A 57,671-nucleotide genomic window follows, 5' to 3' on the forward strand; every position below is an offset into this window, starting at 1 on the left:
ACACCCTGGATAAATGCTTGAGGCAATAGGCGATAGTCGTTGGCGACCTGACACAAGCGTTGTAGCACCGTCTGGGTGGGTGCCGTGTCACCGGTTGACCGTTTGTGTTGAGTACTACTCGAATGTTGGTTGTCGCGATGTTGAGCACGCAATTGCAAATTGAATTGATACAATTGCGTTGGATGATTGCGGTCGAAACTCAATCGCGGATTCGGCGTAGGTAGATACCGAAAGCCATAAGCGGCCCAGATGCACAGCCAGCTCACCGTGCCAGCCAATAGTACGATGGTCGATAAAGCCGCCAATCGGTGCGAGAGGCTGGTCACGTTGCCGAAGAGTACAACTTGCCATGCGCGGCGATCTGTTAGTCGCAGCAACAGCCATGGCGCTAAGAACGCCGGCAGCGCGAGCGCCGTAAATTTGATTACGGCAGCTAGACCGCAAGCCAGCGAAAACCCAAGAACATTTCCGAGGCTCGCATGCCGGGCGACTCGCCAACCACAAAAAAAACAGGTCGCTAAGGCGGCTGTGCAGGCCACATCGTTGGTTACCAGCCCGCTGTGCGCGAGCAATGTTGGATCGATGGCAGCTGCGCACGCAGCAATTGTACCAGCCATGTTTCCAGCCAATTGCCGCGCCCAAAGTCCGACAATCAGCACGACCCACGCACCTGTTACCAACATGCCCAGCCGAGTGCGATCGACGAGTTGTACCCCGTCGTGATTGGGCGAGCGAAACAGCGCGCCCACAGCCCAGCGTTCCTGTTTGTTCAAGTCTGAGAACATGACTTGAGAATCGGCACTCGCCAGGTCAACCTGCAACGGCAGGCCACTGGAAAACAGAGCTGCCCAATGTTTCCAAAGCGGTGGATGTTCTGGATTCAGTCGATAATCACTGTGCCGCCACTGCAGCAGTCCACCCAGCACATGCAAGGGCTCATCGAATGTGGCGCTTTTTGTCGAAGCCGCGTGGCCAGCAATCGCAACATGTAACAGCATTGCCAGCAGAATCCACCATCCCCCCCTGCCCTGCCCGCTCACAGAATCGACAGGCTTATCAGGCGGAGCATCAGACCGATTCGAAACCTGTCCGGTGCGGCCAGAATCCAGCAATCGCGGTTTGGTATGAATCGCAGTGGATTGGCGATTGCGGTGGAGTTTCTTAGCCATGTTACATCTTCGCTAATAGTACTTCGCAACCTTACGGCGAGCGACGGATACGTAGATGCGTGCGCCACAGCCTGGACGACTTACCGGCGAGCTGGCGCTGCCCCAGCGGGCGACGGGAGCTACTTGTAGATCCATTTTCACTACTCGCTTATGGCAAAATAAACGCCATATTGCCGTGGATGATCAGCGTGGCCAGTAGCACACCACCCATGGCAACCACTTGGCGGTCGCGCGGCCAACTGTTTACTTCGGCAGCCACGATGACCAGCGGAGCTACGGCCAGGAACAGCCAACACCGCGCGGTCTCGGCTGGGATCAGAGCTAGCACGGCAATGACCGCCAGGAGCGCACCAGCCGCCCAGCCGAACTGGCGCACTCGCCGCTCAAGTTGCGAGTTTACCAGCCCCATCACAAATACGATCGCCAAGATCCAGCCACTACCCAAAGCGAAATCATAAACATCCCAGCCCGCAGTCCATGGTGCGCGACGCGCGGCAAGCATCGGCTGCTCCATGAGTTTGCTCTGAGCAAACAGATTGGCTTGAAAAACCCGCCACGAGCTGTAACCCAAAAACGTATTGACGATCCAATCGACCACAATAATCACGATGATGGGGGGAGCGCCCAGTCTTACAGCCGAGACATATCTATCCATCCATGGTCGATCACTCAGCACGATCGCCGGCAACAACGCCATGAACAAACCCAACGTCAGTTGTTGGAATCCGACGAACAGTATCAGCCCTAAGGGAATGGCCAGTAGAAGACTGTAGAAATGGCTGTTCCTGACAAGGGCTTGATGCCATATGCCGACCGTGATTGCTCCAAGTCCCACCCACAGCGGGTCAAACTTCGTGGGAAACAGCAGGTATCCCGGAGTCAGTGCCAACAGGCTAGCAGCCATCAGCCCACATTCGGGGCGTTCTGTCATGCGCTCAATACACCAATACACGGCAGGAATGCTCAACAGTGACAAGCCGATTAGCGTTAACGAGCAGATTAGCATTGACGTGGGGCCAAATCCCAACAACAACACCAAGGCAACGTAGAAGCCGAGCGGGCCCGCCGGCTTGGTCATTGTATGCAAGTGAAATCCGTGAGGCGGTGGAGTACGCACCAGTTCATCGTAATGCTGAAGCCACAGCAGTCGCGGAGCATCGTCGGTTCTGATCGTGTGTACTATCCGAGCTGCGTCATAGTAATAGCTGGTTGCATCTGGGGAGAGCGTGACATCGCGCAGATAGCTCCATCCAATTGGAGTTGCCTGTGACCAAACGCAGCCCAACTTGAGCGACAGCGCAGCCAGCATCCATCCCAATAACATCGCTGTGTTGCTGAGCCGTGAATTGCGAAACAGCCAGATCATGGCGACTGCCGGCAGCGCACAGAGCAACATGACTAACCATTGAGATGTGGACAGCTCGCGCCACGGCCATGTCCAGTAATAAGGTCCATTCACGCCTGGGGTGTGCCGGATGGTCAGTGAGAACATCAGCGCAGCTATTGCCAACAGCAACCAGCCCTTGATCCCCAGCACGGCCGTGAACCATTCAAGCAATTGCTGCCGGTCGCCGTTGGATCGACTGACGCTGGGCTTCTTCGGTCGAGTCGAATTATTGGCTTGCTTGCGCCGAGCCATTTACTGCCCATCCTGCCACGACAGCGGCAATCGATATAAATAGATAGTGCCCCCTAAGACCTCCGTTGGTTTAGCTTGGCGACGCAGCATATCCATCTCGCGTTGTAGCGGACTAGCAGGCACATAGGCGGCCTGCAACCAAGTTGCGCTGTAAGCTAGTACACCGCTGCCGGAATAATCGGGTTGCGTAGTGGGTGATCCGTATAAATAGCCCGGAGCCGTGTTGATATAACGGATGCCATAGGCCGCAGGATCGGCAGAACCGAAATAGGACAAATACAGTGGGACATCGGGATGTGCCCGCTGCCACTCCGCCAATAGCTTCAAGTCCTGCCCCCAGTCTAGATTCGAATCGCTGAGTCGTTCCAGTCCTTGATTTTTTCCGCGAGCCACCCAATTAAAAAAAGCAATGTAATGCGGATGGTAGGCCAGTGTCTCTATAGCCGCTAGGCCAACCAGGAACCACACCCCGTGCCGCCAGCGTGATTTTGAATTGATTGCTGCCGCACCTGCGAGCCCTAATCCGATCCACATCAACGGCAGTGCGGGCAACAAGTGTCTAAGTCCAATGTTCAGGTCATAGCTAACAGCTAACAAAATCACAACGCAGTATGGCAGACACAGCATGCTCAACCAACTAGCGCTTCGCCAACGCCTCAGCAGCGACCATAAGCCCCAGCCACATGTCAACAGCACAGCTACGATCACGGCCAGCGGAGTCTTGTACGACCAAGCCCGTGGAAAGAAGCTCCATGATCCACCCATGACGCGCTGGCCATCGACAAACGATTGACTGGCGGTGCTCATTGCTTGAGCGTAGGCGATCCCGTGAATAAATGGCTGCGGCAGAATTCGATATTCATGTGCCCACAGACACAAATCTTGTATCGCATTTAATTCGACAGTGTACGACTCGGGCTTGGCTGCTTCAGGATTTGTGCTGCGTTGATGCTCGCGTAGCATCACATTATGTGCATATAATCGGCCAGGAAACGAAGTGTCGAAAGTGAGTTGTGAATCGGGTGTAGGCCGGTAACGAAAACCGTAGGCTGCCCAAATAAGTGCCCAGGCTGTTAGGGCAGTCAACAATACAATTGCCGACACGGCCACCAAGCGACTGCGCAGGCCAGTCAAGTCTCCAAATGCAGATTGCCAGACGGTACTGTCCAGGCAACGCATGGCGACTACCGGAGCCAACATCAGCGGCAAGGCTAATGCGGTAAACTTGGTCACGGCTGCCAAGCCGCACGACACCGCAAAACCGAAGACGTTTGCCAGAGTCGCCCGTTGGGTAACGCGCCAAGCGAAATAAAAACAGGCGAGCAGTGCCGCTGTGCAGGCCACGTCATTGGTAACCAATCCGCTGTGTCCGATTAGGTTTGGGTCAAGGGCAGCCATCGTGGCCGCTAGTCCTCCGGCCAATCCACCAGCCAACTGTCGCGCCCACAGTCCGACCAAGCAAACGACCACGCCACCAAACAGCAACATGCCCAACCTGGCGCGATCCACGAGCTGCGTGCCGTCGTGTTGGGGATCGCGAAACAGAGATTCGATCACCCATCTCTCTTGTTGGTTTAAATTTGCCAACATGGCCTGTGAGGCGGTTGATTGCAGGTCTGGACTGCAAGCTAGTCCAGTCGTCGCCATTCCCGCTACCAACTTCCACAGTGGCGGATGCTCGGGATTCAGTCGATAGTCGTCGAAGCGCCACTGCAAGATACCGGCCAAAGTGTGGACAGGTTCGTCAAAGGTGGCACTCTTGGTACTTGCCGCATGGCCCGATACCAGCATGTGCAGGAGCGCTACAGCGACGATCCACACGCCAGTTCCAACCAACTTCCCGCGCGATTCGGCAGGTCGCGAAGGAGTTTCTCGATAGCGCGCCGCCTCGGATTGCGGGTTGTTGCGAGTCTGCGCAGCCGACGAACTGGAGTTGTGCGAACCGTGTGGCTGCTTGCTCTTCTTGGGCGACTTGGGTGGCATGAATCCGTGCTAGCAATGTATCTCGACTGGGATCACTGTCCGGTCCCCGCGTCACGTACTTGTGCGTCACGAACATATATGGGGTTCGTCAGAATCCACGGCTTCAGTTCCCCAGCGACCTGCAGCCAAGCTTCCAAACGATACACGCCAGAACTCTGCGCAACGAATTCAAATTCACGGCCGCGATGTTCGTGAACTACTTGACCATGCCGCAGCAGCTTGAACAAGACCGGCAGCGGGGCGGCTGCAGCCAACTGAAGTTGGGCGCCCTCCCCTGCAACCAATGTCGTTTCTCCGCCGACATCAATGCGCTGATCACCGCACTGAGCCGCGAACCAAAAGCCGGTCGGATTGGCCAACCATTCGAAGCTGACGTAGGCTCGGCTAGACTTTAGCGCATCCCATACCTCTTCGCGCGTCAGGTCACGCATCAGCAAATGTGTACTGACATGCTGGAAGCTGCGCGGGTAGGGATCTAAATCCAATTCCAGTATGACATCGCCGGGTTTGCGGCCCGCAACTAGCGGTTTCACGAGCGCAACTTTCTCGGGGTCCAGCGTAGCCACTCGTTTGCCCAACGCGTCTTCAATGGCCACTTGCTGGTCCTCGGTCACATACGCGCGGATGACTTGGTTGTGGTGAGCGTCATTGGCGGCCACACCGGTGTGACGAGCGGTCTGACACAGTTCATCCCATCGCCGCAGGTAATCCGCAGGGTAATCAAGGATGGCGCCAAACATCTCTTGCGGATAGTCGCGGATGGCTGGCATCAGCCCCATTAACATCAGCGGATTCTTCAGGGCGCTCAAGAATCGCTTTTCCTCCATGACGTCGGCGTGCGTGTTGTAAATTTCATTGCCGGTGATCCCGCTGATGGCCCAATCCATCCGTTCTTCCAAGTGCGACAAGAAGATCAGCCCGTCATCGCTACGAACCAAGTTGGCCAGCCCTTGCGGTCCTTCGTAAGTATTGGCTTGGATGCTTCGATTGGGATACACAAGAAAGCCTCCCTTTTCGGCTCCAGCCACCATCAACACGCCATCGCGCAGGCCCTGGTATCCATCTTTGAAGAAATCATACTCGTCGGAGGGATGGTCGTTGAACATCAACACCTGAGTGTTGCATTCTTGAGCCGCTTGCAGAATCTCCTCAATAGGCGAGCGGCTGTCGTGCGAAAAATGGGTGTGTACGTGAAGCTGCGCCCGATAGTCGCGAAACTCGCCGGGCGGCGCAGACACTGCTTGCCATTCGTCGCGCAGGGCCTCCAGTGCAGCTCGCGTGGCTTTCAACTGACCGATCTGCATTCGGCTGGTGGCATCTCCCAAAGCTGGCGATGTAAATACGAACACCGCAACCATCATCATAAGCCATTGACGTTCAGTCATTATTGCTCCAAATGTCAAGATACCCGTTGACGCAGTTTGCAATTAATGTATTCGGTCGGCCGCTACGGGGCCAAGCCTTTTGTACTCAAGCGATCGTGGACACAGTTCCCTTGGGTCATGTGTTGTCCAATAGGGTGCATTAGCCCCGCATGTCCCACTCAACAAGTCGCATCAACGGTTATCATCGTTCATGTGCATTATGTTTCGCCCTGTGCAGGTCCATCACCTGAGGTCCTGGATGATTGTAATCAATGTTGTGATACAATGTTGGAACTATAGGCCCAAGCGCGCGTTGCCAGCCCGAGTACCTGGCCTTGAGAACGATGAGCCGCCAAAAACAGCCTGTTCAAGAAAGCTGCACTGATGTTGAATTTTCGTTGGACTTTGGGATTAGGAATTGGACTTAGCGGACTGCTGTGGAATGCAGTCTGCAATCGGACGTTTGCTCAGTCTGTGCAAAATGCTGCGACGGAACAAGGCAGGTTGGTTGCAACCGAGGCTGCTGACGATACCTGGCTGAAGCATCTGACCTTCTGCGCTTCCTTTGATCATGGGATTGACGCAGATTACTCGCTGGGCGATAAGCGCATTCATACCGCTGAAGATTTGAATCGCAAGCGATCAACCCCGGGGAACTTGATCGCTGAAGTGAACGTAATCCCCAATTCGGGCCGGCATGGCGGTGCGCTCAGCTTCACCAAGAAGACTCGACAATCTTTGTTCTACTGGGCGACCGCCATCGGCTATCGATCTCAGGACTGGTCGGGCAGCCTGTCGGTGTGGATGAAGTTGGACCCAAACAAAGACTTACGACCGGGCTACTGTGATCCTGTATTGCTGACGGACAAACAATGGGATCAGTCGGCATTGTTTGTGGATTTTGACAAAGACTTGCCACGTGACTTTCGATTGGGCGTATTTCCCGACTATCAGGTTTGGAATCCGTCAGCCATGCCGTGGGAGAAAATTCCCGTGGCTGAGCGCCCGATGGTAGTCGTCAAACAACCTCCATTCTCGGCGGAACAGTGGACGCATGTATGCTTTACCTGGCAAAATGCAAATTTGGCAGATGATGGTCCGGGAGTCGCCAAACTCTATCTTAATGGTCAGTTGCATGGCTCACACCAGCGAGTGTTGCGTTACACATGGCAGCCAGATCAGGCCGCAATTATGTTAGGTATCCATTACATCGGTTTGATGGACGAGTTGGCAACGTTTGATCAGGCCCTGACAGACGGACAAGTCGCGGCACTTTACAACTTGCCAAGCGGCTTGACTGCTCATTTGCCAACGGGGCAGACACAGTAAACGGGTTTTGGTAATGCCCGCGCCTTCCCTCCACGATCCACCGTCTGGCGACGGTAGCTACGACAATCGGAAACTACGCACGATCAGTCGCTGTGAAAAATCGATAGTCACGCTCGCCAGAACATGGTCGCTCTTGCCAGCGTATCGGACCATTCGCGAATCGGACACTCAACTTATGAAGCCATTATTCACCCCGCTCTGGATGCTCCTGCTCGTCATGCAATTAGCGCTAGAGTTGCGGGCCGACGATGCTGCAAATGGTACCTGGCGAGTCGGGTTGGCCAAAGTCGACATTACGCCAACTGAGCCGGTGCGTTTGAGCGGTTATTCGGGGCGTGTGGAATCGCATACGGCAGTGGCTGATCCGCTGCACGTGCGCGCTATCTGCCTGACGCCACAGCCGGTAGATTCAGCTGCGGCCACACCGCCAACGCTGGTGCTGGTATCGGTAGACAGTATCGCTTTGCCAGCACAGATAACCGACGAGATCGCTGGTTGGTTGCAAGAAAAACATTCGATTGGCCGCGCTCAGTTGGTGTTGTGTAGTACGCATTCGCATACCGCGCCACATTTGCCTGGCAATCTCCAGAATCTATTTCAAGTCAGTTCTACTGAACAGCAGATTCAGGCTGCAGAGCGTTACGCTGTCGTGCTGAAGCAGGCACTTCGCCGGGCCATTGAGCACGCGCTTGGCCACGCGGTAGCCGGTGCCCAGGTTGAGATTGGGCAATCCACAGTCGATTTTGCTGTTCATCGGCGCGTGATTCGCGATGGCCGCTGGACTGGATTCGGTATCCAAGAGGGTGGTCCAGTCGATCATCGTGTACACATCCTGCGCGTCACTGGCCACGATGGTGCATTGCTGGGAGCCGTCTATCAATATGCGTGTCACTGTACTACGCTAGGTCAGGATTTCAATCAAATTAGTGGTGATTGGGCAGGCTTGTCTGCCAGTCGTTTGGAAGACCTTAACCCGGGTGCGGTCTTTTTGCCGATTATCGGCTGTGGTGGAGATGCCAATCCCAATCCCCGCGGCAGCTACGAAGGCGCCATGCAAAACGGACTGCAGATGGTGGATGCTGTCCGTCGGGGTTTGCGAGAACAAAATTGGTCCGCACTTCAGCCGCCCACACAGATTCAGTACGGATTAGTAGGGCTCGAGCCAGAGCAGCCGACGGCTCAAGCAATTCAGCACGCGGCCGACAGCGACGATCCCAATCAGCGGCGTTGGGCCATTCACATGCAAGCCACACGACTGAAGATGGGACGCTTGCCAGAGTCCTGCCCCATGCCAGTTCATGCATGGATATTCGGTGAGCAGTTGAGCTGGATTTTCCTTGGTGGCGAAGTGGTCGTGGAATATCAGTTTGCGCTCGAAAAAGAGTTTTCAACCGAGCATACATGGGTGGCGGCCTATACCGACGAAGTCGTGGGCTACGTTGCCAGCGAAAGCCAACGATCCGAAGGTGGCTATGAAGTCGATTATTCGATGATCTTCTATCTGCAGCCCGGCCGCTGGCAGTCTGGCACCCAGTCTGACCTGGTGAGCCGAGTACGTCAGATTAGCCAACAACAACGCGGGCAGGACCAACCGCTGGATCCTCAAACGGCACTACAGTCGATACATGTACCTGACGACTATCGCGTTGAACTTGTTGCCGCCGAGCCGCTCGTGCAAGATCCCGTCAATATCGCGTTCGGTTGGGATGGTCGCGTGTGGGTGGCGCAGATGAGTGACTATCCGTTAGGTATTGAAGCCGGCGGAAGCATTCGCATTCTAGAAGATTCCGATGATGATGGACAACTTGATCGATCTACGCCGTTCTTGCAGGGCTTAAGCTATCCAACCAGCGTCCAGCCGTGGCGCGGCGGCGCGATTGTGATCGCTGCACCGGACATCTTTTTTGCTGAGGACACCGATGGCGATGGTGTGGCGGATGTGCGCCGGACGTTACTGAGCGGTGTGGCAGAGGTCAATCCGCAACATCGAGCCAGCGGCTTTGAAATTGGCCTGGATGGCCGACTGCATTTTGCCGTGGGCGAAGGGACACGCAAGTTGTATAGCCATCTCAATGACAAGACATATGATGTTCGCGGCCATGATGTCGTGTGGAATCCAGACACCGGCGAAGTTGAAGTCTTCGTGCCAGGTAACACGCAGTTTGTGCCAGCTCGCGATGCCTTTGGCGATTGGTTTGGCAATCATAACGCGGAACCCATGTATCAGTTCGTCTTTCAGTCGGCCGATTTGGGAGGGCGCTTGGTTGAATCGGGCAGCGTGCAACACCTGCTGGAACCGGCAGTCGCGCCGCCGGTCTATCCTCGAAGTCGTACTACCGATCGGTTCAACGACCTGTTCACGCGCGATCGTTATACCAGTGCTTGCAGTTCGATCATCGTGCGCGTTCCCGGATTGTCGTCCAGTGCAGTCACCGCCCATAGCTCGCAGCCGGTGGCGTTGGTGTGTGAGCCGGTACACAATCTGGTGGCCAGGTTGGCGCTGCAATGTCAGGGCAGCGCATTTACTGCAACGCGACATCCAGAGGATGCTGCGTTCGATTTTTTTGCTTCCAGCGATCCTTGGTCACGACCGGTGCGCGTTGTCAACGCGCCTGACGACAGTCTGTGGATTGTCGACATGTATCGGCAGGTGATTGAACATCCGCAATGGATTCCGACAGCATGGCAGGCGCGTCTCAACGTGCGTGGCGGCGATTCCATGGGACGCATCTATCGAGTCTATCATCGCGACCACAAACCAAAATTGCCCGGCAACTTGGCCAGAGCCCGCGTGCTGGACTTACTGCAAAGTCCAAATGGTGCCATACGCGATCTTGCCATGCAAGCAGTGGTGACCGACCAGATTCCGCAGTCAGAGTTGACGAACCTGCCCGGTGAGATTCGGCAACTGTTCAATCGGCCACCAGCCGCAGCGATCTACGCCAGTCTATTAGGCGTGATGTCTGCCAAAGGCTGGTTGATGCAAGCAGATTTGGCGTCGGCATTAGCATCAGCCAATGATCCGCAACTGGTACGGCTGATTCTAAAATTGGCTGGCCAGTGGGATGTGTTGGAGGATCAGCTGCAAGCTGAACTTCAATCGGTGGTGGGAGGGAATTGGGGATCTGCTGTGGACCTGCAGTGGGTGTTATCCAGTCAGAAGTGGACAGGTTTTCCGACACAAGCTGGTTTGAGTCAAATTCTAGGTCGTGGGCAACCCGACCGCTGGTTGAACGCTGCCCTATCGTTTACGAGCGCTCCGCAGTCGGCCGAGCCGGTGTTGAGAATGTCATTAGCAACGGCTGATAAGGACTCATCGGATACTGGTGATTTACAACAGCCATTGGCGACCATTCGCCGCTTGGTCGGACTACTTACGCAAGATCAGCGACAGAGCTTGGTCGACGAGTACTTTCTCGCGGATCGAGACGTCTCTTGGTTGGCAAGTCGTGTGCTATTGCTGGTATCCCTGTATCCACAGCCAAGTGATGCTAAGATTCAGCGACTTGAGGAATTGTCGCAACAAGCCATTGGTGCTTTGAGCGAAGGTGGTCGTGATATTGCAGAACGTCAGCGGTTGGGACTGCTCCTGGGCAATGAAGTGTTGGCCGCCACCGACGAGTTGGCGATTGCTCGACAATTACTAAACGAAGGCCCAGCAGCGACCGACATCATCGTGCGACGTGCTCGTTATCTGCGATCCGATGAACTTGCCGAGTTGTTGCTGGAACTTTGGAGCCAATTGGGTCACAACAATCAGTCCTCAGTCGCCAGCGCACTGCTGCTTCGCCCAGCCTGGCGAGAGGCACTGGTTACTGCTTTGGAATCAGGTAATGTTCAGCGCAATCAGCTGCCGCCGGCTGCAGTGCAGGCGCTGGTTAGCCACTACGATCGCAATTTGCGCTCGCGAGCAGCTGCGGTTTTTGGTCGCCCCTCACCTAGGCAGAGTATTGTCAACGACTATCTCAATCGAATGCCCAATCCATCCATCGCCGGCCAAGTTGACCTTGGCCAGCAGTTGTACCGCGAACATTGTGGTGTGTGCCACAGTGTCCAGGAAGGTAGGCCGCCAGTTGGGCCAGCTATTGACAATTTGTCGCACTGGAACAATGAGCAATGGCTGACAGCCATACTCGATCCCAGCTTGGCCGTTGAAGAAAAGTACAAGCAGACGTTGATTTTGACCGAGGATCAAGAAGCCATTAGTGGTATTGTAGTTGATGAAACCGATACGCAGTTACGTATCTTGACCAGCGACGGCCTCTCGCGAACGATATTAGTTGAAGATGTTCAGCAGCGGCAGCAGTCCAACGTGTCCTTGATGCCCGAGGGGTTCGAAGCTCGGCTAACGCCTGATCAACTGGCCCACATTGTTCAGTACCTGCGCGCAAACTAGATGAGCCGCTGAAGTATGAGCGTCCATAGTCGCAATCGCGACAAACCATCCGTCTTACCGACGTACCACTGGGGAGTCCAATAATGTCTGAACACGAACCGCCACCTGAAGTCAGCCAGTTTATGCATCGCCAGGTCAAGAGCGTCACTCCCGACATGCAGTTGGATGAGGTTGTGCAGTTCTTGCTGTCTAATCAATTGTCCAACGCTCCAGTCGTTCAGGCTGGTGATGGGGGCAACTATCTGATCGGATTTGTGTCCGAACGTGATTGTTTGGCCGCCTTGACTCAGGAAGAATTCTATGGCAGTCCGGCTCCTACGCAGACAGTGCGTACGATCATGCGCTCGTCGCCTGTTAGCGTACCGCCAGATACCGACCTATTCGCTGTGGCATCGTTGTTGATACATCATGGCTATCGGCATGTTCCGGTAACAGATGAAGGAAAACTGCTAGGCATGGTCAGCCGCCGCGATGTCCTGCATGCTGTTGCAGATTATGGCAAGCGCTACGGCCAGGCACTGCTTCGTGAACGATTTCGCCCCGATCCCCGGCAGATCATCAACCTGCGATTCTTAGTGAAAGGCAAGTAATCATGACGAACCAAATAAGGAATTCGGTCGACAAGCTGATTCAGGAGTTGACTCGACAGAGAGATGAACTTCAGCTGCAATTGCATTTGGGCAGTAAGGAGGCTAAAGAGCAATGGGAGAAGCTTCAGGATAAATTGCAGCAGCTCAAGCAGGATTACGAACCACTGCGCGACGCCGCCGAAGAGTCGGCCGAGCACGTTTGGGAGGCCATCAAATTGTTGGCCGGCGAGGTCAAGGAAGGTTTTGATCGCATGCGCCAGGCGCTTTAGTTTCAGAACGCTAGTTACGTGAGAACACGAGGAGTAAAAAGACTATGCAGGCTCGCAAGAAGTTAGTGTGGACGGGATTCTTGAGCTTGGCGGCGCTGACGATCGTGGTTGTGCCGCTGGTCAATATCGTGTTTGGCCAGGAACCGGGTTCGGGGGACAAACAGAGCTTCATGCGGTTGAAGCTTGAACCAACCAAGAAGATCATTGAGGGGATTGCTCTAGGTGATTTCCCGATGATACGATCCAATACAGAACAGCTGCGCAAGCTAGCCTTAGACCAGGGTTGGCTGGTGCTGCAAACCGAGACCTACGCCAAGCACAGTCGCGATTTTCAAAGTTCGCTAAACCTGATGCGACTGATGTGCGACCAGCAGGACTTGGATGGCGTAACGCTGGCCTACATGCAGATGACCATGCGCTGCGTCCAGTGTCACAAAATGCTGCGCGATCAAGTCCGCTAGGCGGATGGGCAGCAGTAAGGCGGCGAGTTAACGAAGCTTTGGTATTACAACAAACCTCGGCTTAATCCCCAATAAAGGTTGCAATTTAAGGGACTTCAAAAAATTCAGATAATTTTGTTGACAGCGCCAGATTTGTCGCATAGAACTCGAATTACTTCAAAGGGCTGTCCTAATGCTAGTCGTGCCCAGTCGAGTTGCCGGTGCAGCGTGGCCTGCGATCCCGACCAGTCGGGCGTCGCAGTTGCTGGCAGTCCAGTTCCAACTGGACCAGTCCCAATGGCTCTCGGCTGACGAGCTGCACGCACATCAGTGGCAGCAGCTCCAGCGAGTGTTGTATCACGCTTGTCAGCACGTGCCCTACTATCGTGCCCGGTTGGCCGAAATTGCTACCCCCATTCAATGCGGTACGGTTGACCAGTCGGATTGGCTGTCGGTACCACTGCTAACGCGCGATGATCTTCAAGCGGCCGGCTCGCAGTTGCACTGCACACCGATGCTGACCAATCATGGATTGATCTCGCAGTCCTCTACTTCAGGCTCAACGGGGTCGCCAGTGGCCACCCTGGGCACCACCGTCACGCGGATGTTGTGGAGCGCCATGTCGTTGCGGCAACACTTGTGGGCAGGGCGCGACTTCACTCGCAAGCTAGCCTCGATCCGCGCCTTCGATCAAGCAGAAAAAGTGGACACGGAAGACTGGGGGTTAGGAACGCTGGATATCGTCCGCACCGGACCAGCAACTACGCTGAGCATCTTTACGAGTGTCCAGGAGCAAGCCGAGTGGCTCGTCCGCGAACAGCCAGACTATTTGTTGACCTACCCTTCGGTGGCCAGTGCGCTGATCCAGCATTTTCAGCGAACTGGCCAACGCTTGAACAACTTACGCGAGCTGAGAACCTTCGGCGAAGTGGTTGAGCCTCAACTGCGTTGGTTGTGCCACCAGAGTTGGGGTGTTCCGCTGACTGACGTTTACAGTACGCAGGAGCTGGGCTACGTAGCCATCCAGTGCCCGGAGGTCGAGCAGCATTATCACATACAGAGCGAGAATGTGCTGTTGGAAGTCTTGGACGATGACGGACGACAGTGTCTGCCAGGAGAAGTCGGTCGCGTAGTGATTACCACGCTACAAAACTTTGCCATGCACTGATTCGTTATGAAATTGGCGACTACGCCGAAGTCGGTCCATCATGCAGTTGCGGTCGTGGATTACCTGTACTGCGACGAATCCTAGGGCGCAAGCGGAACATGTTCATCTTGCCCACCGGCCAGCGGCGCTGGCCCTGCATGGACACATCGGTCGCAGGACTGAAAGAGCTGACCTGCGTACGACAATTTCAAGTCCTCCAGCGGTCGCTGACCGAGCTGGACGTGCGACTGCGCGTGGTGCGACCGTTGACAGACGACGAGCAGTCCATTGTGCATCGCACGCTGGTATCGGGTTTAGGCTATCCGTTCCAGATACAGATACATTACGTCGACTCGATTGGGCGCAGCCCCAGCGGCAAGTTCGAGGATTATCGCTGCGACATCGTCGCGGATCGCTCCGTCGATCCCCCCGAAGGCGTCGACGAGCATACGCCTCGCTACGTGAGCGAGGGACCGTCCCTCACAAACGTATCGGGTTGAGTAGACCGTCCCTCACTAACGCGTTTTGTAGTTGCGCACTTCATGTTTAATGGTCCGGAAACACCCTATGAGCTGGTTGTTCGTACTCGTCCTCAGCCCTTGGCGGTACTCGTACTCCTACTCGAACAGTGCGTTTCGATTACGAGCAGGAGTACCATTTCATTGAGTACGAGTACGACTCCAGACCCAAAAGCGGAACTTCAAGACTAACGCGTCGGGTTGAGATCAGGAAAGTCCTAACAATTTCAAGATTCCAGTCCAAGGTCAGGTTTGATCAGGTCGTAAAGCATCCACTACGGCATCGCACTGAAAGGGGAAGCAGCATGCGCCACCAGAAGAATCACAACTTGTTGGCTGAACACGGATCTCGCAAGTCACGCTTCGAGATGCTGGAAAGTCGGCGTTTGCTGGCAGCGGCCATCGGAGAGCAATCGGTGTCGCTGAGCACGATCAACACTTACGGCATGGCACTGTTTGGCAGCGATTGGCAGTCGGATGTGGGCCTGCAAGACACTCAGGTACAGCAACACATTTCCAACGACTCGTGGCGGTCGATGCTCAACGAAAGCCAAGCGGCGACCATCCAGCAAATTCGCAATAACGCTCCATATCTTGGTGCGGAAACGCTACAGGCTCAGGTCGATCAGGCGCTGGCTAGCGCCAACTTGAGCAGCATTGATGTGCGCGAGCTGGATTGGCTGCAGGAGAGGTTACCCGGTCCGGCTGCCTGGGCCGATTACTTTGCCGACGGAGAGGTTGCCGAGTCATTGGGTGCCGAAGGCGAGACCCAGCCCGATGAGCGTCCGTTTGCATACATCAAATACTCTGAGAACGACGCCGAGCACACGGCCTTCGAGGGCATGCTCACCTCGTACGAGGCGGCCCAAACTCAGAATGGCCAATATCACCTGATTATTGGAATTGGCGAAGTACCCGAAGGGAGCATAACCGTTCAGTGGCAAGCCACCAGCGGTACAGCGACCGCTGATGTCGATTTTACCCCGACCTCGGGCAGCGTGACATTTACCGAAACCTCGGAAGGTGAAAAGACCAGCATCATCCAAATCATCAATGAAACGCAGGATGAACTCGACGAACGATTTACTATTGCGTTAACGTCGTCGGCGTCGAGCAACTACCGAATCGATCCAGAGCGCAACGATGTCCGAGTGAAAATACCGGCAAACGACCTGCATGTTTCGATTTTTGATGCCCCACCAGTAACTGAAGGTGATGTCAGTTTTGTTGTGCCGCCTGCATGGCTGCCTATGGCGCGATTTAGGATGACTATTTCCAGCCCGCGCCCCGAGCCGGTTTCGATTCCGTGGCGCTACGCTCCCGCCATCCCCTTTTCGTCAGACCATATCGCACAACGGTATAGCGACATCTATGTCGGAGAAGGCATTGCTGGAGTCGACGGCTACATCGTTTTCAATCCCGGCGAAACCGAGAAATTTCTCGATATCCCCATCGTTGGCGACGAGCTGTACGAGCTGACCGAGTATTTTTACATCGACATTGCTGGAGAACAGCTCAATCCTCTGGAATTCATCGTCGACAGACAGCGTGCTCTAGGCACAATACTCGACAACGATCCCTATCCGGAGCTATCCATCGACGATGTTGAGGTAGAAGAAGATGCGGGAACAGCGACATTGACCGTCACCATGACGGGCCGCAGCAGCTTTCCAGTGACGTTTGACTGGACGGTCGAAGATGTGGAGGCAATCCATCCCAACGACTTCAACCGCTCTGAGCTTTCCGGCACAGTTACCATCCCAGCCGGCGGCGGCCCCGGACCGCACTTGGAATCCTTCTCTTTTGAGATCATCAACGATTTCATTACCGAGCCTGAAGAGGCCTTCCGCCTCACGCTAAGCAACGCGACCCGAGCGTCGATCACCGATGGCACGGGCATCGTCAAAATACTGGCTAACGATCCCAAGGTTGATATCCGTGTCGACTCTAACAACGACGGTTCAATCACGGAAGCCGACGATCCAATTGAGGAAAATGCACCAGGCAAGGTTGTATTGATTAACGGCGATGACGACAACGGAAATGGCGTGCTTGATTATCTGGAAATCGGGCCACTGTCCAGCCCAGATGATGATCTAGTGCCTGTCAATCTTGCCTTTATACAAGCTGGCATGCCTCAGGATGAACTAGCGCGCCTAAGAGTGGTTTTGACTTTTTCAGGGGTCAGGGTTTGGGATACTTCGACCAAAAAACAACAGATTCCTTCGGAGCGAGTGTGGGCAGCAAATCAAGTGCCGCCCACTCTGTTTATCGAGGGAGTAGGTGGAGGCGCTGCGACGCTAGCCCTGAAGCTCCATCGACTTGAAGGCGATTTGGCGACAATAATAGTCCCATCTTTTGATTTGACCAATTTAGTCCATTTCGATTCCGTTGTGGTAACGGTTAGTGGGGTCGGCCTAACAGGCCATACCCCGTATACCGAACCATTCCGGCTGCGTCCGATTGCCGAAGCCAACGAGGAGAATCCGGGAGTCCATATACGACGCAACGGTGATGATGATAACGGCAATGGTGTCCCAGATCGCAATGACACGAATGTCGAAAATGAAAACGATCTAATTCTTGTTGCGATTGATAATGGAATTGGTGCAACCGAAGGAATTCGCTTTGAACTTGAACGAGGTTCTAATGATATTCGCGTCTGGACGACGCCCAATAAGGGTACTCGGTTTTTCGCCGCGAATAACCTAGGCCCAATAGCATTAAACTCGATTCTAAGTTGCGTCTGGGTCGAATGGGTAACGCCTGGTACTGGCGAGGCAACCTCCAGTCTGGAACTCCGATTGATCGACACTACTAACAACATTGTAATTGGAACGGACACGCTGGTGTTTCATCCGTTTACGGCGGTAGTGATAGTACTGGGAGGTGAAGACCAAGAGCCTGCTGATCCTGCTGATCCCGCTACCCAATTGGGAAATCTCGGAACATTCAGGTCAGCAATTGATCTATACATAGAGAATTACGACGTCCACATGTATAACGAGGACCTAGTTGGTTGGGAGGTGCCTACCATGGAATCTATACCATACCGAGAAGTAGTCAACGCTGTTCAAAGTCGTGGCGTGACGAACGTGGCTCTCTACGGCTATAGTCACGGTGTTGGCTCGACTCTCTGGCTTGCCGGGACGTTAAATCTCAATGTGCTTGGCACCCTCACCGACATCACGCAGCCTTTTACCGTGCCCTTTACCGCGTACATTGACGCCATTACGGAGGATAGGTTCGGAGCAGAGAACCGACGCCCCCCTCTAAGCCAATTTCATGTCAATCAATATCAGCGAAACTTTTTTGGCTCCAACGGAATAATTGGCGGCCCATCAGATGGAGACGACGACCTTAACCGCACCAACCTTAATGTTGATCACTACACGATAGATGATCATAACTCTGTATTAGACTTTCTTAAAATGCGATTTAGGCAGCGGGTGTCTAGATGACAAACCAGGAAAGGCGAATGCGAATTCATAGATGGTGCCTGATTGTTCTTTCTCTGATCGGAGTGTGCATTGCAACATTCCTATCGTTGTTTCGGGTAACGTTCTATGTTTTGTGGGGTTGCGTATTCGGCGATAATGCAGACCCCGGCAAATATGCACTCGCACTTGCCGTTCCGGCGTCCCTTGTAGTCTCCGCTATATTCTTGGCTCATGCAGTCGCTCATGAGGTTAGAAATAGTGTGTTGCTTCTGGTCTCAGTTGGAACATTTGCAATAATTACAATGTTAGTTTGGCCATGGCTGAGCGACTTTCTTGATGATTGGAGCGCGGTGCTGTTGCGATTAATAGCGCTAACTTTCATTCAACAATGAACAACGCATACAATGAGTATCTGTGCGATGAGTAAAATAACAGACTCTCGCGTTGCAAAAGTACTTTGCACTTTGCTTGTAGCCACGGGTGTGCTAATCCACCCCTTTCAAGCTGTCATTAGCGAGAACTGGGGTTGGAGAGATTGCCGCAGCGCTGCCAAAATGCCCAGAGTGTTGCAGGTAGGGATGAATGCTTGGTGATTTAGATTTAGAAGAACAGAATCCAGCGGCAGCGTGTCGAGTGACTGCGGAAGTACTGCGTACCAAGGAGGAACTAGCCATGTCGTTCGATAGCGTGTTGTCACGGTTTGCAGACCAAAGCGGCATAATACAGTGGTCGAATTGCAATGGCCAACATATTATCGCCACGGGAACTGGATAAGATTTATTTTTGAAGAGGCCCGGCAGCGGCAATAAGAAGACAGGCTGCTATTTTCAGTGTGGTTTGGCCTGCTGACACTGGCGGTAGCTAAAACGCAGCCATCACTGCATGCAGCATATCAATCACAGCGAGAAGAGCTGGGGGTATCGGTAGCCGCGTTGTATGACAAGCTGTCGGGAGTGGAGCTTACAGTAACACGTGAATTGGTAAGGCACTTTGGCCCAGCGGATGTCAGCGGTCATCGACGCGTTGGGCGAGACCAGAAGACCAAAATTACTCCAGGGGTATAGCACATTGTATCTGGATGGCAGCCATCCCCAGGGGCTACCGAGCACCGAAGAAGCAAACGAAACGCGGGGCGTGCGTGGCGGACCGCTGCCGGGTTAGGCTTAGTCGTACTGGATGGAGACCGAAGGATCATCAGCGATTTCTTGCCATGCGTCGACGGACAGCCACAAACCGCCCTGATGTTGGACTGGATCGACCTGCTGGCGAAGACCAGTTGTGGATAGCCGACCGTAATTTCTGTGCCAAGCAGATGATCTTCGGTACCCACGACAAGCCAGTTTTGTTGCGGCATCACGGAGGATTAGCCTGCCGAGCTGAAGGGCCAGGGTGCGAGACCAGATGCGCTTGGCACGATACAGGAGCAAACGGTCAGCGTGGAGAGGAGACACGCTAGGTGCGGTCACGCTACGGCGGATTACGATCAGCTAGACAAGCCGACAACCGATGGCGCGGGAAATTTGTCTGCTGACGAATCTGCCTACGGAGGTTTCAGCGTCAAGTGCGCGGAGCCTGTATCATACCGGTGGGACATCGAAGCGGCCTTCGGAGAGATTGCTTCATCGCTACGCGGGGAGATCGGCACGCTGTGCTATCCATGACCGCGTTGTTGGGTTACGCGCCGGATGACTAACACATACAACTTTGGCCGTGGCCCAAGCAGCCATGAGTGTGGTGCATGGTCGCCAGATGGTTGAGAGAATGTATCGGTATGGCCAGCGAAATGACACGACCTGGACGGGATTGAGATAGCGATACCAGACAGCCAATGGCAAGCTCGCTTTGCGAAACTTGATGCAGCTCAGTTGGCGCACAAGCTACTTGCACTTGCGCACAAGACACAGCTGCGTCGGTATCAGAAGCATCGACGGGGACCAAAGAAACCTACCCCCAAACGCCAAGGCACTCAGCCCCATGTCAGTACCGCTCGACTGCTTGCTCAACAGAACTAACACCTTGAAAGGGGTGCACACTGGGCTACATAGAATGAGTGTCATAAACATGTCAAGTTGTTCTTCATGCAGTTTACTGATTCTAATTGTGTTCACTACTATGGGGTGCCGCCCCACGATATTCCGCTCATCTTGGCATGAGAAGGTCGGCTGGAAGGCTGAGGATTTTTTCGACGATCCGCTGGTTATCCAATTGTGTCAGGCTATCGAATCTAACGATGTCGCAGAGATCGATCGGCTAGTAGCTGCAGGTGCCGATGTCAATGCGCTGGGCAAAGACAATATGACACCGTTGATGTGGGCCTACCCTGAAAACAAGATTGATCGCTTTAAGCGATTGCTCGAACACGGGGCGGATCCTAACGTCTATTTCGAAAGTGATCTTAGTTCTCGTGGAGCTTTCCTGAAGGGAGAGACCGTAACTCATCTAGCTGCGGGTACCAGATTCGAGGGTTACTTTGACGCTGTATTTGACCACAAAGGAGACCCGAACTTACGGGATCAATCCGCGCTGGGGCAAGGCGATACTCCCATATTCACTGCGATTCAATCCTCACCAATCGATTTAATTGATCGAATTCGAAAGCTGATCGAACGTGGGGCTGATATCAATTGTAAGAGCAACGGTTCAACTCCAGTTATGGAGGCAGTTTCGTGGGGACAGTTCGTCGTAGCCTTAGAGTTGCTGAAGATGGGTGCGGATCCAACGATCTATCCGAGTGATACCAGCAATAAGCGGTTAGTGCATTCGGTCGTCATGAAGCGCAATGGGTTGAAAACATATTGGCCTGATTTCCTTGAAGCACAGTATAACGAATTGGTCCAATGGCTGGAGGAGCATGGTGAATCGATAGCTGAAGCGGAGCAGGATATAGAGCGGTGGAAGTCGTGGCAAAAGGAGCTAGTGACTATAGAGCAATTTAAACGAAAGATGGAGGATGAAATTGCTGCACGCAAATCCTCCGCTCCAGAAAATAAGCCATAAGGCTCATGTTTAATACACATTATCGAACAGCATTCGATTTAGTAATCGTCAAGCTGCTCCAAGTTGCTCGTGATCGATGCGTGAGCCCCAAGCATGGTGATTGTAGAGAGAAGATAAGCATGAAACTGTCTGGTCGCTTAACGTCAGTGTGCGAGCTATCCTCGACGGATCGGCGGCAGATGCTGGCGCTGATGGATCTGCATTATGATGGCGTTTGCCCGCGGGTGTTTGAGGAGGATTTGGCGGACAAGCGGTGGGTGATCCAGTTGTTCGACCCGAACACCGGCGAACTGTGTGGGTTTTCTACACAGACGATTATTGATGTAGAGGTCCAGGGCCAGCCGGTGCGAGCGCTGTTTTCGGGCGATACGATTTCGCAGCCGCTGGGGTGATCAGGCGCTGGCTTATGCGTGGGGCGAGCTGGCGCTGCGGCTGGTCGACGGAGATCACCCGACCGGGGCTGTGGTGGTTTCGTCGCGTCGGGCTTCTAAGGTCCTATCGCTTCCTGCCGGTGTTCTTCCGCAATTCTACCCGCACTACCATCGCCCCTACACCGAGCGCGAAACAGGCAATCATCGGCGCCTGGCTGAAGCATAAATATGCCCGGCAGCTACGATACGGCTCGCGGCGATCATTCGCGCTCAACCACATCACTATCGCCTGCGCTTGCGACGCAGCCGACATGACCCCCGAACGCGTCCGCGACAGGCACATCGAATTCTTTGCGCGCCGCAATCCAGGCCACACATCCGGCGACGAACTCTGCTGTCTGGCTCGACTGGCCCGCGACAACTTTACGCGCGCCGCTCATCACGTATATCCGATCAACGGCCCCGCTGAACCAAGCGAACTGGCCGCTTCGTCGGTTGCAGCAAGCCGGTCGAGACAAAACGCCGCGAGCAAGTGAACTTCGACATTACGAAATTCCCAACAATCAGTCGGCTTTCCCACCGATTCAGACAGGCCCTCAGATAGTGCAGATCAAGGCATAAAATGCAGCTCAATCTGTTGGTATCCGTGAATCTGTGGGAGAGTTGATTGCGGAATTACAGCACGACCATATGGGGTAGCAGCATTTCAGCGATTTGAAGTTAGGCGTGCAGAACCGGCAAATATCAATGACGTAATTCGCAAGTCAATTCTGTGGCGGTTCAAACTTTTACTGACGCACTGAGTGTTTTACCGAATTGTACGTCCGGTTTGTTGCTGACTGGCTTTACCCGCCGTTCGTCTTCCTCGCTGATTCGCGAACGCTCACGTTTCATCAGCCGTCTTGGCCATGTCACGCAACTTATACTTTTGAATCTTGCCTGTCGAGGTTTTCGGGATTTCGGCGAACACAACCTGTTTGGGACATTTGAATCGCGCTAACAGCGATCTACAGTGGTCGATAATCTCCTGAGGGCTGGCCGTGCGACCGGGCTTGAGTTCTACGTAGGCCAGTGGAACCTCGCCCCATTTTTCATCGTCTTTGGCGACCACGCCGCAGGCCGCGACGGCGGGATGCTTGTAGAGTGCGTCCTCGACTTCGATTGACGAAATATTTTCGCCTCCGGAAATAATGATGTCCTTGGAGCGATCCTTCAGTTGAATGTAACCGTCTGGGTGCATGACTCCCAAGTCGCCCGAGTGAAACCATCCACCTTCGAACGCTTCGTCGGTGGCCGCTTTATTCTTGAGGTAGCCTTTCATTACGATGTTGCCTCGAAACATGACTTCCCCCATAGTTTGGCCGTCGTGTGGTACTTCGTTCATCGTTTGTGGGTCACGGACGGACAGGCCTTCCAAACCCGAATAGCGCACTCCTTGCCGAGCCATTTTTGTGGCACGTTCACCTCGCTCCAATGCGTCCCACTCGGCTTGCCACTGATTGACGACAGATGGACCGTATGTCTCCGTCAAGCCATATAAATGGATGACTCGAAAGCCGGCGTCGGCTAGTCCAGCCAGCACCGCCTCGGGAGGCGGTGCGGCGGCGGTGTTGCAGGTTACTTGCTGCGGGAACGAACGTTTGTCCTCCTCGGCTGCTCCCAGCAGAGTCGACATTACAATGGGCGCTCCGCAGATAACAGTCACTCGATGATCGGCGATGGCATCGTAGACCGCTTTGGCGCGGACCCATCGCAGGCAAACATGTGTCGATGCGGTCACGGCCAGAGTCCATGCGAAACACCAACCATTGCAATGAAACATGGGCAACGTCCACAAATAAACGCCGTGCTGGCTCAGCCCCGCATGAATCGTGTTGGTATAGGCCATCAGTGCCGCGCCCCGATGATGAAACACCACGCCTTTGGGATTGCCTGTCGTCCCCGATGTGTAGTTGAGCGCGATGGAATCCCACTCGTCGGCAGGCACCAGCCACTGAAATTCCTGGCTGCCCTCGGCCAAGAGTGCTTCATATTCCAAGCTGCCCAACCAATCGCCTTTGGGATAAGGCGCATCGGCGGGATACTGTGTATCGTCGAAGTCGATGACCAACGGCTTGACTTTGCATAGCCGCAAAGCTTCAGAGATCACCGCCGAAAACTCGCGATCCACGATCAGCACTTTTGATTCTGCATGATCCAGTTGAAAGGCGATGATGGCCGCGTCCAATCGAGTATTAATGCAATGCAGCACCGCTCCAACCATTGGCACACCAAAATGCGCCTCCAGCATGGGCGGCGTATTGGACAGCATGACCGACACCGTATCCCCCTTGCCAATGTTGCGGCCAGCCAACGCGGACGCCAATCGCAATGATCGCTGCCAAAACTGTCGGTAGCTGTACCGTAGTTGGCCATGAATGATAGCCGTGTGATTTGGGAAGATATCCGCAGCTCGCTCCAAAAAACAGATTGGCGTTAACGCTTGATAGTTGGCTGGGTTCTTGCCTAAATCTCGATCGTACATGTGCGTCATCGGATCGCCTCTCCAGGTTGCGGCGCTGGGTATCTACACTATGGGATAGGTCCATCCGGTTGTTTACTGACAGGTTTCCCGGTGGCATACATCCCGGCCATTGTAGCATTCGCGGACACCCTAGATTCGTGGTTTTATGTGTTTGCACCTGTAAACTGTAATGCTAGAAAGATTTGCGCCACTTGCCTATTTGCGGGCAGAGCGTCCAGCGTTGGACATCAGACACCATCGGTTAGCTATGTGTCGCCAAGCGGTGAAATTAAGCGGACAGTGGCTGTCGTCAGAGGCTGGATATTTGAGTCTACCGACATTGATCTTCACGAACTGTCACTACGGCGCGGACATCGATCGAACCATCATGGCACTGAACTACAGGCTTGGGGAGGTCATAAAAAAACAGGCGAATTTGCTGCGCCTAGCAGAATCCGTCTACCAAAACAGTTACCATGAAAGATATGTCTGCCGACGACGGCGTTGTTTGTGTTCTCTAACGCAGAAGGGTACGTCATGTCCAGTCACGTTCAGATCTCCAATCGTCGAAACATTGCTTTGTGCGGCCACGGATCGATCGGCAAGACCAGTTTGATTGATGCGTTGCTGCTACATACGGGAGCGATTGCCGGCCATCACAGCGTCGATGACGGCACGAGTGTTTGCGATTTCGATCCTGAAGAAAAACTACACAAGCACACGATCGAAGCCAAGGTCGTGCATCTGCAGTCTGATTCAGTGTACTTTACCTTTCTGGACACGCCCGGCTACACAGATTGCATCGGCCAAACGATTGGCGCGCTGGTCGCAGCCGACGGAGCTGTTATCGGCATCAATGCTCACAAAGGGATTGAAGTCAATACGCGGCGCGTATTCAAAGAAGTCTTGGACTTGGGCATGCCGGTTAGTTTAGTCATCACCCGGGTGGATGGCGAAGCCGTAGACTTTGGTCCATTGATGCAGCAGATTCGCGACACATTTGGTCCCAGCTGTGTGTTGATGAACTTGCCAAAACGCGATGGCGAACTGGTGACTGGCATAGTCGATCTCTTAGAGCCCGGCGATGACTTGGGGGCAGTGATGGAAGTAGGTCCACTACATGATCAGCTCGTCGAGGCCCTGGTCGAAGGCAGCGATGTGCTGATGGAACGCTATCTGGACGGCGATATTCCGTCGATTCAAGAGCTATTACCACTGTTGCCGGATGCCGTGTTATCGCGCGAGTTGATTCCTGTATTTTGTGTCGACGCGCGCGACAATATCGGGTTGAGCGAGTTCTTACGCGGTTTGGCTCAGACCATGCCCTCCCCCGATCGTATCGAGCGCCACGGCAGCTCTACCGAAGGTCAGGATGTGGTACTGCATGCCGATGCTTCTGGGCCTCTGGTAGCCCAAGTCTTCAAGACTCGCGTTGATCCCTACCTACAAAAGCTCAGTTATATCCGGGTCTTCAATGGCACGCTGAAAAAAGATCAGTTGATTCATGTCGACGGCGATTCACAAACCATCAAGATACCGACTCTGCTTGAAGTGCAAGCCGGGCAGACGCAGCCCTTGGACTACGCCGAGGCCGGGCAGATTGTGGCCGTGGCAAAAGTGGACGCCTTGCACACCGGGTCAGTACTGGGGGATGTGCGTATGCCGGAAATTCACTTTCCACAGCCCATGGTCGGACTGGCCATCCGTCCCAAGACGCAAGCCGACGAGAAGCGGTTGTCGGTTGCATTGCACAAGCTGGTCGAAGAAGATCCCACCATTCGCTTGGATCGAGACAGCTTGACCAGCGAAGTCGTGCTGACTGGAATGAGTGAGCTGCATTTGAAATTGTTGCTGGAGCGAATGCAGCATCGTGACAAGGTTGATTTGGAGACTCACGATCCGCGTATACCGCTGCGCGAGACGATACAAATACAAGCCGAGGGCTCTTATCGCCACAAGAAACAGAGCGGTGGTCGTGGCCAGTTTGGCGAGGTGCACATTCGCATGTATCCTTTTCCACGCGGGACGGCCGTTGAGGATTTTGCTACCAAATCGCGTTTCCCAAGTCTCAAGGCGGTGCATCATGACGCCGTCAACAACTTCTTGTGGATCGACTCGGTTGTTGGCGGCTCGATTCCAGGCAACTTTTTGCCGGCAATTGAAAAGGGGTTTAAGGAACGTATCGTTCGCGGTGTGATCGCCGGCTATCCAATTCAAGATGTGGCCGTGGAGGTTCACTATGGTAAGCATCATCCGGTCGATAGCAGCGAAGCTGCCTTCAAGATCGCCGGTGCCATGGCCTTCAAGCAAGTGTTCCTGGAATCGCAGCCCTGCTTGCTTGAGCCGCTGGTAAAGCTAGACGTTAGCGTACCTGAGTCGCATGTCGGCGATGTGTATGGCGACATGAGTTCCCGCGGTGGCCGAGTGTTGGGTACCGACTCCGGTGGCGGTGACATTCAAGTCGTGCACTGCATCGTGCCGTTGCGCGAAGTCATGCATTATGGACGTACGCTCAGCAGCATGACCGGCGGCCAGGGCAGCTACTCCATCGAATTCTCCAGTTACGAAGTCATGCCCCCCAACGCCCAGCAACAGTACCTACAAACAGTCAAAGCCGAAGACGAAGTCGAATCGCTGCTCAGTTCGTAGCTCCAAAATTGTTGTTAGACTGGTGTCGGATATTACCGTATTGGCCGGTATGGCAGTGGTGGGTACGCCGCATGTGAATCGGTTGCGATTCAGCGACCGAACCTGGATTTCGTGAATCGCCGCGCTCGTTGTAAGATGTGTGCGACGAAAAGAGGGTGCCATACATCCATGCTGAGAATCAGCTCCGTCCATCGTTTGAACATCACGCAAGCGACCAGTTGACATACTCTGTCACACAGCCATTGAAGCTATCATGCAACGTTTCGCTAGTCTGGCTTTTGTATGCATTGCAAGTACTTGGGCGCAGGCAGATTTTCCGCAGTTTGAAATGCAGGAGATCGACCGTACGCTCAAAATTGGATATGCGGTAATCGCTGAGGATCTAGACGGCGATCGACAGCCCGATATCGTCGTGGTGGATCAACACCAAATCGTTTGGTACCGCAATCCAGGTGACGCGACAGCGCCTTGGACAAAGCACATCATCCTGGACGGCCAGACGCGGCCTGACAATGTTAGTATTGCGGCATTGAATATCGTCGGTGATGAATTGCCTGAGTTGGTAGTCGGTGCGGGCTGGAAGCCTTTTGATACGCTGCAGCCAGGGCAATTGGTCTGGCTCGAGCGTCCGCAGGATATCACCCAGCAGTGGATGATGCATGCTCTGCCGTGCGACGAACCGACCGTGCATCGAGTGCGCGCGCTAGATATCGACGACGATGGAACCATGGAGATCGTCCATGTGCCGCTCATGGGCCGAAATGCAACTCGCCAAGCCAACTGGCTGGACGGCCGCCCCCTGGCCATCGTCGCGCTCAAAATTCCTGCCAACGACCCGCGCATCCCAGAGAACTGGAAACCTCACGTACTGTCTCAGCAGCTGCATGTGGCACACAACTTTGTGGATGGCGGCGCGGGTGGGTACGCCCGGCGTGGTCGCGGGATACTGGTAGCCAGTTACGAGGGCCTAAGTCTGCTGTATCCCGAAGGCACAGGCGATCTTTGGACAACGCGATTGATGCATGCCGCCAACCAAGACAACCCTGCGGCCAGTCGCGGGGCCAGCGAAGTCAAACGCTCCGGTGATGGGCGCGGAATCATCGCAACGATCGAACCGTGGCACGGCAACCAAGTCGTCATTTATGCTGCGGGCAAGCCCGATCCGAGCCAAGCGTTTTCGTTAGTGCGCTATGTACTGGACGATCGTCTGCGCTGGGGACATGCCGTGTGCTTTGCCGACTTGGATGGCGACTCGGTGGATGAGCTTATTATCGGTGTACGCGATGATCCCAAGCCCGAGCAAGGTGACACATTTACTGACCGACGCGGAGTGCGACTCTATCGTAGCCTGGATCAGCAGGGCTCCAGTTGGCAGCGGCACATACTGGAGGAAGGCGGTGTAGCCGTCGAAGACCTGACCGCAGCAGATCTCAACGGCGACGGGCGCATCGACCTCATCGCCGTCGGCCGCCAGACCGGCAACGCCAGAATCTACTGGAATCGCGGACAATAGGCGAACAACATGAGCGATTCGGTATTGGACGCGGTTAGTACGGGTGGTTAACCTGAGTCACGCGTGGAGCAGTTCTCGCAAGGACTAAACAACGGGTGATTTGTGCGTCCCCGCGCTGCAGCACATTTGCCGGTGATTCAATTTCCAACGTAATCGTCAGCAACCACTCCAGCACGCGGAGATTGACGATACAGCCCGCCACAGGTTAGCTGGCAATACGTTAACTGCCAACGGTACTCGGCAATGACCGGAAGCTTGCAGTCACGTTTCCGCACAGCTATACTTAACAGCCGTGGTGACTCAATTTGGTAGATAACAAGGAAATTATCATGAATCCAGATTCATCGGCAGTTCGCCAAAGTTTCAGTGCAAAGTTCCTCGCGGTGTTTAGCCTTGCGACATTCTGGGCGATCCCATTTGCTCCGCTCGTAATAATCGCTGCGCTCAGCAAATCGAAAAATTCGACTGGTTGGGTACGTCGGCTTTCGGTCTCAGCTGCCATTGTGTGTTCCGTCTATACCATCGCGATTGCGGCTTGGGTGCTTTGCCTCGCCATATACGTACTTACTGGTGGGCAACTTGCGTAGGTTACCACTGGTTGAACGTTGCACATGGGAGCACTCAGCTTGCTAGACGTTAGGCACTTCAAGGAGCGCCAACATCGCAACCATTTTATTAATTGCCCTATCTCTATTCTTGCTGTATGCAGGAGCTGAAGGCCTCGTTCGAGGTAGTTCGCCAATTGCACGTCGGTCGGGACTCAGCCAATTGACCGTCGGCCTGACCATTGTTGCCTTCGGGACGAGTTCTCCTGAGTTGGTCGTAAGCGCAAAAAGCAGCGCTGGCCCAGCAGGGCGATATCTCAGTTGCCAACGTTGTTGGTTCAAACTCTCTTAATATCGGGATTATTTTGGGCCTGACCGCTCTTGTTTGTCCAATTCCCGTTCACCTTAAAATTATCAGAGTTGACGCCCCGATTTGTCTCGCGGTTGCGATACTTCTGCCATGGATGCTGTCTGACAATACCGTCTTCCGCCCGGAAGGCTTAATGCTGTTGGTCGGTCTCGTGGCTTATACAGGGTACTGCGTATTACCAAGCCGCACTGCACTCACACTCGATTCTGTAGAGTTGGCTCATCCGTCGCTTGCAAAACATTGAAGCATTGACTTGCTAGTTGTGGCCGCAAGCCTGGGAGTTCTGGTAATTGGGTCGCGCTTACTCGTTGACAATGCGATCGTGTTGGCCAAGGTGTGGGGTGTATCCGAGGCTATTATTGGACTAACGATTGTTGCGGCTGGCACCAGCTTGCCAGAACTTGCAACATCCCTAGTGGCAGCGATTCGCAAGCAACCCCACATCGCCATCGGAAACATTGTTGGCTCCAATATTTTTAATGTTCTCGCGATTCTAGGGTTGAGTTCCATGGTCGCGCCACTCGATGCCCCTAGAATCTCGAAAACGCATGTAGCGGTGATGATCCTATTTACGGTATTGATAATTCCCATGCTCTACACAGGTAGATTGCTTCATCGCTTAGAAGGTGCCATACTTCTGTTACTCTACATCGCAGATCTAATAGCGTTGCGGCCTCATTAGGTGCTGAATGGGCTAGAGCATGCATCCTTAATCGCAAGTTCCGGTCGACGCTTACCTTTCCAGGCAACCGTCTGACTGGTAGTTGAGCGACCAAGTTATTCAGGCACCCTCGGCAATCCGACTTGTCTAGCCATCAAGCGACTGATGCCACAACGACTTTTGTTACGGCTTATACGGACGGTTAATGAATTTGGAGACGGCTAGCCCAAGGGCAGTGCCTACTAAGATCAAGAGCAGAAAGTAAATCGGCGACTGAGACCAGCGCCAGTTCTCCGTTAGCGTGGTGCCCAGAACAGTGCCAAGTGTGGCGATCGGCAAGAATAGCGCAGCCAGAGTATTGAGTCGATGGGCGGCGACAGTCATTTGCTGGGCGGCAGCGGATTGTTCGGCCGCGTTGCGAATCATGGCAACTTCCATTGAATTCTTCACGTCCGTATGCAGTAATTCAGCTTGTCGCGACAAATCGTAGGCCCGATCACGAGTCTCAATCAGCGACCGCTCGGCAGGGCATAGATCGCGGGCATGTTCCAACGCGGCCAGTAGATTCTTGAGTGTCCTCATGAGGGGTACGATTCCGTCCAGCACTGGCAGATAGTCGAGGGACTGATCGGCCTTTTGCTCCTCGATTTCGTAGCGCTCTAATCGCTTGGCGAACCGGTCCAAGTGCATGCTCAAGGCGGACTTACCTGGATCGCCATTGGACGCCCTCCATTGCCCTGTTGCATCTAACCAAAATAATATCCCTCGCCGTTGAGGCTGATCGGGCTCGGGTACATGGTGAGCCACAATCAGCAGGTGACCGTCGGCCTGCATGCATCGCTGGCTGCCAGCAGTTGACCCAAGACGTTCGCGGAACTGTTCAGGAAAGTCATTCCAAGTTACAGGGATCAGCGTTGGGCTCGACATGGAAGCTCTTCTGCGAGCACGGGGAGTGAGAGCCGAAAGTGTAACCCGGCCAGCCAGTGGCGATACAATTGACTACCGCTTTCGGCTCGATTTTCAGAAAGGGCAACTATTGCGAATCGTGAATTGGGCGTGGAGTGGGCAGTCGGGCGCTGGTACCCATGAAAGCCCGCCGATGAACGAGAGTGGGCGATGCAGGACTCGAACCTGCGACCCCCTGCTTGTAAGGCAGGTGCTCTAACCAACTGAGCTAATCGCCCTCGTGTTGCTTTCGGCCATTTAGTTTTCAGCCAAACGCATGAACAACGTTGGTGGCTGGTGCAAGGGCCGATAGGTTCTGGATACCCCAATTGACTATTGGAATCTAGGTGTTGGACAGCTGATTGGTCCGGCGTGAGCGTCGTTCGGCTCGCAAGCGGCTGCGTCGCTTGATTTCACTGGGCTTCTCGTAGAACTCGCGACGACGCATCTCCTTCTTGATGCCACTGCGCTCCACCAATTTTCGGAATCTACGGACCGCTTCTTGAATCGACTCACGGTCGCGTACTAACAATTTCACCATAAGGAAACCAGCTCCAAACTCCCAAATGCTTGTATTAATATCACTGATAACGATCCCGGCGGCGGGTATAGCATCCCCCGCGATACAGCGAGCGGCTGATTTTAGAGCACAGAAGCCGACCCGTCCAGGGCTGTTATCCCGCCGCATGAGAAGGCTAATGGCTGGATTTCGCCGGGATTTGCGGCTTATGAGTTGGGCAGGGGCAGCTTGGCAAACTGTCCTACACCAGCAAGTCGTCCCGAATTTCGTTGTTTAGCGATGGAATTTCTGTGAAAGCCTCACCGTCTGGCGATGGTGGCTACTGAGTTGAACGTAGTGGACGGGACTGTTCAATTGGCATTGGGCTGCAAGACAACCTTCATGGCACCGGGCAGGCCGGCGTACAGGCGTGCGAACCAGTCTGGACCGTCGCTCAGTTTGGCCAGCGCTGTGATCAGCGGTTGGACCTGGATGAGCCCACGACTAAGCAGGTCAATGCATTGCGGAATTTCGCCGTTCGAAGCGCAACTGCCATAGAGCGACAGTTCGCGAGTGACAACCTTTTGCAGCGGCAGTTCGACTTGAGGTGATATGTTGCCGACCAACGTAATGGCACCACCGCGACGCGTGCAGTCGATGGCGGTTCCTACGGTTGAGGAAGCTCCGACAACCTCCAAAGCAACATCGGCACCACGGCCGTGTGTGTGGCTAAGGATCTGCTGAATCACATCGGATTGTTGAGGATTCATGCAGTGAGACGCGCCGAATCGTTTGGCGAGCGACAACTTGGTATCGTCCAGATCAACAGCCATGACTTGCGAGCAGCCGGCCAACCGAATGGCTTGCACGACCAGCAGCCCAATCATTCCGCAGCCCACGACCACTGCTGAATCGCCAAGCTTCACCGGTGTCCTGTTAGCCGCATGAACAGCGATGGACACGGCTTCAATTAGTGCAGCGTGTTCAAAAGGTAAATCGTCCGGCAAGCGATAGCAGATATTCTGTGGCACGGCGACTAGTTCCGCAAACGCTCCGTGTCTACGGAATTCGTCGCAGGCCACTCCCAGCACCTGTCTCTGCTGGCATAGATTAATCGAGCCCCGTCGGCAGTAATGGCATCGGCCGCAAGAAACGGTGGAGTCGAAGGTCACTCGATCGCCTTCTCTGTACTCGGTAACACGGCTGCCGACGGCGGCAACTATTCCAGCGGCTTCGTGTCCCATGATCAGCGGCGGGCGACGACGACCGCTGGAGCCATCCCAGCCATGAATGTCGCTGCCGCAGATGCCACAGGCTTGGACTCGAACCAGCATATCCTCAGGCCCGATATCAGGCGTAGGCATATCGACGATTTCAAGCTTCTGATAATCGGTCAGCAGCATGGCTTTCATGGATGTTTACCTTCCTGCAATAAGATGACGATAATGGGTATGTGATGGCGCACGTCCAGCATCGATTCAGTCCGCCTTCGCCTGTCGCCTTCAATTAGTTTGAAAATGCAACAACGGTCTTGAGGAGGGCGTACTGGTCAAGCCCGATACGTCTGCATAATCCGATGCTACTTGGTGGCTGGTGCGGCGGATCGCTTGGGTTTGTAGATTTCGGTGGCGGTACCAAAGAAGACTTCACCGGCATTCATCAGTGTTTCGCTGAGCGTCGGATGTGGGTGAATGCTGTCGGTGATATCGCGAACTTCACAGCCCATTTCGATGGCCAGTACGGCTTCGGCAATCAGTTCGCCAGCACCGTGTCCGACGATGCCACAGCCCAGAACACGCTGAGATTGAGGATCGATAATCCATTTGGTCAGTCCATCGGTGCGACCAAGGGCTTGGGCGCGACCGCTGGCTGCCCAGGGGTACGTTTCAATGGCTACATCGCGACCAGCTTGCTTGGCTTGTTCTTCAGTCAAACCAGCCCAGGCAATTTCAGGGTCGGTGAACACGACGGCTGGTATGGCCGCTTTATCAAAAGCCACATTCTTACCATGGATCACTTCGATGGCCACTTTGGCTTCGTGCGCAGCTTTGTGAGCTAACATGGGTTCGCCAGCCACATCGCCAATTGCGAAGATGTGAGGGTCAGCCGTACGCTGCTGAGAATCACAGACTGCGAAACCGCGCTGGTCTAGCTGCACGCCGGTGGTTTCCAGGCCGAGTCCGCGCGTGACTGGACGTCGGCCAACGCTAACCAGCACGCGGTCAAAGCGCTCATGTCCGAATTTGCCACTACCTTCGAAAGTGACTTCGACTTGTCCACCAACTTCCGCCAGCGAGCCGACTTTAGTGTTTAAATAAATGCGTTTGCCAAACAGATGTTGAAGCCGCTTTTCCAGCGGCTTGACCAAGTCGCGATCGGCACCCATCAGCAGACCGTCCAGCAGTTCGACTACGGTGACCTGGCTGCCCAGGCTAGCGTAAACACTGCCCATCTCCAGACCGATATAACCGCCGCCGACAACCAGCAATGTTTTGGGAATGTCGTCCAACGCCAGAGCGCCGGTAGAATCGAACACCAACGGGCTGCCGATATCGAAACTGGCTGGCATCGCCGGGACGCTGCCGGTGGCAAGTACGCAGTGGTCAAAGGTCATCTGGCGTTCGGTCGGGATTGACTCGTGGTCACCATCCAGTCGCAGCGTCGTTGAGTTCTCAAAGATGCCTTTGGCCTGAATGACTCGAACGCCCCGACGTTTGGCCAAGCCCGACAGGCCACTACTGAGCGTTTGGATTACCTTTTCTTTGCGCTGGCGAATCTGCTGGATGTCGATGCGCGGAGGATCATAATGTACGCCCCAGTCTTGGCGGAGATGGTCGACCTCAGAAATGACTTGAGCCACATGCAGCAGAGCTTTTGACGGAATGCAACCGCGCAGCAGGCAGGTACCGCCCAGTCGCGATTCGGCTTCGACCAGAGTAACTGGGATACCCAAGTCGGCAGCCAGAAACGCGGCAGCATAACCACCGGGACCACCACCCAGAACGACCAGTTCGCTATGCATGTAAGCTACCTTCCTGAGCCAGTAGGCGGTCCTTCGTCAGACATATGGTCATATTGTGCTGGTCATCGCTACGCTCTGGCGAGCGTAGCTACGGAACTCCACGCTTTGGCGAGCGTAGCTACGGAATTAGCGAGCCAGGAACTCGACCACGATATTTCCATTGACCGGTAAGCTGATATCGTTGGCTGTTGGCAGGCTGAGTACGGTAGCCATCAAGTTTTCCGTATCAAAAGAGAGCCAGTCCAGCGATTGCGGCGGATTATTCGCGATGATGCCACGATAGAAACTTTTCAAGTTCTCGCGGCCACGGATTTCCACGACGTCTCCGGCGCGCAGCAGGAAGCTGGGCTTGCTGACCTTTTGACCGTTGACTCGAAAGTGACCGTGTACAATGCCTTGTCGTGCCTGAGGTCGCGTTTTGGTGAATCCAGCTCGTCGCACCACGTTGTCCAGTCGCCGCTCGCACATGGTCAGCAGGTCGAGAGCCGTATTGCCTTTGCCTGCCGAAGCTTTCTCGTAGTAGCGGCGCAGCTGGCGTTCGCCCAAGCCGTAGTAGTATTTGATCTTTTGCTTTTCTGTTAAAGCCGCACCATAGTTGCTAGTCTTGCGACCGCGCGGATGCATTCCGGGAGGGCTATCGCGACGTTCGCTGGCGCGTACTGCGCCGGCGCTTTCGTAAATGAGTGCGCTGAGTCGTCGATTGATACGAGCCTTTGGACCAGTGTAACGTGCCATTGAACGAATTTGCTCCTACAGCAACTAGCGGACAATCCCATCCGTCGCGGGTCACTTGGACCGCAAGCAGCGACGTGCCAATCCCGATAGCAGACAAGCCAAGGCGAAAACGACTATGATCAGTCAAATGGTCGCTGGCTCAAACTGCAGGGCGGCCGCCACGTTGGGGCCGCTGGGTTGGCGGGACAACTTCGAAAATCGGCCCACCAGTATCCTGGGAAATTCCTATTTTCACAAGGGCTTCCTGAATTGGGCCGCCCTGCCCTCCCGCATTTAGGGCAATTGCGACAGAATAGGGTCGCATGATGACTGCCGCAAACCAGCATGGCCGGGTTGGCCGGCAGTGCTTCCATGCTCTGGGCGCGCCTAGCTACCGAACGCGGGACGTCGGGACGGCCCGCAGCCGGCAGAGCTACAGTTTCGTCTGCATCAACAGCGCTCATGGCGAGCGCAGAAACACTTGGATATTGAGTTCTAACTTTATGCGCCGCAATGACTTACGGAATATTGTGATCATCGCCCACGTCGACCATGGGAAGACTTCATTGGTTGATTGTCTCTTGCGGCAAAGCGGCCAGTTCCGCGAATCCCAGTTGCAAGGCACCCAGATTCTGGACAGCAACGATCTGGAGCGCGAGCGGGGAATTACCATTCTAAGCAAAAATATTTCGCTGCCCTACAAAGGCGTGAAAATCAACATCATCGACACGCCGGGCCACGCCGACTTTGGTGGTGAGGTGGAGCGCGTGGTGCGGATGGCCGATGGTGCTCTGGTATTGGTGGACGCCGCTGAAGGCCCCATGCCGCAAACTCGATTTGTGCTATCCAAGGCCCTGGAAGTTGGCGTCAAACCCATCGTGGTCATAAACAAGATCGACCGCCCAGACGCACGATCTGCCGAGGTACTGGATGAAGCCCTCGAGCTGCTGGTTGATTTGGGTGGCGAGCAGTATCTCGAGCAGTTTGACTACATCTTTACATCTGCCAAGGAAGGTTATGCGGCCTACAATCCGACTCAGCCCACTAAGTCAATGGAGCCGCTGCTGGACATGGTGCTAGAGAAGATTCCCGGTCCAGAAGTCCAGCCCAATGCGCCGTTGCAATTGTTGGTAACCAATCTGGACTGGTCCGAATACGTCGGCCGGATTGCCGTTGGCCGGATCGAAGCCGGTACGTTGAAGACAAACCAGCCGATCGACCTGATCAAGGCAGATGGACCGCAGCCTGTGCAAGTTTCTACCGTTTGGACCTTTGATAAATTGGGTCGCGTGGAAGTAGCTGAGGCCACCGCCGGCGACATTGCGGCCGTTGTCGGAATGGAGCAGGTAGAAATCGGCGACACCCTGTGCGCGCGTGGTGAGAACTGTCCACTGCCACGTTTAACGGTCGATGAACCGACATTGGAAATGGTATTCAGCGTCAATAATTCGCCGTTTGCTGGCCGCGAAGGCAAATATGTTACCACGCGGCAAATTCGTGGACGCTTGGAACGCGAACTGGAACGCAACGTTGCCTTGCGCATGACGCCCGTGGAAGGAGCGGAGGCCTATGCGGTGCGGGGGCGAGGCGTGTTACACTTGGCGGTGCTCATCGAAACCATGCGCCGTGAGGGATTTGAATTTTCGGTCGGTAAGCCAACCGTCGTGCTGCGCGAAATCAACGGCAAGATGCATGAGCCTTATGAGACGCTGAGTGTCGAGGTGCCGGAGGATAAGGTTGGTCCGGTGATGGAATTGGTCGGTGCACGACGCGGACTGTTAGAACAGATGCTGCCGCGCGGGTCGTACTCGTTGTTGCAATTTGATATTCCTGCACGCGGATTGATTGGACTGCGTACTCGGCTACTCAATGCCACGCAGGGTACGGCTATTATTCACCACCGCTACAATGGCTATAAGGCTCGCGAAGGCGAAGTACCTGGACGCAGCAACGGGGTATTGGTGTCGATGGTCACCGGCAAGGCGGTAGGCTTCGCGCTGTTTGGTTTACAGGATCGCAGCGAACTGTTCGTAGCTCCCGGTGACGAAGTGTACGAAGGAATGATCGTGGGCGAAAACGCTCGCGACAACGATCTGACCGTCAACCCTTGTCGCGAAAAGAAGCTGACCAATATTCGAGCTGCAGGGAGCGACGAGAACATCATTCTCAAGCCGCCAAGAGAATTGTTTCTTGAAGCAGCCCTGGAATATATCGAGTCCGATGAATTGGTCGAGATCACCCCCAAATCGATTCGGCTGCGGAAAATGAGCCTCCGTGAATCCGATCGCCGCCGTCAAACTCGGGCTGCGGCAACGCGGTGAGCCAGTTGCGAAGGCGGTCGATCAAGGCTTGCTCGGTGGCGTTTCGACTGCGATGTGCAGTTCGTGCAGTTGCTTGGCATCCACGGTGCCGGGAGCCTCGGTCATCATGTCCATCGCCCGCTGCGTTTTGGGGAAGGCAATGCAATCGCGGATGTTGTCCAGTCCGCCAAAGAGCATAACAACGCGGTCAATACCCAGCGCGATACCGCCGTGTGGTGGAGCGCCGTAACGTAGTGCGTCCAGCAAGAATCCGAAACGCTCTTCGGCCATTTCGTCCGAGATGCCCAGCAGATTGAACACCTGTTGTTGCACTTGGCTATCGTGAATTCGGATGGTGCCGCCACCGGCTTCGTAGCCGTTGATTACCAGATCATAGGCTTTCGCGCGACAGGCTTGGGGATCGGAACTGAGCCTGGCCAAGTCTTGATCACGCGGTGCGGTGAATGGGTGGTGCATGGCTACCCAGCGATCTTCCTGCGCGTCGTGCTCGAACATGGGGAATTCCACGACCCAAGAAAAATTCATTTGGCCAGGGTCATACAGCTTCAGTTCGGTGGCCAGTCGACGGCGCAACCCATTGAGTCCCTTGCACGTAACTTCCCACGAGTCGGCCAGCAGTAACATTAAATCGCCAGGTTGCGCTTGAAACGCAGCCTTGATACCGTCTAGGAGTGCGGGCTCGAGATTCTTGCTGATGGGCGACCACAGTGTTCCGTCTGGTTCCACACGGAACCAAGCCAAGCCTTTAGCGCCAAAATCGTGCTTGACGAAATCGGTCAGTTCGTCGATTCGCTTGCGAGAGAAGGCCTCGGCGCAGCCATCGACTTTGATACCCCGAACCATTCCACCTGAATCAACCGCGCCGCGAAATACGCGAAACTCGGTCTGTTTGGCCAATTGGCTGCAGTCGACGATCTCCATACCGTAGCGCAGGTCAGGCGCATCGCTGCCGAACCGGCGCATGGCTTCGTCGTAGGTCATTCGCGGTAACGGCAGCTTCAGATCGATGTCCAGCAACTGTTTGGCCAGTCTGGCAACCAAACCGTCAATCATGCCGATGATGTCGTCGGCATTAACGAAAGACATTTCCATGTCGAGCTGCGTGAATTCGGGCTGCCGATCGGCGCGAAGATCCTCGTCACGGAAGCAGCGAGCGATTTGCACATAGCGATCATAGCCAGCCACCATGAGAATCTGTTTATACAATTGTGGCGACTGAGGCAGCGCGAAGAAGTGCCCCCAGTGCACGCGGCTGGGAACCAAGTAATCGCGGGCTCCTTCCGGAGTGCTACGCCCCAAAATGGGCGTTTCCACGTCGATGAAATCTTGTTCTGCGAAATAGTCGCGAATGGTTTTGATGATTCGGCTACGCAGCAACAGAGTGTGCTGCATCGACTGGCGACGCAAATCCAAATAGCGATACTTCAGCCGGATGTCCTCGCCGGGGAGGTCACCGCTGTCGGGGAAAAACGGTGGCGTCTTGCAGCGGTTCAGCACCTCCAGGTCGTTAGCCTGAAGCTCGATTTCACCCGTGGCCAGCTTGCTGTTGTCCTTGCCTTCCAGGCGGGACCTGACCGTACCGCGAACCAGCACGACGTCCTCGCCACGCAAGCTTTTGGCCAATTGCAGCGACTCCAGCCCACTGTCGGGATCAAAGACGACTTGCGTCTTGCCGTAACGATCCCGCAGGTCCACAAAGACCAGCTTGCCGTACTCTCTGGATGTATCCACCCAACCACATAGGCTGACCTGCTGGCCGACGTGGCTGTTTCGCAATTCTCCGCAAGTATGTGTACGTAGCAAGGTTGGTATCCCCAAACTGGTTATTGAAATTGGCGGTGATTCTAGCTGGGCTGCATTCCGCAGTGGGCGGCGGGACCGTAAACTCTGACAGAACACAGATTTTAGTAGCGTTTAACAATCCGCCTAGGCTGAGTAGGTGATTGGCCGAAACACGCCGCGGACCGTGGAGAGAGCGCGCAGTCGCGAGGGTGTCTGTGGTGGATCAGTACCGCATGTCTGCACTGTCGGTAGCTGGTGCCGAACTTCGGGCCGAGCGAAGCCGATTGAATTCGCTCGGATCAAACGGGTCTTCAGCGTTTTGAACCTTGGAATCGGAGGACGGGCTGCCGGGTACTGGTCGCAGACGAGCAGCACCCGGCGGCAGCGGATTGAGCGCAGATTGCGGTTGTAAGTCCGACCTTTCAGTGGAGGTTGCAGCGGGTCGCGATTGAGCTAATTGAGTTGCCTCGGCGGTTACCACCGGATTCTGAATAAGCTGAATCCACGCCTCCAAGTCATGAATTAGTCGAGTGTCCTGGTGCGTCAGAGCGGCGGTTGGTCGCCAGCCGTGCGGTCGGGTGGCATACTCAATCAAAGCAGATCGCGCAGCAGGGTCTTGACTGACGTGCTGCAACACGGACTGCAGGTTTGAACTGCTGCGCTGAGCTGACTGGACGCCACGAATTTCGAGCAGTCGCAAAGAATTATTTGAAGTTGCACCGTGGCAGCTCGCTTGTCCACAGCGGTTGAGCAATACATGTTGAATCTGTTCGACGAATCGCGTCTGTACCTGTGGCAGTATGTGGTGGATACTATTCGTGTTCGCCGGTGATGATGTGATAGTGCGCGCCTCAGACGGACGAGTGCTGGCCGGCTGCACTCCAATCAGGTGTGAACTCTCGGTAGATGTTGGAGCACTTTGCCCGGCGGTTCGTTGGAGGATATGTGTGGTGGGTAAAGGAGCTAACCCCAAGTGACTTCGAAGTTCTGGCTGTCGCAGCATCATGTCTCTAATCTCGACGCCCAACTGACGAACTTGTGGGTGCGCTTCGGGTGGATGTGACTTGATAAGTCTTAGATAGTGTTCGCCAGCCTCAGCCAGCAGATTGGCTCCCAAGCACCAGCGAGCCAATTTGAAGTGATCGCCGGCTCGAACTCCTACAGACAGCTTGCTAAGCTTGTAACGATAGATGTCGTCCAGACTTGACCCAACGCATTGAACCTGATTGCGGTGGACAGTTATTTCGTTGCCCTCGTTCTGTCGAATCCGACAGCGATCGGGCAGCATTTCGATTTGTCCTTGCAGACAGCGATCGTTGCTCAGCAGTACATAGGCTGACTGCCATTGCTGACCCCAGCTTACCGCGGGGCTGACAAGGCAAACAATCACCGCAACCAGCAGGGTAATTGCTGGCAGCCGAGCGGTTGATACTGTTGGTTTTGGAGCGGGCACTGCTAAAATGGCCGATTCGTTAGTTGGCAAAAGTGGCCAGCTTTGGGGCGAGCGGTCAATACGAATCTGCCAGCAGCTACCGTCGCCCGACGACTGCAGGTGAGCTTGTTCACAGTCTGGCGACGGTAACTATTGACGGGCCGCTTGCCTTGGGCGTACTGAGGTCGGAGCCGTGTGGCAGGAGAATAGAAAAAGCCGGTAAGCGGCGTCAAGCGGTACCCAACAGAGAGGTGGCGATGGGAAACAAGTCAATTCAGAAGGTACGGGCGATCTACTCTGGTCGCGTGCAAGGCGTTGGCTTCAGAATGACGGTTAGCCAGTTGGCTCGGCGACTGCCGGTCACAGGCATGGTCTGCAACGTTAGCGATGGCAGCGTCGAAATGGTTGCCGTGGGAGACGCCAAATCCCTAACCAAGTTGCTTCAGGAGATTGACCGGGCAATGTCGCGCAACATCGTACATTGCCAGCTTGACTGGTTGGACGGTCAGCCACAGGAGTTTACTGAGTTTTCCATCGCAACGGATAAGTGGAAGCCTTAGGAGTCTTTAAAAGTCAAGGTATCGAAGAACCAGTTCAGCAAGCTGGCAAGCTTGCCAAGATAGGTTATCAAGTGTGAAGCTGCTAAAACGAAGCTGCCCATTTGGGTGGTGTGTGGGGCTTTGAGATCGTAGCGGATTGAGTAGTATGGTGACTATCGTTGATTTCAGGATAGTTGAAGTTCCCTAGTCGTCGATTGCAGGCAATTGATTCTATGTTTTTCACGTCTTCGCCTTTTCTCAGTTTTCCACTGGCTCAGGCCGGTTCGTCATGGCTGACTGTGTGGTTGACGCCGGTTTGGTATTTAGCCACTGGAATCGCATTGGGGCTAATTGCGTTAGCGCTATGCGTACTGTTGTTTCAAGCACTGTCGCATACCCCTTGGTCGAGGTTATCCGCCAAACCGGCAGGGCATGTAGTGGCTGCAGTAATTGCCGGACTACTAACGGGATCGCTACTGTGGGTTGTGCCGGAATCGGTTTGGGGCGACGCGAAGTTGCAGGAGCCGTTGCTGCTGGGGATTGCGGCTGCGCTATTGTGTGCCTTGGTGGGCTGGGCTGTAGTGTTTTGTTGTGGGCGTCAGGCGGCAAAGAGCTCTTGGGCGACGCTATCCGAAGGGGCAGCGGGCACCATTGCTACGGTAGGGCTGATCGTCGTTTTAGTTGGCGCAGCGCTGTGGGCAATCGGCAGTCAGATGGTTACTTCTATTGTAGACCAGCCGTTGGCGGCGCTTAAGAGTATTCCGGAGGTGTTCACTTCAGGTCAGCAGCCCGCGTTGGTTGCACTCCTGGAGGCTCGTCCACCTGACGGCAATGCACCGCTGGTGGAGTTGCAAATGCCGGGGGATTTTGCTCGTGTTCACCAGTTTCGACTTTCAAGCAACACTACCATTTTGTTGGGCGATGCGCCCCATGCCGCTGATTTTTCACGAGCGCCCTATCGTTTGGCTGCTGGAGAGGCAATCGACTGGAATCGCAGTCAGCCGCTGAGCGATTTGCCGATCGCGTACGAGCCCGGCACAGCAGTTTATGCTCAAAATCAAGAAATTGAGCCGTCGAGTGTCACGATTGAATATCAAACCGACCCACCTGTTCCTCAGGCATCTTCATTGATAACAATTGCTTTAGCGACACTGTTGTTTGGATTGGCGGTCCTGTTGCAAAGCGCCGTCGCACCACGCGTATCAGCGGTAGCTCTGGCCACGATGAAGAATGAATTGGCCCAGCCCTTGTTTCTAGTGCTTATCGCGTTGGGCAGCGTCCTGATTTTGTTGTATGAGTTCTTGTCGTTTAATACGTTTGGTGAGGACATCAAGTTGCTCAAAGACTGTGGTATCACTACGATCATGCTGTTGGCGGCGTTCCAGGGCGTGTGGTCGGCCAGCAGCTCGATCAGCGAAGAGATCGAAGGTCGTACGGCACTGACCGTATTGAGTAAGCCCATTCAGCGCCGCAGCTTCGTGATAGGCAAGTTCATGGGGCTGTTTTGGGTTGTGGCACTGATCTTTGTGGTTCTAGGCATCATGTTGCTGGTGGCTGTGGCCTACAAACCTATTTACGATGCCCGTGAGTCTTCTTTAGATATGCCTACTTGGCAAGCTTGTCATACGGAGATGTTGCATACGGTGCCGGGTTTGGCGATGGGGTTCATGCAGGCCATACTGCTGACTGCAGTGAGCGTAGCCTTGGCCACGCGACTGCCACTGTTAGTGAACTTGTCGATTTGTTTCGCCATCTACGTTGTGGGAAATCTATCGACCTCAATCATCAGCAGCACTGCTGGGACGTTTCCCATCGTAGAGTTTGTCGCGCAGTTGATTGCTACAGTCATTCCCATCCTGGAGCATTTTCAGTTGCAGACAGCGATTGACGCTGATCGGCCGATCACCATGTCGCTGTTGTGCGGCAATTTGATCTATTGCCTGCTGTACGTCACCTTAGCCATGTTTCTGGCACTGCTGCTGTTCGAGGATCGGGACTTGGCGTAGCTGACTGCGCTAGAAGCGGGGGCGTTCCTGCCTCAGAAAGTCATTGACGGTCGAAATCTCAGGCTCTTCAGGTTGTGGTTGCCACCACCAGCGAGTTGTTTTTGGTGAAGTCGCGCTGCTACCGGCCGTGTCCTTAGAAGAGGACCTGTCATCGAATGGGTTCAGGAAATCGACCGTGTTATTCCACCATCGGCGCGTGGTCCGTCGGGTTTGAGTCACCGCATTGAGTGCGGACTCCTTCACCGATGAAAAGCCAGGTAGCGTCGGCCACGAGGGGGTTGGCAGCTCGGGAAACTTCAGTCCAGAGCCTCGACTGGGTGAATCAAATACGCTGCTTGGCCGTTCAGTATTTGGGACATTGTCTTGAGAATCGCTGATGGTCCAGGTGATCGGCTTGCCAGGTCCAGTGTTACTAGCTGCAGTGTTGCCAGATTGACCAACAGCGTATGCAGGCGCAGTTGCCAATCCCAAACACAATAAGAGCGTCAATCTGCCGTTCAATTTGATTCTCCCAGTGAAAATCACACCACGCCAAGCTATTCCAAGCCTAGTGTCGCGAAATTAACACAGGGAGAATCGCAAATTACGCACAATATGTCGAGACCGCTTCCGGTAAATGCGTCACACGCCTAATTGGCAGCATTGTTCATTATGACTAGGCGGTCGCGGCTGCAAACCGTTCAGCGACGGCTGGCCAATTGACCACATTCCAGAAAGCGTTGATATAGTCGGGACGTCGATTCTGGTAATTGAGATAGTAAGCGTGCTCCCAGACGTCTAGTCCTAGGACCGGCACGCCAGCGATGCCAGCAATATCCTTCCCCATCAATGGGCTATCCTGGTTGGCCGTCGAGCCAACTGCCAGCTTGCCGTCAGCGACGTACAGCCAGGCCCAGCCACTGCCAAACCGCGTGGTGCCGGCAGCGGTAAATAATTCTTTGAATTTATCGAACGAACCGAAAGCAGCGTCGATAGCACTGGCCAGCGAACCGCTAGGAGTGCCGCCCGCGTTTGGCCCCATCACGGTCCAGAACAGTGAATGATTGGCGTGGCCACCTCCATTATTACGCACGGCTGCCCGTTTGGCTTCTGGAACTGCCGCAAGTTTGGCGATCAGATCCTCGACGCTCATCGAATCAAATTCGGTTCCAGCAATGGCACCATTGACATTGTTGATGTATGCCTGGTGGTGTTTGGTGTGGTGGATTTCCATTGTCCGCGCATCGACATGTGGTTCCAGTGCGTCGTAAGCATACGGTAATGAAGGTAGTTGAAATGCCATAATTGTTTTCCTCAGCCATGCAAATGAGTCGTACGAGAAGGCGCGCTGTAAGACGGCAGAGCCAATCTTAAGTGCCGCCGGGCAGCATACCAAGACGATATTCGGGAATGCCCAGTCTGACAACCGGGGGTAGGTTGTCAATGAAACTGCTGCAACCTCAGCATCCCGGTAAGATGAGCCAAATGGCCTAACGCGGTTTGATGATTGAAGGACGCAATTCGTCGTCTACTTCTTCCGCGACCATATACGCCTGAAAGCTCAATAGAACCTGCTGCGCCTGGCCTTCCAAAGAAGATAGCCGACGATCTCGTGACTTGACGGGATGCATGGTAACCAACATTAGTGTGCGGTCCTGGTAAACCGTGTTACGTCCATTGCTGCAGTACTTTACGTTTTGAATTTTAATATTCATCAACAAGGCCACCGCATGTTCACCGCGCCGCCGAGCGCTTTCCATGCTTTTAACGCGAATGGAGATCCGCTCGCCGTGGGCGGATAGGATTTCGGCTCGATGGTCACGTACAAAACCTTGCAGCTTCTGCGCGGCAATTTCCATGGGGACTGCCGTCAAGTACTCTCGCTTGGCCAACGGACGATTCTGTCCGATAAACCAGTTTAACCAGCCACTTTTTTGATTCGATTGACTGGCTTCGGTCGTGATGCTTTCCTCTGGGAGTTTGATTTGTAATTCCAGTCTGTTTCCGCCCAGTTGTACAACGCGGTTCCGTCCAGTTTCTTTAGCGGTCATCAGAGCGCGATCAGCACGAGCCATGAACGTTTCAGCATCATCGCCTTGTTGAAGTTGCGTGACTCCGAAACTCGACGTCATTGTCTTGCCCTTGAGGGAAGGCACCGGCGTACTGCTGACAATGTGCCGCAGCTTTTCAGCTTGGGCATGTGCTGCCTGGATATCGCATGAATCGCACAGTATTACGAACTCTTCCCCGCCATAACGCGCCACAAGATCGTCCCGTCGAGCATGGTCACGCAGGAGGTTCGCAAATGTAATGAGCGCTTGATCGCCTGCCTGGTGTGAGTAGCTATCGTTGATGCGCTTGAAAAAGTCGATGTCGCACATGATCACCGAACCTGGCGTGCCCGTGGCGCTATGTTCAATGACAAATTGCTCTAAGCTGCGGTTGAGTTCTGCACGGTTTGCAACTTTTGTTAGCGGGTCTTGGGTAGCGATCGCATGCAGCGCACGTACTTTCATTTCCAAGTCGCTCTGCAGCGATGCATCGCGGATCAGTAAAATGAATCCTGCAAAAGATCCGTCACTGGTAAACAGCGGAATCGCCGTGAATTGAACTAGGCTTTGCCGGCCGTTCGCGTGAACTGCGGTCAGGCGTACCACGTGCTGGGTGTTGGTCTTGAGCGCTAGTTGTAACGGACAGTTTTCAGATTGAATCGGCTGGCCAGCCTCACATAGCAAACCCATCAACGTTGGGTTCCACTGGCAATATTGAACGGATTCTGAAGTGCGACCACTGAGCTGTTCAGCAGCCCGATTCCAGTGCAATATCTTGCCTTGGTTGTCGAGATAGACAGCAGCATCGGTCAGTGAATCGAGTAATCGCTGGTGAAACAGCGTGTTCACTAGGCTTTCTTCTGCCGCGCTGCCAACCAGCACCGCACCCGTGAAGGATTGGTGCGATTCTTTTGACAACTGACTGAGCCAGCGCTGGGCAATCAGTGATTCCAATTCGGGCCTGGGTTGATTGATAAGTTCTGAAAAATTGGTGACTAATTCAGGGTCGAATTGCGTTCCCGCGTGCGCAAATAACTCATCCAGAGCCTGTTCTCGACTAAACGCCGCACGAAATACCTGGACGGTCGTCATGGAATCAAAAGCATCTACAATCTGCAGCATGCGTGCCAGAGGGCACCCGGCTCGACCAGAGTCGAATGTGTACCGCGCCTGTTCGATCGCCTGCAACAACGTATGATCTGCGCCCACACCATGCAGGATTTCTAAGCTATGGCTGGTAGTTAAATCCATCGCATGCAGTTCGTCTCGATTCAACTGGCTGGGTTTTTGTAGAATCAAGTCAGGTACGCCAATCTTGCCGAGGTCATGGAGCAGTCCGGCAAGTTCTAACGTGTCGCGGCTTTCTGAGGGTAAACTGCAAAACGTAGCCCACTTGGAACAACCCAGGGCCACACGCAAGCAGTGAGCAGCGCTGGGCGGATGTTTGGCTCGCAAAGCATAAAATAGGCCGACGTACGGACCTAATCGGGCACGCACAAGTCGATCCTGAACTGATATATCGGTTCGCAAACGCGTCGGCGGGTGAGTTGCTGCCAATGTATCGGCAGTGGAAGCGTTCAATGATGCTTGCATCGGAGTTTGGGGCGGCAATTCTGGCAGCAACGTCAAAATGCGCACTGGGCGCAACAGAAGATACGAAAGCCTAGGTCGGCTGGGCATCCGCGTCAAAAACTACTGCCCAGGTAGCGGTTCTTTCCCGCATCGTACTGACCTTACTTTCATCACCATCGGCACGATCGGTAATTCGATTTGAACCCAAACTACTCCGCTAACCTTACCGATTCAACCTTGACACAGCCAACACGGTTGTGAGACTCTCCCAGTCTGATACGGTCCGGAGGTACGTCAACAACACGGCCTCTGGAAGTAGGGCGGCCCAGACGTAGAGGCCGCAATGTCTGGAGTCCAGAACATGGTTTTTTCTCTCAATTCGCGGATGGATCGACGCAGACGCGCATTGCGAGATGCAGCGGCCGGCGAGTCCGCTGCGATGACGTTCGAACGTGCTAGCGATCGAAAACAGCTTGAGAACCAGAATTCCGCCGTCGCAGGTACTGGTAAACGCGGGGCTGGCTACAGTGTAGATGTTCGCGCAGCCTGTGGTGTGCGATTCGTACAATTGATTCCGGTACGCCGACGTAGCTTTCTGACAATAATAGCGGCGAGCGTGACTGTGGTAGCCGGTTTGCTAATCGCGCACTATCAGGTCTACGTCAGCGGCCACTGGCCTTGGTATGGCCATCCATTGGCTTTAGCCTTGGACGCAGCTCACCCACATAGTATCGCTGCCTGGCTGGGGAGTCATTTGTGGCTACTGTGCCTGTTCTGTACCACGCTGACATTTCAGATTCGCAGACACAAGTTGGACGACTATAACGGTGAGTATCGTTTGTGGTTCTGGCTTGTTCCGACTTGCATTCTTGGCAGCATTGATTCGACCACTCATGTGTCAGAATTGTTTGGTCTCGCGCTGGATCGTTGGACTCAGTTGAACATCGGCTGGAGCGGCAAGGCCGTGATGCAGTCAACTCTGGCGGTGTTCGTGGGTGTGCTAGGTTTGCGATTGTGCTCGGAGCTAAAACGAGTGCCGCTGAGTTTGGTGTGTTGGCTATTCGGATTGATCGCTTGGGCGGGGTGCGTAGCATTGGCTCAGGAACGATTCAAGACCGATACGATCCTGTCGCTGCAAATGCGAATTTGGCTGGGGTCTGCACTGTGGCTGGGTGGACTAACTCTGGTATGGATTGCATCGCTGGCCTACCTCCGCCAAACCTATATCGACGCGCAATACCGCTTCCTGCTGCGCAGCAGGCTGGCAAAGGTTAAAAATGTTCAGCCATTCAAGGAACGGCTCAAGCTTGTTCTACCGACTAGGCTATTCCGCAGGTCAGAGGACACTCACGCCGCTGCCCCAACCAACCGTCGAACCGCATCTGCGACTTCCGAAAGTAGCAGAAGCTCTGGAGCTGCAGGTGGGGGGCTCGTGTCCTCAGCCGCGACATCGGCTCCTGGTAGCACCACACAACGCCCGGCTCCTCTTAGCCTGGAGGCACGTAAGCGCGCAACCGAAGTTCGACCGACAGAAAACGGCAACAGCTCAGTTGCGCAGAAATCTCCCAGCAAACAGCCAGCTGGAGCCTCGGCCAATTCAAAATCCAATGGTTGGCGGTTCAAGATTTGGCCGGGAGCAACACCTACCCCAGAAGATGCACCGGAATACAGAAAGATTCGGGCCCATGATACTGAAGGCGCGCTTGACGCCTCAAACAGCTCTGATCGGCAACAGATCAAGGCAGAAAAACAAGCTGCCAAGTTGGTACTCCGCGCCGAACAGCAGGCAGCTCGCGAGGCAAAACGGCAAGCCAGAAAACAGGCCGGAGGCAGCCGCAAGCGGTGGTGGCTACTGCCTGTTACTGCGACAGCCGCAATTCTCAGTAAGGTAAAAATGCCTTCGTTGTCGGGGTTTACACTGCCGCCGCCAGCTAGCGACGATACGTCTGGCCCGCCCACGGCCGGTGCTACTAAAGGTCATGGGGGACTGCGCGCAGTTGGGACCGAGCGGCCTCTACCAGGCACCTCTCACGGCGATCGGGATGACGAGGAGGATCTGGATTCCGATCGCTACCTCAGTAAAGCCGAACGTCGCAGACAACGTAAGCATGGTCGAGCAGCGTAATCCAATAAATCCAGTGGCTGGCGCATTCCGAACAGTCGATCGCACCGGCGACTACATGGAACCAACTTTACTCCGGAGTTGCTTGAGCAATCATTGCTCGAAACTCTGCTTCGCTCAGCACAGGAACGCCCAACTGACGAGCTTTCTCCAACTTGCTGCCAGCTTTATCGCCGGCCACAACATAGTCGGTGCTCTTGGATACCGAGCTAGCCGCCCGGCCACCGAGCTGGGCGATCAATGATTCAATCTCGTCACGTGTGTAGGTCGTTAGCGTTCCTGTAACCACCAACGTCTTGCCGGATAAGGGCTGGGTTGATTGCGAAACCCCAGTGGCCGTGTTCATCGGCTCGGACAACTGTACGCCAGCTTCTGAAAGACCGCTCAAGGTGGCCTGTCCATGTTCGCTGTGCAAAAAATCGTAAACGCTGGCCGCGATAATCTGGCCAATTTCGTCGACGCTGGCCAGTTGCTCAACCGTTGCCGCCCCCAAATTCTCAATATTCTGAAACCGTTTGGCCAACACCGTGGCCACGCGCGTTCCGACATGGCGAATGGAAACCGCAGCCAGGACGCGCGCCAAACCGCGTTGCTTGCTGGCTTGGATTGCTTGCAACAACTTCTCGGATTTGCGTTGGCCAAAATTATCTAAGGTCAATAGCTGCTCTTGGGTCAGGCGATACAGATCAGCAAAGCTGCTCACCAAACCCGCCTCGATCAATTGATCGATCACTTTTTCTCCCAGACTGTCGATGTCCATGGCAGACCGTCCGGCAAAGTAACGCAATTGTTCGCGCAATCTCGCTGAGCAGCTTGAATTGGCGCAGCGGATGTACACTCCGCCTTGATCCTTTACCAGAGGCGAGTTGCACTGAGGACAACGAGTCGGGAATTGATAGGGTATCGAGTCCCGGCTGCGGCGATGCAGTTCCACACGGACAATATGCGGAATGATCTTGCCAGCTTTTTCTACGACGACCCAATCGCCTACCCGGATATCTTTGCGCTGAATCTCCTCAGCGTTGTGCAGGCTGGCGCGAGAGACCGTTGTTCCTGCAAGCTGCACGGGCTCCAATTCGGCTACCGGTGTTATCGCACCCGTTTTGCCAACTTGCACGACGATCGCGTTCAATCGAGTCGTGGCTTCGTACTTTTCGATTTTATAGGCGACGACCCAGCGAGGCGATTTGGTGGTACTGCCCAGTTTTTCGCGGTCGGCGAATTGATTTACCTTCAGGACCAAGCCGTCCACTTCAAAATCCAATTCATGCAGGTCAGCTTGGATTTGATCAATGCGCTGCAATACTTGCTGAGCGTCCTGGAATTGGAACACATGTGGGGTCACAGGCAGACCGTACCCCCGCAGTTCGTCTAAGAAATCCATATGATTGGTCGAGCGAATCCCGTCGCAATAGCCGACTCCATGGCAAAAGAACCTCGGTCGTCGCTGGGCTGCCAGTTTCGGATCCAGCAGACGTATGGTCCCGGCAGTCACATTGCGAGTGTTCTTAAACAGCGGTAATCCGGCGCTGGCTTGTTGAAGGTTCAGTTGCGCCAAATCACTGTTGGTCATGTAAACTTCGCCACGTACTTCAAGGAGTCTAGGAGGATTTCCCAACAAGCGCAGCGGCACATCAGGGATCGTACGAATGTTGTGCGTAATGTCATCACCCACATGGCCATCGCCACGAGTGACGGCGCGCACAAGTTGTCCATCTTCATAGACAATTGCGGCAGCAACACCGTCGATCTTCAGTTCCATCACCCACTCGACCGCCACGTCGTCCAAGCCGCGTTGAACACGTGCCAAAAACGCCGCCAATTCCTCCAAACTATAGGTATTCTCGATCGACAACATCGGCACACGGTGTTCCACTTGCCGTAAGCCGGTCAGAACCTGGTCGCCGATGCGCTGTGTGGGGCTATCGGGGCGAACTAGTTCTGGAAACTCCGCCTCCAGCGCTTTAAGCTGCTGCAACAGACGATCATATTCCAGATCGGTGATTTCAGGCTCGGCATCGACGTAGTATTTACGATCGTGATAGCGAATCTGATCGGTAAGTTGTTCGATGCGCCGCTGCGGATTTTCCATGAGATACCTGACTGTGGAACAGGTTGCCTAACAAACCGGGCTCGGCAGCTGTGCTATTGTGCCCGACCGTTGCCGATTGCAGAACCCGTGGTTCCGGTTACGCACTACCTTTCCGCGACAAGGCAATCCGCAAGTCGCCTACATTCGTACCGGTTGGGCCAGATACGATCAATCCTCCCATTCTCTCAAAAAAATGATAGGCGTCGGCTCGGTCGAGATACGGTAGGGGAGAGCAACTGAGTCGTCGCATGCTCTGCAGCGTCTCGGCACTGATCCATGCTCCAGCAGCATCCGTCGGACCATCTTCGCCATCGGTTCCGCCGCTCAAAAACACCAGATGGTTATCAGGCCAGACTTCCGGCCAGCCGCGTTTCGAAAGCAGCTCCAACACGGCAAGGGCTAATTGTTGATTGCGACCGCCCTTGCCAGGGTTGTCAGCGGGCAGCTTGACAGTTGGCTCGCCGCCCGAAATCCAACAGTCTGGTGGCGCTTGTTGTGCTAGGCGCTCCATGGCGGAGCAGGCCATAAGAGCGACATCGCGCACATCGCCCTCGGGTTGCCGAGCGGTCTGCATTAGGTATTGATATCCCAGTTCGACGGCGCGCACTCCGGCGGCATCCACAGCATCGGAGATGTTCCCCAGGATTATATTGTCGATTTTCGGGGGCGGCCCCGAGCCGGACGGTGACTGGTTCTGGCGCGGATCGGCTTGCCTCCCCTGCTCTGCTGCCCGCAGCCACTGAACCACTGAATGCAATTGGGGATGCTCGAGCAAATCGAGCTGCTCAAGTTCTACCACGGCCCGTCTATAACTGCCAGAATTATCGAGCACGGTTGGTCCGGAAGCAATGATATCCAGTGGATCACCCAGTACATCGGAGATGATCAGCGCTATCATTCGTCCGGCCCGACACTGGCGGGCCAGTCCGCCACCTTTTACACGACTGAGGCAACTGCGGATGGTGTTGAGCTGCCGGATGTTGCCACCGGCTGCCGAAACCAGCTCGGCCACAGCTTGTTTGTCAGCCAATGTAATTCCGGGTTGAGGCGCAACCAGCAGGGCTGAACCTCCGCCAGAAATCATGCATAACACAACGTCATCGGGATGAGCTGTCGAGACAAGGTTGAGTATCCGCTGGGTGCCTTCAAGGGCGCTGTGCGTTGGCAGATTACTGCCCACCGGCCGCGCCACGTGAAATTGTATATCCGGTACCGCTTCGTGGCCGGTGCCGGCGGGCGTGTTGATCCAGCCGAGCAGCGGAGGAAAATCTGGAGTTGCCCACTCCTGCTCAGCCAGCCTGCGGAATCGACTCGCCATGGCCGCAGAGGCTTTGCCAGCGCCTACAATAATCAGCCTGCGTGTCTGTGAAAGGTCGACGCGGCAGTCTTCGTCAATGCATAGCCATCTGCCGTCACGATGAATCTTATTCCGCAGCAGCGTGTCGGGCTGCACTGCGGTTACGCCTGCCTGCCATATATTGAGCGCGTCACGCACCAGCGTCCGAGACACAGAATCGGCTGGAGGCAATCGCTGCCAGAGCATGTCATTCCAAGGGACTGGTTTCAAAGTGAGATTGTTTCGTAGCCGGTTGAATCGTGTGGATGCTTAGCTCTTGTATTTGAACGTCGCACTCCCCACGACACTCGGCGAGGATGCGAAATTCGCCATCAGCCAATACAAAGCGTTGCAGTTGGATGTCTAGTTGCTGACCCGCGCTGCCACGAATCAGTTGTCCCAGGCTAGGTCCAGCCTGGTTGTCATAGAATAACATGCCTGAAGATGCATCGGAACTTGATTGTCGTACCAGCGCCTTGGCGGTTACCTGAATCATCTGCCCGCGCCGCACGGTCAGCGGAGCGCTGCGAACTCGCAGTGACGCACCTTCGTAACCTCCAGGTAACGTTTCTGTTCGCCGATCAGTGGCTGGATTGGGATTGCTCTGGCTTGCTGGCGAATTGGCAATCAAAGCGCCGGGAGATTTCGTGGTTGACGATGGTTTGGCGTAGGCTGCCAGACGCAGTCCACTTGGCGAGTTGTTCGAGGCGGGTACCAGTTCGACGCGCAATTCGGCGGCGTCTTCCAGCCGTCGCTGCTGCGACCAGCCGTGAGTAAGCATGTCTGGCAGATTATCGAATTGGCTGCCCGGCATGGTCGCGGGCTGCCAGCGACTGCGAGCGCAGGCGTCGGCGACTAGCCAGTGGTATTTGAGCGTCCCAGGAGTCAGCACAAATGGACTGCTCTGAGCGGCAGGTAAGCTGCCGGTTGCCTCCTTGTACGACTGGTGAAGAATCGACTGAGCAATTTGTAGCACAGCCAAGGCCGACTTGATGGCCGCTTGAGGCCGATTGGATTGCAACCCAGTCCAGCCACTGTCAAGCTGCTGTTGAGCACCGCTTAGAACCTGCTTCAGAGCAGTCCATTGCCGCCGTTGAGCTTCCGATTGGCCAAGGCCAGCGCTCTGGATACGCGCCTCCACCGTATGAGTAGCCTGCTCTAAACAAAGGCTGGCAACCTCCAGTTGATCACTAGCCATCTCCGCCGTTCGTTCCTGCAAACGACGCTGGAGCGAATTCAGTACGTATGGATTGCGTGTCATCACCAACACTTCAACGTGGTGTGGCGCGTCAATTCTCCATTGGTGAACGCCGCCAGTGGACTGGACGTCGATGCTTTCGAGAGTGCCATGCGTCAAGCGAACAACCTGCGGAACTTCGATGCCTTCACTCAGTTTGAACGCCAGTGGCGTTCCCTGGGTGTTGGGCAAGCACCAGCGCGATTCAGGAGATGATGACTGAGCCACAATCAGCTCGGCGTTTTTGATGCGCCAACGAGCGGCAGTGAAATCGCTTCGGCTCAATTCCGGAGATGACTGCCTTTGGCCGACGGTTAGCCACGGGCTCCAGATCTGCAGATCGCCATTGGTCCAGCGCACCGCAGCTTGCAACGCCCGATCTTCGTCGTTTTGAAAGTCCAGCGGCGTAATCAGCGGTGTACCAGTGTGGTAGACGATGCCCCGAGCGCCGGAGATGACCGCTGCAATCGTCTCGTGACGCAGCCCCAGGGGATTGACCAGCAGTCGCTCCGGTACAGTGCCGTCGATCGACTCGATCGCCACGCGATATTGTTCAGCCAACGCAGGATTAACGTCTACATGTAACGATACCCAACCACGGCCGCGAACCCGCACGGTATCTAGCGATTGACTGAGCCAGTCATGTTTGGCTTTGGCATCTCCCGGTGATACGGGATCCGGCGCCGGTACGATTACCTCATGAGCCAAGCGGCTAAACAACCAATAGTTTTCAAGTGCTTCTCCGTACAATGGACGGCGCATCGAGTCAGGTAACTGTTCGGCAGCCGAGATTTGTTGGCGAACCCAGTCGATTTGATCACGATTGAGTGCCGTGCCTATCAACCAGCCTCGAACGTGCGATACGTCAGCCTCCGATAGTTCCGTTGGCTTGGCCGGCGGTGGGCTGATGACAGCCAATGAAGCATCGCGGATAAGGTTCAAATCGGAATGTGTCGGAGGCTGCTGTAGCCAAACACCGGTGAAGCCGAGCGACTTGAGCCATCCAGGTTGTTCGCCACGATGCTCGATCCACAATGGGTATTGCGTGGTGGCTCCAAAGTGCGCGCCGTCTGGTTCACGCCATTGCCAGCGCTCGCGCCAATTTGCTGGCAGGGGAATTCCCACCGTAGCTAATGGGATCATGCCACTCAAATCCAGATCGTCGATTTGTACTCGGTAGCGGCCAGGTCCGGTGTAGGCATTGATGACCAGCGAGTCGATATAGGATTGCTGGAGATTCAGTTGGGTATCGAACTGATTGCGGATGGCGATGATCTCTTGTTGCAATCGATCTCCTATCTGTCTAACCTGCAAACGTTGCCATTGCCCTGTTTGTGTGTACGTGTCTCCCCAAATCACCGTCGTCATGCGATTCTGACTAACTGGATGAATGGCTTTGGGAAAGACAACACGTACGCCCACACGAATTTGACCGGCGGCACAGCGTATCCATAATTCAGGTAGAAATTCGTTGAGTACCGCGCACGGCTCGATGGGATACGCCAACAGGACTTGTTCTCCGCGCCCGCTTGAGACCTCAAGCAACTCGCATGTCCGACCACTGTGAGGCATGATCAGGCTAATGTCGTGCTCGGTCAGCTGGGCATTGCAATCGCTGTACACAAGATTCCAGCGCGGGCTGCCACCCTCGAACGAATCGCTTCTCTGTGCGGAAGCCAGTTGCGCTGTCCAGGCAATGGTAGTTGCCATTGCCAATGTCCAGATGGTTCGGAGTAGTTTCATCACGGCTTACCCAGACTTCAAATCCGGAAGTGGGCCTGCAAATTGTTGCAAAAAGGCATCGCCAATAGCTAAAGTGTGGCGTAATCCCTAAGTCCAGCTTTTAGAAGAACTTACGGATTTTTTCCAGGTCAATTCGCGTGGTGATTGGGCAACGCTGGAAAATGGAATGGAATGTAGCGAATATCCTAAGTCATTGAAATTCAAGGGCTTACGGAATATGATGCTCAGGCCGATCGGGAGTGGCACCCAGTCTGCAATAGTGGCATTGGCACAAGCCCAACGCAGCTCGCACGAACCACTCAGCTCGATTCAACAACTTTTTCAGAGGCAGATGCGATGAACTCAGCTCCAGAAACCAACACGAGTGCACCTAAGTACGACGACATTCCGGCTGATCTGGTGGAACTGACTCAAGCCATCGAACAACTGCCCGTTGAGCATCGTATTCGCCTATTGCCTTCGCTGCGTCGGGTCACTGAAAGCAGTGTGCGTCGCCGCCGTATCCTGACGCTGGTTCAAGAAGCACTTGGGCAATTGCGGTTAGATATGAAGTATCTGGTGTTCGACTTGGAAGCGACTCGCCGCGAACGCGATGAATTCTTGCAAAAACTGAATGACCTTGGCGATCATGAATAGTTGACGGTCCTCGCCGCACAGGCACTTTTGCTGATCAGCAACGCCACGGTTGATCAGCGCTAGCGGAAGTCGATCGCCACCGATTGCTGCTGGTATCCGCTGCCAAGCCAAGCGAGCTGTCAATGACGAACCTGTGACTCGATTCCCACTGAAATTCAACCTGTGAAAATCTCCTAAGCTGGGCCGCTTGGCAAACCGATTGCTGGGCGGCCTTTCTTTTTTGGTTCTCAGCGACGCCAATTTGCGTTTTCGACCCGCGTGGCTTAGTATCGAATGTATCCAGTTCTTCCGCCAATTCGCGGAGAACCCCTGAGTACTTCATTGCCGATTCGAACATGGACTTCAACCCGCCTCAGCTCGCTCAACGCTTCGTTGAACTCGGCTTGATCGAGCCGTTGGCGGTGGAGCAAGCTTGGTCCGACGTAGGGGTGGAGAATGTAACCTGTGAGGATTTGATTCGCGTCTTACTGCGCCGTGAGCTAGTAACTAATCTGCAAGTGGATCGTGTCCTCAAGGGCGAACGAACCGGCTTTTTCTACGGCAAATACAAAGTGCTGTATCTGATCGGTGCTGGAACTTTTGCCAGAGTCTATCGAGCCGTGCATCGCGAGACCGGTCGAATTGCGGCCATTAAGGTCTTGCGCCGCCGTCACCGCAATGAGCCGGTGCAATTGGAGCAGTTCTTTCGCGAAGCACGCGTGGGCATACAGTTGCAACATCCCAATATCGTGGCCATCCACGAAGTCGATAGCGATCCGCGCAATCCCTACATGGTCATGGAATTCGTGGAGGGCCAGACACTGCGGGAGCTTGTACACATTCGCAAGACGATCGAACCGATTACAGCCCTCAAGTTGATGATGGACGTTGCCAACGGCCTGGCGTACGCAAGTACACTGGGCGTCACGCATCGCGATATGAAACTCAGTAACGTCTTGGTAACTGCCCAAGGTCGAGCGAAGTTGGTGGACTTTGGGTTGGCCGCCTTGGCCGATACCAGCAACGAGGCGGCCTTGGCCGATTGTCCCAGTGCTCGAGCGATCGACTATGCGGCGCTGGAACGAGGTTCCGGGGTCCGCAAAGATGATCCTCGCAGCGATCTCTATTTCTGGGGCGCCATGCTGTATCACATATTGGTCGGGAAATCGCCGCTGACCGAGACGCGCGATCGAGTGGCTCGACTAAACGTGTCGCGATTCCGAGAGGTACCACATATCAATAGCGTCGCCCCCAATGTACCCAGTAACGTCGCGTCCATAGTTCATCGAGCCATGGAGTTTGATCCGGCCAAGCGCTATCAGCATTCTACTGAAATCGTGACTGAATGCAGGACCGTTATTGCGCGACTTGAGGCCGGCGATACCGATACCACAGCCTCAGCAGCCAAGCTGCGCGCCTCCGATGGGGCAGCCACTGTTGATGCCTCGGAAGAGGGTGTTAATAAGGTAGTCATGTTGGTCGAGAGCAAACCTGAGTTTCAAGACTTGGTGCGTGAAAAGCTTAAGAAGCGGGGCTACCGTGTACTCATCATTAGTGATCCCCACCGAGCTCTGGCTCGTTTCCTGCCGGACGAAGATCCTCCGGCTCACTGCGTCTTATTCAGCGCTCCGGAACTGGGAGCAGCGGCGCTGGACGCCTATAATCAATTCGTCTCTGATCAACATACCGCTCACCTGCCAGCCATCTTATTGGTTGATCGCAAGCAGCAGTACATCATCCGCAACGCTAAAACGGATGCGCTGCACATCCT

General features: G+C 54.6%; 42 protein-coding genes and 1 tRNA gene (2 of these 43 cut by a window edge). 24 read left to right on the top strand and 19 right to left on the bottom strand.

All coding sequences use genetic code 11. The features are described from left to right. The 4 genes from KF752_19320 to KF752_19335 all read right to left on the bottom strand — a co-directional run. Nucleotides 1-1,169, bottom strand: partial view of a glycosyltransferase family 39 protein gene (locus KF752_19320; protein ID MBX3423713.1) — the 5' portion only. It extends 853 nt beyond the left edge of the window; 1,169 of the gene's 2,022 nt are visible here — the first part of the coding sequence; its start codon is at nt 1,167-1,169; its stop codon lies off the left edge, out of view. 148 nt (nt 1,170-1,317) lie between these two features. Continuing rightward, nucleotides 1,318-2,808, bottom strand: a complete 1,491-nt coding sequence (locus KF752_19325; protein MBX3423714.1) for a hypothetical protein — start codon at nt 2,806-2,808, stop codon at nt 1,318-1,320. Further along, entirely contained in the window at nt 2,809-4,791 is a 1,983-nt protein-coding gene (locus KF752_19330) for a hypothetical protein (protein ID MBX3423715.1), read from the bottom strand. A gap of 32 nt (nt 4,792-4,823) precedes the next feature. Beyond that, entirely contained in the window at nt 4,824-6,176 is a 1,353-nt protein-coding gene (locus tag KF752_19335; GenBank protein MBX3423716.1) for a hypothetical protein, read from the bottom strand. 363 nt (nt 6,177-6,539) lie between these two features. Between KF752_19335 and KF752_19340 the strand changes: the two genes are divergently transcribed. The 12 genes from KF752_19340 to KF752_19395 all read left to right on the top strand — a co-directional run bounded on the left by KF752_19340 (nt 6,540) and on the right by KF752_19395 (nt 22,188). After that, nucleotides 6,540-7,484 carry a hypothetical protein gene (locus tag KF752_19340; GenBank protein ID MBX3423717.1) on the top strand — a complete coding sequence of 315 codons (945 nt, stop codon included), beginning with the start codon at nt 6,540-6,542 and terminating at the stop codon, nt 7,482-7,484. Between the two features lie 175 nt (nt 7,485-7,659). Beyond that, the gene (locus KF752_19345; protein ID MBX3423718.1) at nt 7,660-11,880 is read left to right on the top strand and encodes a neutral/alkaline non-lysosomal ceramidase N-terminal domain-containing protein; all 4,221 of its coding nucleotides are present in this window, start codon (nt 7,660-7,662) and stop codon (nt 11,878-11,880) included. A gap of 83 nt (nt 11,881-11,963) precedes the next feature. Then, nucleotides 11,964-12,470, top strand: coding sequence for a CBS domain-containing protein (locus KF752_19350; protein MBX3423719.1), 507 nt, complete (start codon nt 11,964-11,966; stop codon nt 12,468-12,470). Between the two features lie 2 nt (nt 12,471-12,472). Continuing rightward, complete coding sequence (locus KF752_19355) at nt 12,473-12,739, top strand: hypothetical protein (GenBank protein MBX3423720.1); 267 nt, start codon at nt 12,473-12,475, stop codon at nt 12,737-12,739. A gap of 44 nt (nt 12,740-12,783) precedes the next feature. Next, nucleotides 12,784-13,200, top strand: a complete 417-nt coding sequence (locus KF752_19360) for a hypothetical protein (GenBank protein MBX3423721.1) — start codon at nt 12,784-12,786, stop codon at nt 13,198-13,200. A gap of 172 nt (nt 13,201-13,372) precedes the next feature. Next, nucleotides 13,373-14,347, top strand: coding sequence for a hypothetical protein (locus tag KF752_19365; protein MBX3423722.1), 975 nt, complete (start codon nt 13,373-13,375; stop codon nt 14,345-14,347). A 98-nt stretch (nt 14,348-14,445) separates the two neighbouring features. Further along, a complete protein-coding gene (locus KF752_19370) occupies nt 14,446-14,826 on the top strand; it encodes a hypothetical protein (protein MBX3423723.1) in 381 nt (126 codons plus the stop codon). A gap of 323 nt (nt 14,827-15,149) precedes the next feature. Continuing rightward, on the top strand, nt 15,150-18,305 hold the full coding sequence (locus KF752_19375; GenBank protein ID MBX3423724.1) for a hypothetical protein: 3,156 nt from the start codon (nt 15,150-15,152) through the stop codon (nt 18,303-18,305). Between the two features lie 561 nt (nt 18,306-18,866). Beyond that, nucleotides 18,867-19,058, top strand: coding sequence for a hypothetical protein (locus KF752_19380; protein MBX3423725.1), 192 nt, complete (start codon nt 18,867-18,869; stop codon nt 19,056-19,058). Between the two features lie 1,287 nt (nt 19,059-20,345). After that, nucleotides 20,346-21,281 (top strand): ankyrin repeat domain-containing protein, encoded by a 936-nt coding sequence (locus KF752_19385; protein ID MBX3423726.1) that lies wholly within the window; start codon nt 20,346-20,348, stop codon nt 21,279-21,281. Between the two features lie 119 nt (nt 21,282-21,400). Next, nucleotides 21,401-21,673, top strand: a complete 273-nt coding sequence (locus KF752_19390; GenBank protein MBX3423727.1) for a hypothetical protein — start codon at nt 21,401-21,403, stop codon at nt 21,671-21,673. A gap of 14 nt (nt 21,674-21,687) precedes the next feature. Next, complete coding sequence (locus tag KF752_19395; GenBank protein ID MBX3423728.1) at nt 21,688-22,188, top strand: hypothetical protein; 501 nt, start codon at nt 21,688-21,690, stop codon at nt 22,186-22,188. A 347-nt stretch (nt 22,189-22,535) separates the two neighbouring features. Here the strand turns inward: KF752_19395 and KF752_19400 are convergent, their stop codons facing one another. Beyond that, nucleotides 22,536-24,185, bottom strand: a complete 1,650-nt coding sequence (locus tag KF752_19400) for an acyl-CoA synthetase (GenBank protein ID MBX3423729.1) — start codon at nt 24,183-24,185, stop codon at nt 22,536-22,538. 507 nt (nt 24,186-24,692) lie between these two features. On the opposite strand from KF752_19400, the gene KF752_19405 reads away from it, so the two are divergent. The 6 genes from KF752_19405 (at nt 24,693) to KF752_19430 (ending at nt 29,914) form a co-directional block, all read left to right on the top strand. Beyond that, nucleotides 24,693-26,804 (top strand): elongation factor G, encoded by a 2,112-nt coding sequence (locus KF752_19405; GenBank protein MBX3423730.1) that lies wholly within the window; start codon nt 24,693-24,695, stop codon nt 26,802-26,804. 253 nt (nt 26,805-27,057) lie between these two features. After that, nucleotides 27,058-28,317, top strand: coding sequence for a VCBS repeat-containing protein (locus tag KF752_19410; GenBank protein MBX3423731.1), 1,260 nt, complete (start codon nt 27,058-27,060; stop codon nt 28,315-28,317). A 329-nt stretch (nt 28,318-28,646) separates the two neighbouring features. Continuing rightward, on the top strand, nt 28,647-28,904 hold the full coding sequence (locus tag KF752_19415; GenBank protein MBX3423732.1) for a hypothetical protein: 258 nt from the start codon (nt 28,647-28,649) through the stop codon (nt 28,902-28,904). 109 nt (nt 28,905-29,013) lie between these two features. After that, complete coding sequence (locus KF752_19420; protein ID MBX3423733.1) at nt 29,014-29,214, top strand: hypothetical protein; 201 nt, start codon at nt 29,014-29,016, stop codon at nt 29,212-29,214. Continuing rightward, entirely contained in the window at nt 29,159-29,476 is a 318-nt protein-coding gene (locus tag KF752_19425; GenBank protein ID MBX3423734.1) for a hypothetical protein, read from the top strand. Before KF752_19420 ends, KF752_19425 begins: the two co-directional genes overlap by 56 nt. 9 nt (nt 29,477-29,485) lie before the next feature. Next, the gene (locus KF752_19430) at nt 29,486-29,914 is read left to right on the top strand and encodes a hypothetical protein (protein ID MBX3423735.1); all 429 of its coding nucleotides are present in this window, start codon (nt 29,486-29,488) and stop codon (nt 29,912-29,914) included. Between the two features lie 162 nt (nt 29,915-30,076). Here the strand turns inward: KF752_19430 and KF752_19435 are convergent, their stop codons facing one another. The 6 genes from KF752_19435 to rpsD all read right to left on the bottom strand — a co-directional run bounded on the left by KF752_19435 (nt 30,077) and on the right by rpsD (nt 35,094). Then, entirely contained in the window at nt 30,077-30,820 is a 744-nt protein-coding gene (locus KF752_19435; protein ID MBX3423736.1) for a hypothetical protein, read from the bottom strand. Nucleotides 30,821-31,003: 183 nt separating this feature from the next. Then, nucleotides 31,004-31,077: transfer RNA gene (locus tag KF752_19440), tRNA-Val, on the bottom strand. 104 nt (nt 31,078-31,181) lie between these two features. Beyond that, nucleotides 31,182-31,379 (bottom strand): 30S ribosomal protein S21, encoded by a 198-nt coding sequence (gene rpsU / locus KF752_19445; protein MBX3423737.1) that lies wholly within the window; start codon nt 31,377-31,379, stop codon nt 31,182-31,184. A 329-nt stretch (nt 31,380-31,708) separates the two neighbouring features. Next, nucleotides 31,709-32,749 carry a galactitol-1-phosphate 5-dehydrogenase gene (locus tag KF752_19450; protein ID MBX3423738.1) on the bottom strand — a complete coding sequence of 347 codons (1,041 nt, stop codon included), beginning with the start codon at nt 32,747-32,749 and terminating at the stop codon, nt 31,709-31,711. 167 nt (nt 32,750-32,916) lie between these two features. After that, nucleotides 32,917-34,359, bottom strand: a complete 1,443-nt coding sequence (lpdA, locus tag KF752_19455; protein ID MBX3423739.1) for a dihydrolipoyl dehydrogenase — start codon at nt 34,357-34,359, stop codon at nt 32,917-32,919. Between the two features lie 126 nt (nt 34,360-34,485). Next, nucleotides 34,486-35,094 (bottom strand): 30S ribosomal protein S4, encoded by a 609-nt coding sequence (gene rpsD, locus KF752_19460; protein MBX3423740.1) that lies wholly within the window; start codon nt 35,092-35,094, stop codon nt 34,486-34,488. Between the two features lie 482 nt (nt 35,095-35,576). Here rpsD and typA point away from each other — a divergent pair, with 482 nt between their 5' ends. Further along, nucleotides 35,577-37,394: a translational GTPase TypA gene (typA, locus tag KF752_19465; GenBank protein ID MBX3423741.1), complete on the top strand. Its 1,818-nt coding sequence runs from the start codon at nt 35,577-35,579 to the stop codon at nt 37,392-37,394. A 21-nt stretch (nt 37,395-37,415) separates the two neighbouring features. Here the strand turns inward: typA and aspS are convergent, their stop codons facing one another. Both aspS and KF752_19475 read right to left on the bottom strand, forming a co-directional pair. Continuing rightward, complete coding sequence (aspS, locus tag KF752_19470; protein MBX3423742.1) at nt 37,416-39,197, bottom strand: aspartate--tRNA ligase; 1,782 nt, start codon at nt 39,195-39,197, stop codon at nt 37,416-37,418. Between the two features lie 202 nt (nt 39,198-39,399). Continuing rightward, the gene (locus tag KF752_19475) at nt 39,400-40,566 is read right to left on the bottom strand and encodes a hypothetical protein (GenBank protein ID MBX3423743.1); all 1,167 of its coding nucleotides are present in this window, start codon (nt 40,564-40,566) and stop codon (nt 39,400-39,402) included. 299 nt (nt 40,567-40,865) lie between these two features. On the opposite strand from KF752_19475, the gene KF752_19480 reads away from it, so the two are divergent. Both KF752_19480 and KF752_19485 read left to right on the top strand, forming a co-directional pair. After that, nucleotides 40,866-41,168, top strand: a complete 303-nt coding sequence (locus KF752_19480; GenBank protein MBX3423744.1) for an acylphosphatase — start codon at nt 40,866-40,868, stop codon at nt 41,166-41,168. A gap of 212 nt (nt 41,169-41,380) precedes the next feature. Beyond that, the gene (locus tag KF752_19485; protein MBX3423745.1) at nt 41,381-43,153 is read left to right on the top strand and encodes an ABC transporter permease subunit; all 1,773 of its coding nucleotides are present in this window, start codon (nt 41,381-41,383) and stop codon (nt 43,151-43,153) included. A 9-nt stretch (nt 43,154-43,162) separates the two neighbouring features. Here KF752_19485 and KF752_19490 read toward each other — a convergent pair whose 3' ends face one another. The 3 genes from KF752_19490 to KF752_19500 form a co-directional block, all read right to left on the bottom strand. After that, complete coding sequence (locus KF752_19490) at nt 43,163-43,654, bottom strand: hypothetical protein (protein ID MBX3423746.1); 492 nt, start codon at nt 43,652-43,654, stop codon at nt 43,163-43,165. Nucleotides 43,655-43,808: 154 nt separating this feature from the next. After that, nucleotides 43,809-44,435, bottom strand: a complete 627-nt coding sequence (locus KF752_19495; GenBank protein ID MBX3423747.1) for a superoxide dismutase — start codon at nt 44,433-44,435, stop codon at nt 43,809-43,811. Between the two features lie 187 nt (nt 44,436-44,622). Next, complete coding sequence (locus KF752_19500) at nt 44,623-46,680, bottom strand: diguanylate cyclase (protein ID MBX3423748.1); 2,058 nt, start codon at nt 46,678-46,680, stop codon at nt 44,623-44,625. 436 nt (nt 46,681-47,116) lie between these two features. Between KF752_19500 and KF752_19505 the strand changes: the two genes are divergently transcribed. Beyond that, nucleotides 47,117-48,880 (top strand): hypothetical protein, encoded by a 1,764-nt coding sequence (locus KF752_19505; GenBank protein MBX3423749.1) that lies wholly within the window; start codon nt 47,117-47,119, stop codon nt 48,878-48,880. Nucleotides 48,881-48,947: 67 nt separating this feature from the next. Here the strand turns inward: KF752_19505 and ligA are convergent, their stop codons facing one another. The 3 genes from ligA to KF752_19520 all read right to left on the bottom strand — a co-directional run bounded on the left by ligA (nt 48,948) and on the right by KF752_19520 (nt 55,252). After that, entirely contained in the window at nt 48,948-50,969 is a 2,022-nt protein-coding gene (gene ligA, locus KF752_19510) for an NAD-dependent DNA ligase LigA (GenBank protein ID MBX3423750.1), read from the bottom strand. 97 nt (nt 50,970-51,066) lie between these two features. Further along, complete coding sequence (locus tag KF752_19515) at nt 51,067-52,512, bottom strand: DUF4147 domain-containing protein (GenBank protein MBX3423751.1); 1,446 nt, start codon at nt 52,510-52,512, stop codon at nt 51,067-51,069. A gap of 1 nt (nt 52,513) precedes the next feature. Further along, entirely contained in the window at nt 52,514-55,252 is a 2,739-nt protein-coding gene (locus KF752_19520; protein MBX3423752.1) for a hypothetical protein, read from the bottom strand. A 369-nt stretch (nt 55,253-55,621) separates the two neighbouring features. Between KF752_19520 and KF752_19525 the strand changes: the two genes are divergently transcribed. Both KF752_19525 and KF752_19530 read left to right on the top strand, forming a co-directional pair. After that, on the top strand, nt 55,622-55,921 hold the full coding sequence (locus tag KF752_19525) for a transcriptional regulator (GenBank protein MBX3423753.1): 300 nt from the start codon (nt 55,622-55,624) through the stop codon (nt 55,919-55,921). Nucleotides 55,922-56,256: 335 nt separating this feature from the next. Further along, nucleotides 56,257-57,671: the 5' portion of a protein kinase gene (locus KF752_19530; GenBank protein ID MBX3423754.1), read on the top strand. Its footprint extends 94 nt past the window's final position; only the first 1,415 of its 1,509 coding nucleotides appear in the window; its start codon is at nt 56,257-56,259; its stop codon lies beyond the right edge, outside the window.

It is taken from the genome of Pirellulaceae bacterium (assembly GCA_019636385.1).
Taxonomy (GTDB): Bacteria; Planctomycetota; Planctomycetia; order Pirellulales; family Pirellulaceae; genus Aureliella.

What these genes read in the sequence shown, in the direction of transcription:
- KF752_19380 (MBX3423725.1), top strand. Translation starts at nt 18,867, where the DNA reads ATGCTTGGTGATTTAGATTTAGAAGAACAGAATCCAGCGGCAGCGTGT.
- KF752_19400 (MBX3423729.1), bottom strand. Translation starts at nt 24,185, where the DNA reads ATGACGCACATGTACGATCGAGATTTAGGCAAGAACCCAGCCAACTAT.
- KF752_19450 (MBX3423738.1), bottom strand. Translation starts at nt 32,749, where the DNA reads ATGAAAGCCATGCTGCTGACCGATTATCAGAAGCTTGAAATCGTCGAT.
- KF752_19495 (MBX3423747.1), bottom strand. Translation starts at nt 44,435, where the DNA reads ATGGCATTTCAACTACCTTCATTACCGTATGCTTACGACGCACTGGAA.
- KF752_19350 (MBX3423719.1), top strand. Translation starts at nt 11,964, where the DNA reads ATGTCTGAACACGAACCGCCACCTGAAGTCAGCCAGTTTATGCATCGC.
- KF752_19520 (MBX3423752.1), bottom strand. Translation starts at nt 55,252, where the DNA reads ATGGCAACTACCATTGCCTGGACAGCGCAACTGGCTTCCGCACAGAGA.
- KF752_19525 (MBX3423753.1), top strand. Translation starts at nt 55,622, where the DNA reads ATGAACTCAGCTCCAGAAACCAACACGAGTGCACCTAAGTACGACGAC.
- KF752_19330 (MBX3423715.1), bottom strand. Translation starts at nt 4,791, where the DNA reads ATGCCACCCAAGTCGCCCAAGAAGAGCAAGCAGCCACACGGTTCGCAC.
- KF752_19515 (MBX3423751.1), bottom strand. Translation starts at nt 52,512, where the DNA reads ATGCTCTGGCAGCGATTGCCTCCAGCCGATTCTGTGTCTCGGACGCTG.
- KF752_19345 (MBX3423718.1), top strand. Translation starts at nt 7,660, where the DNA reads ATGAAGCCATTATTCACCCCGCTCTGGATGCTCCTGCTCGTCATGCAA.
- KF752_19335 (MBX3423716.1), bottom strand. Translation starts at nt 6,176, where the DNA reads ATGACTGAACGTCAATGGCTTATGATGATGGTTGCGGTGTTCGTATTT.
- KF752_19385 (MBX3423726.1), top strand. Translation starts at nt 20,346, where the DNA reads ATGTCAAGTTGTTCTTCATGCAGTTTACTGATTCTAATTGTGTTCACT.
- KF752_19370 (MBX3423723.1), top strand. Translation starts at nt 14,446, where the DNA reads ATGTTCATCTTGCCCACCGGCCAGCGGCGCTGGCCCTGCATGGACACA.
- KF752_19355 (MBX3423720.1), top strand. Translation starts at nt 12,473, where the DNA reads ATGACGAACCAAATAAGGAATTCGGTCGACAAGCTGATTCAGGAGTTG.
- KF752_19340 (MBX3423717.1), top strand. Translation starts at nt 6,540, where the DNA reads ATGTTGAATTTTCGTTGGACTTTGGGATTAGGAATTGGACTTAGCGGA.
- KF752_19365 (MBX3423722.1), top strand. Translation starts at nt 13,373, where the DNA reads ATGCTAGTCGTGCCCAGTCGAGTTGCCGGTGCAGCGTGGCCTGCGATC.
- KF752_19375 (MBX3423724.1), top strand. Translation starts at nt 15,150, where the DNA reads ATGCGCCACCAGAAGAATCACAACTTGTTGGCTGAACACGGATCTCGC.
- ligA (MBX3423750.1), bottom strand. Translation starts at nt 50,969, where the DNA reads ATGGAAAATCCGCAGCGGCGCATCGAACAACTTACCGATCAGATTCGC.
- KF752_19505 (MBX3423749.1), top strand. Translation starts at nt 47,117, where the DNA reads ATGGTTTTTTCTCTCAATTCGCGGATGGATCGACGCAGACGCGCATTG.
- rpsD (MBX3423740.1), bottom strand. Translation starts at nt 35,094, where the DNA reads ATGGCACGTTACACTGGTCCAAAGGCTCGTATCAATCGACGACTCAGC.
- KF752_19435 (MBX3423736.1), bottom strand. Translation starts at nt 30,820, where the DNA reads ATGTCGAGCCCAACGCTGATCCCTGTAACTTGGAATGACTTTCCTGAA.
- KF752_19405 (MBX3423730.1), top strand. Translation starts at nt 24,693, where the DNA reads ATGTCCAGTCACGTTCAGATCTCCAATCGTCGAAACATTGCTTTGTGC.
- KF752_19390 (MBX3423727.1), top strand. Translation starts at nt 21,401, where the DNA reads ATGAAACTGTCTGGTCGCTTAACGTCAGTGTGCGAGCTATCCTCGACG.
- KF752_19395 (MBX3423728.1), top strand. Translation starts at nt 21,688, where the DNA reads ATGCGTGGGGCGAGCTGGCGCTGCGGCTGGTCGACGGAGATCACCCGA.
- KF752_19415 (MBX3423732.1), top strand. Translation starts at nt 28,647, where the DNA reads ATGAATCCAGATTCATCGGCAGTTCGCCAAAGTTTCAGTGCAAAGTTC.
- KF752_19360 (MBX3423721.1), top strand. Translation starts at nt 12,784, where the DNA reads ATGCAGGCTCGCAAGAAGTTAGTGTGGACGGGATTCTTGAGCTTGGCG.
- KF752_19480 (MBX3423744.1), top strand. Translation starts at nt 40,866, where the DNA reads ATGGGAAACAAGTCAATTCAGAAGGTACGGGCGATCTACTCTGGTCGC.
- typA (MBX3423741.1), top strand. Translation starts at nt 35,577, where the DNA reads ATGCGCCGCAATGACTTACGGAATATTGTGATCATCGCCCACGTCGAC.
- rpsU (MBX3423737.1), bottom strand. Translation starts at nt 31,379, where the DNA reads ATGGTGAAATTGTTAGTACGCGACCGTGAGTCGATTCAAGAAGCGGTC.
- KF752_19410 (MBX3423731.1), top strand. Translation starts at nt 27,058, where the DNA reads ATGCAACGTTTCGCTAGTCTGGCTTTTGTATGCATTGCAAGTACTTGG.
- lpdA (MBX3423739.1), bottom strand. Translation starts at nt 34,359, where the DNA reads ATGCATAGCGAACTGGTCGTTCTGGGTGGTGGTCCCGGTGGTTATGCT.
- KF752_19485 (MBX3423745.1), top strand. Translation starts at nt 41,381, where the DNA reads ATGTTTTTCACGTCTTCGCCTTTTCTCAGTTTTCCACTGGCTCAGGCC.
- KF752_19325 (MBX3423714.1), bottom strand. Translation starts at nt 2,808, where the DNA reads ATGGCTCGGCGCAAGCAAGCCAATAATTCGACTCGACCGAAGAAGCCC.